The 56,988-nt window shown below is 67.5% G+C and carries 50 protein-coding genes and 1 tRNA gene (2 of these 51 running past the window's edge); 25 read left to right on the top strand and 26 right to left on the bottom strand.

Going from position 1 to position 56,988, the window contains the following annotated elements; all coding sequences use genetic code 11:
- The 4 genes from N5D91_RS05595 to N5D91_RS05580 form a co-directional block, all read left to right on the top strand.
- Window positions 1–304, top strand: partial view of a hypothetical protein gene (locus N5D91_RS05595; RefSeq protein ID WP_110713091.1) — the 3' portion only. The gene continues 299 nt to the left of window position 1, outside the view; the window shows 304 of its 603 coding nt (coding positions 300–603); its start codon lies beyond the left edge, outside the window; its stop codon occupies window positions 302–304.
- A gap of 49 nt (window positions 305–353) precedes the next feature.
- Entirely contained in the window at window positions 354–527 is a 174-nt protein-coding gene (locus tag N5D91_RS05590; protein WP_239496493.1) for an oxidoreductase-like domain-containing protein, read from the top strand.
- Window positions 524–1,141, top strand: a complete 618-nt coding sequence (locus N5D91_RS05585; protein ID WP_110713090.1) for a DUF998 domain-containing protein — start codon at window positions 524–526, stop codon at window positions 1,139–1,141. Before N5D91_RS05590 ends, N5D91_RS05585 begins: the two co-directional genes overlap by 4 nt.
- A 78-nt stretch (window positions 1,142–1,219) precedes the next feature.
- Window positions 1,220–2,566, top strand: a complete 1,347-nt coding sequence (locus N5D91_RS05580) for an AcvB/VirJ family lysyl-phosphatidylglycerol hydrolase (protein ID WP_275425333.1) — start codon at window positions 1,220–1,222, stop codon at window positions 2,564–2,566.
- Window positions 2,567–2,691: 125 nt separating this feature from the next.
- Here N5D91_RS05580 and mprF read toward each other — a convergent pair whose 3' ends face one another.
- On the bottom strand, window positions 2,692–5,256 hold the full coding sequence (mprF, locus tag N5D91_RS05575) for a bifunctional lysylphosphatidylglycerol flippase/synthetase MprF (RefSeq protein ID WP_110713086.1): 2,565 nt from the start codon (window positions 5,254–5,256) through the stop codon (window positions 2,692–2,694).
- A gap of 192 nt (window positions 5,257–5,448) precedes the next feature.
- Between mprF and N5D91_RS05570 the strand changes: the two genes are divergently transcribed.
- Window positions 5,449–5,796 (top strand): RidA family protein, encoded by a 348-nt coding sequence (locus tag N5D91_RS05570; protein ID WP_005418155.1) that lies wholly within the window; start codon window positions 5,449–5,451, stop codon window positions 5,794–5,796.
- A 64-nt stretch (window positions 5,797–5,860) separates the two neighbouring features.
- Here the strand turns inward: N5D91_RS05570 and rnfB are convergent, their stop codons facing one another.
- From rnfB to N5D91_RS05525, 9 genes are all read right to left on the bottom strand, one after another.
- Window positions 5,861–6,274 carry an Rnf electron transport complex subunit RnfB gene (rnfB, locus tag N5D91_RS05565; protein ID WP_110713085.1) on the bottom strand — a complete coding sequence of 138 codons (414 nt, stop codon included), beginning with the start codon at window positions 6,272–6,274 and terminating at the stop codon, window positions 5,861–5,863.
- A gap of 26 nt (window positions 6,275–6,300) precedes the next feature.
- Window positions 6,301–6,891: an HAD family hydrolase gene (locus N5D91_RS05560; protein WP_075677000.1), complete on the bottom strand. Its 591-nt coding sequence runs from the start codon at window positions 6,889–6,891 to the stop codon at window positions 6,301–6,303.
- Between the two features lie 78 nt (window positions 6,892–6,969).
- Window positions 6,970–9,051 (bottom strand): methionine--tRNA ligase, encoded by a 2,082-nt coding sequence (gene metG, locus N5D91_RS05555; RefSeq protein WP_110713084.1) that lies wholly within the window; start codon window positions 9,049–9,051, stop codon window positions 6,970–6,972.
- A gap of 102 nt (window positions 9,052–9,153) precedes the next feature.
- Window positions 9,154–9,597 carry a DUF2147 domain-containing protein gene (locus N5D91_RS05550; protein WP_100440467.1) on the bottom strand — a complete coding sequence of 148 codons (444 nt, stop codon included), beginning with the start codon at window positions 9,595–9,597 and terminating at the stop codon, window positions 9,154–9,156.
- A gap of 387 nt (window positions 9,598–9,984) precedes the next feature.
- Window positions 9,985–10,389, bottom strand: a complete 405-nt coding sequence (locus N5D91_RS05545; RefSeq protein ID WP_180853820.1) for a VOC family protein — start codon at window positions 10,387–10,389, stop codon at window positions 9,985–9,987.
- Window positions 10,386–11,456, bottom strand: coding sequence for a serine hydrolase domain-containing protein (locus N5D91_RS05540; RefSeq protein ID WP_180853819.1), 1,071 nt, complete (start codon window positions 11,454–11,456; stop codon window positions 10,386–10,388). The genes N5D91_RS05545 and N5D91_RS05540 overlap by 4 nt, the downstream gene beginning before the upstream one ends.
- A 16-nt stretch (window positions 11,457–11,472) precedes the next feature.
- Complete coding sequence (locus tag N5D91_RS05535) at window positions 11,473–13,413, bottom strand: DUF885 family protein (protein ID WP_180853818.1); 1,941 nt, start codon at window positions 13,411–13,413, stop codon at window positions 11,473–11,475.
- 95 nt (window positions 13,414–13,508) lie between these two features.
- A complete protein-coding gene (locus N5D91_RS05530; RefSeq protein ID WP_110713077.1) occupies window positions 13,509–14,294 on the bottom strand; it encodes a queuosine precursor transporter in 786 nt (261 codons plus the stop codon).
- Entirely contained in the window at window positions 14,291–14,974 is a 684-nt protein-coding gene (locus tag N5D91_RS05525; protein ID WP_100440472.1) for a DUF502 domain-containing protein, read from the bottom strand. Before N5D91_RS05525 ends, N5D91_RS05530 begins: the two co-directional genes overlap by 4 nt.
- 76 nt (window positions 14,975–15,050) lie before the next feature.
- On the opposite strand from N5D91_RS05525, the gene N5D91_RS05520 reads away from it, so the two are divergent.
- Window positions 15,051–16,367 carry a hypothetical protein gene (locus N5D91_RS05520; RefSeq protein ID WP_110713075.1) on the top strand — a complete coding sequence of 439 codons (1,317 nt, stop codon included), beginning with the start codon at window positions 15,051–15,053 and terminating at the stop codon, window positions 16,365–16,367.
- A gap of 7 nt (window positions 16,368–16,374) precedes the next feature.
- On the opposite strand, the gene N5D91_RS05515 is transcribed toward N5D91_RS05520, so the two are convergent.
- From N5D91_RS05515 to trxA, 4 genes are all read right to left on the bottom strand, one after another.
- Window positions 16,375–16,827, bottom strand: a complete 453-nt coding sequence (locus N5D91_RS05515) for a DUF4442 domain-containing protein (RefSeq protein WP_153855788.1) — start codon at window positions 16,825–16,827, stop codon at window positions 16,375–16,377.
- 422 nt (window positions 16,828–17,249) lie between these two features.
- Window positions 17,250–18,872 carry a CHASE2 domain-containing protein gene (locus tag N5D91_RS05510; RefSeq protein WP_110713072.1) on the bottom strand — a complete coding sequence of 541 codons (1,623 nt, stop codon included), beginning with the start codon at window positions 18,870–18,872 and terminating at the stop codon, window positions 17,250–17,252.
- Window positions 18,869–20,569, bottom strand: coding sequence for a FecR domain-containing protein (locus N5D91_RS05505; protein ID WP_180853817.1), 1,701 nt, complete (start codon window positions 20,567–20,569; stop codon window positions 18,869–18,871). Before N5D91_RS05505 ends, N5D91_RS05510 begins: the two co-directional genes overlap by 4 nt.
- A 107-nt stretch (window positions 20,570–20,676) precedes the next feature.
- On the bottom strand, window positions 20,677–21,534 hold the full coding sequence (gene trxA, locus N5D91_RS05500) for a thioredoxin (protein WP_153855790.1): 858 nt from the start codon (window positions 21,532–21,534) through the stop codon (window positions 20,677–20,679).
- A 123-nt stretch (window positions 21,535–21,657) separates the two neighbouring features.
- Here trxA and N5D91_RS05495 point away from each other — a divergent pair, with 123 nt between their 5' ends.
- The 8 genes from N5D91_RS05495 to N5D91_RS05460 all read left to right on the top strand — a co-directional run bounded on the left by N5D91_RS05495 (window position 21,658) and on the right by N5D91_RS05460 (window position 28,548).
- Window positions 21,658–22,260, top strand: coding sequence for a DUF998 domain-containing protein (locus N5D91_RS05495; RefSeq protein WP_110713068.1), 603 nt, complete (start codon window positions 21,658–21,660; stop codon window positions 22,258–22,260).
- A 105-nt stretch (window positions 22,261–22,365) separates the two neighbouring features.
- Window positions 22,366–25,008 (top strand): leucine--tRNA ligase, encoded by a 2,643-nt coding sequence (gene leuS / locus N5D91_RS05490; protein ID WP_110714360.1) that lies wholly within the window; start codon window positions 22,366–22,368, stop codon window positions 25,006–25,008.
- Between the two features lie 136 nt (window positions 25,009–25,144).
- Window positions 25,145–25,729: an LPS assembly lipoprotein LptE gene (lptE, locus tag N5D91_RS05485; protein ID WP_110713067.1), complete on the top strand. Its 585-nt coding sequence runs from the start codon at window positions 25,145–25,147 to the stop codon at window positions 25,727–25,729.
- Between the two features lie 9 nt (window positions 25,730–25,738).
- On the top strand, window positions 25,739–26,776 hold the full coding sequence (gene holA / locus N5D91_RS05480; protein ID WP_153855792.1) for a DNA polymerase III subunit delta: 1,038 nt from the start codon (window positions 25,739–25,741) through the stop codon (window positions 26,774–26,776).
- A gap of 3 nt (window positions 26,777–26,779) precedes the next feature.
- Entirely contained in the window at window positions 26,780–27,445 is a 666-nt protein-coding gene (gene nadD, locus N5D91_RS05475) for a nicotinate-nucleotide adenylyltransferase (protein ID WP_110713064.1), read from the top strand.
- Between the two features lie 58 nt (window positions 27,446–27,503).
- Window positions 27,504–27,914 (top strand): ribosome silencing factor, encoded by a 411-nt coding sequence (rsfS, locus tag N5D91_RS05470; protein ID WP_005418109.1) that lies wholly within the window; start codon window positions 27,504–27,506, stop codon window positions 27,912–27,914.
- Window positions 27,915–27,978: 64 nt separating this feature from the next.
- The gene (rlmH, locus tag N5D91_RS05465) at window positions 27,979–28,449 is read left to right on the top strand and encodes a 23S rRNA (pseudouridine(1915)-N(3))-methyltransferase RlmH (RefSeq protein ID WP_005418108.1); all 471 of its coding nucleotides are present in this window, start codon (window positions 27,979–27,981) and stop codon (window positions 28,447–28,449) included.
- A gap of 22 nt (window positions 28,450–28,471) precedes the next feature.
- A tRNA-Asn gene (locus tag N5D91_RS05460) sits at window positions 28,472–28,548 on the top strand.
- 132 nt (window positions 28,549–28,680) lie between these two features.
- Here N5D91_RS05460 and N5D91_RS05455 read toward each other — a convergent pair.
- From N5D91_RS05455 to N5D91_RS05440, 4 genes are all read right to left on the bottom strand, one after another.
- Window positions 28,681–30,102 (bottom strand): basic amino acid/polyamine antiporter, encoded by a 1,422-nt coding sequence (locus N5D91_RS05455; RefSeq protein ID WP_110713062.1) that lies wholly within the window; start codon window positions 30,100–30,102, stop codon window positions 28,681–28,683.
- Between the two features lie 138 nt (window positions 30,103–30,240).
- Window positions 30,241–33,063 (bottom strand): TonB-dependent receptor, encoded by a 2,823-nt coding sequence (locus N5D91_RS05450; protein WP_279907077.1) that lies wholly within the window; start codon window positions 33,061–33,063, stop codon window positions 30,241–30,243.
- 198 nt (window positions 33,064–33,261) lie between these two features.
- Window positions 33,262–33,909 (bottom strand): energy transducer TonB, encoded by a 648-nt coding sequence (locus N5D91_RS05445; RefSeq protein WP_110713059.1) that lies wholly within the window; start codon window positions 33,907–33,909, stop codon window positions 33,262–33,264.
- 217 nt (window positions 33,910–34,126) lie between these two features.
- Window positions 34,127–34,864, bottom strand: a complete 738-nt coding sequence (locus N5D91_RS05440; RefSeq protein ID WP_180853807.1) for an SIMPL domain-containing protein — start codon at window positions 34,862–34,864, stop codon at window positions 34,127–34,129.
- Window positions 34,865–34,995: 131 nt separating this feature from the next.
- On the opposite strand from N5D91_RS05440, the gene N5D91_RS05435 reads away from it, so the two are divergent.
- Genes N5D91_RS05435 through tldD form a run of 4 tightly spaced genes read left to right on the top strand, consistent with a single transcriptional unit; the run spans window position 34,996 to window position 42,484 of the window.
- Entirely contained in the window at window positions 34,996–35,604 is a 609-nt protein-coding gene (locus N5D91_RS05435) for a Maf family nucleotide pyrophosphatase (protein ID WP_110713056.1), read from the top strand.
- Window positions 35,597–37,084 (top strand): ribonuclease G, encoded by a 1,488-nt coding sequence (gene rng / locus N5D91_RS05430; RefSeq protein ID WP_049444954.1) that lies wholly within the window; start codon window positions 35,597–35,599, stop codon window positions 37,082–37,084. The genes N5D91_RS05435 and rng overlap by 8 nt, the downstream gene beginning before the upstream one ends.
- Before the next feature lie 30 nt (window positions 37,085–37,114).
- Window positions 37,115–40,978, top strand: coding sequence for a YhdP family protein (locus N5D91_RS05425; RefSeq protein ID WP_180853806.1), 3,864 nt, complete (start codon window positions 37,115–37,117; stop codon window positions 40,976–40,978).
- 60 nt (window positions 40,979–41,038) lie between these two features.
- Window positions 41,039–42,484 (top strand): metalloprotease TldD, encoded by a 1,446-nt coding sequence (gene tldD, locus N5D91_RS05420; RefSeq protein ID WP_110713053.1) that lies wholly within the window; start codon window positions 41,039–41,041, stop codon window positions 42,482–42,484.
- 41 nt (window positions 42,485–42,525) lie between these two features.
- On the opposite strand, the gene yjgA is transcribed toward tldD, so the two are convergent.
- The gene (yjgA, locus tag N5D91_RS05415) at window positions 42,526–43,113 is read right to left on the bottom strand and encodes a ribosome biogenesis factor YjgA (RefSeq protein WP_110713052.1); all 588 of its coding nucleotides are present in this window, start codon (window positions 43,111–43,113) and stop codon (window positions 42,526–42,528) included.
- A gap of 68 nt (window positions 43,114–43,181) precedes the next feature.
- Between yjgA and pmbA the strand changes: the two genes are divergently transcribed.
- Both pmbA and N5D91_RS05405 read left to right on the top strand, forming a co-directional pair.
- Window positions 43,182–44,549 (top strand): metalloprotease PmbA, encoded by a 1,368-nt coding sequence (gene pmbA / locus N5D91_RS05410; RefSeq protein WP_164162047.1) that lies wholly within the window; start codon window positions 43,182–43,184, stop codon window positions 44,547–44,549.
- An 87-nt stretch (window positions 44,550–44,636) separates the two neighbouring features.
- Window positions 44,637–45,008: a DUF4870 domain-containing protein gene (locus N5D91_RS05405; protein ID WP_110713049.1), complete on the top strand. Its 372-nt coding sequence runs from the start codon at window positions 44,637–44,639 to the stop codon at window positions 45,006–45,008.
- 80 nt (window positions 45,009–45,088) lie between these two features.
- Here the strand turns inward: N5D91_RS05405 and N5D91_RS05400 are convergent, their stop codons facing one another.
- From N5D91_RS05400 to N5D91_RS05380, 5 genes are all read right to left on the bottom strand, one after another.
- On the bottom strand, window positions 45,089–45,967 hold the full coding sequence (locus N5D91_RS05400) for a farnesyl diphosphate synthase (protein ID WP_180853805.1): 879 nt from the start codon (window positions 45,965–45,967) through the stop codon (window positions 45,089–45,091).
- The gene (locus tag N5D91_RS05395; RefSeq protein ID WP_180848089.1) at window positions 45,957–46,217 is read right to left on the bottom strand and encodes an exodeoxyribonuclease VII small subunit; all 261 of its coding nucleotides are present in this window, start codon (window positions 46,215–46,217) and stop codon (window positions 45,957–45,959) included. The genes N5D91_RS05400 and N5D91_RS05395 overlap by 11 nt, the downstream gene beginning before the upstream one ends.
- Window positions 46,218–46,253: 36 nt before the next feature.
- On the bottom strand, window positions 46,254–47,540 hold the full coding sequence (gene tilS / locus N5D91_RS05390) for a tRNA lysidine(34) synthetase TilS (protein WP_180853804.1): 1,287 nt from the start codon (window positions 47,538–47,540) through the stop codon (window positions 46,254–46,256).
- Window positions 47,541–48,069: 529 nt separating this feature from the next.
- The gene (locus N5D91_RS05385; RefSeq protein WP_180853803.1) at window positions 48,070–48,615 is read right to left on the bottom strand and encodes a WG repeat-containing protein; all 546 of its coding nucleotides are present in this window, start codon (window positions 48,613–48,615) and stop codon (window positions 48,070–48,072) included.
- Window positions 48,612–50,318: an alkaline phosphatase gene (locus N5D91_RS05380; protein ID WP_032128997.1), complete on the bottom strand. Its 1,707-nt coding sequence runs from the start codon at window positions 50,316–50,318 to the stop codon at window positions 48,612–48,614. The genes N5D91_RS05385 and N5D91_RS05380 overlap by 4 nt, the downstream gene beginning before the upstream one ends.
- 154 nt (window positions 50,319–50,472) lie before the next feature.
- Between N5D91_RS05380 and N5D91_RS05375 the strand changes: the two genes are divergently transcribed.
- On the top strand, window positions 50,473–51,807 hold the full coding sequence (locus N5D91_RS05375; protein ID WP_006381938.1) for a dicarboxylate/amino acid:cation symporter: 1,335 nt from the start codon (window positions 50,473–50,475) through the stop codon (window positions 51,805–51,807).
- A gap of 227 nt (window positions 51,808–52,034) precedes the next feature.
- On the opposite strand, the gene N5D91_RS05370 is transcribed toward N5D91_RS05375, so the two are convergent.
- Both N5D91_RS05370 and N5D91_RS05365 read right to left on the bottom strand, forming a co-directional pair.
- A complete protein-coding gene (locus N5D91_RS05370; protein ID WP_014038011.1) occupies window positions 52,035–52,808 on the bottom strand; it encodes a C40 family peptidase in 774 nt (257 codons plus the stop codon).
- A gap of 131 nt (window positions 52,809–52,939) precedes the next feature.
- Window positions 52,940–53,479 carry a C40 family peptidase gene (locus tag N5D91_RS05365; protein ID WP_110714359.1) on the bottom strand — a complete coding sequence of 180 codons (540 nt, stop codon included), beginning with the start codon at window positions 53,477–53,479 and terminating at the stop codon, window positions 52,940–52,942.
- Window positions 53,480–53,590: 111 nt separating this feature from the next.
- On the opposite strand from N5D91_RS05365, the gene N5D91_RS05360 reads away from it, so the two are divergent.
- The 4 genes from N5D91_RS05360 to gorA all read left to right on the top strand — a co-directional run.
- Complete coding sequence (locus N5D91_RS05360) at window positions 53,591–54,073, top strand: peptidylprolyl isomerase (protein ID WP_110713041.1); 483 nt, start codon at window positions 53,591–53,593, stop codon at window positions 54,071–54,073.
- A gap of 99 nt (window positions 54,074–54,172) precedes the next feature.
- Window positions 54,173–55,417 carry a DUF418 domain-containing protein gene (locus N5D91_RS05355; RefSeq protein WP_180853802.1) on the top strand — a complete coding sequence of 415 codons (1,245 nt, stop codon included), beginning with the start codon at window positions 54,173–54,175 and terminating at the stop codon, window positions 55,415–55,417.
- A gap of 3 nt (window positions 55,418–55,420) precedes the next feature.
- A complete protein-coding gene (locus N5D91_RS05350; protein ID WP_110713038.1) occupies window positions 55,421–56,671 on the top strand; it encodes an FAD-dependent oxidoreductase in 1,251 nt (416 codons plus the stop codon).
- Window positions 56,668–56,988 carry the 5' portion of a glutathione-disulfide reductase gene (gorA, locus tag N5D91_RS05345; RefSeq protein ID WP_180853801.1) on the top strand. 1,038 nt of this gene lie beyond the right edge of the window, so 321 of the gene's 1,359 nt are visible here — the first part of the coding sequence; its start codon is at window positions 56,668–56,670; its stop codon lies beyond the right edge, outside the window. The genes N5D91_RS05350 and gorA overlap by 4 nt, the downstream gene beginning before the upstream one ends.

The following is a 56,988-nucleotide window of genomic DNA, read 5'->3' as shown; positions in this document are numbered from 1 at the left end:
GCAGTTGATCCTGCTGACCGCGCGCCATGGCGCGCTCGGGCCGGACGACGTGGATGCCGAGGCGGCGCTGTTCCTGGACTGCGACATGGCGATCCTGGCCGCGCCGGAAGCCGTGTTCGCCGCCTATGACCGTGGCGTGGCCGAAGAATACAAGGGTGTGGTGCCGGGCTTCCTGTACCGTGCCGGCCGTCGCCGTTTCCTGCAGGGCCTGCTGCGCGCACCGCGGATCTTCCTCAGCGAGTTCTTCCACCAACGTCTGGATGCGGCCGCGCGCGATAACCTGCGCCGTCAGCTGGGCCGCTGAGCCAGCCCGGTACACTGGCAGCTGTTTCCACCGACTGTCGCTTCCAACCGTGTCCGTCCCTGATCCCGATCCCCGCCCGCAGCCGCCGGAAGAGCCTGGCCCCAACGAATGCTGCGGCAGCGGCTGCCCCCTGTGCGTGCTTGACCTGTATGCCGACGAGCTGCAGCGCTATCGCAAGGCGCTGGCCGAGTGGAAGACACGGCATCCGGAGGCGACGCCATGAGCCGCGCGCGTCCGGCGGCGATGCTGGCGTTGGTTGCGCTGCTGCTGTTCCTGGCCACCGCGCTATGGACCCAGTTCGCCCGCACCGACCTGGACTGGGTGCGGGCGACCTTGAGCCTGTACCTGCACGGGCCGTGGGGGCTGGCGTTGCGCGCGGCCTATTGCCTGCTGGCACTGGCCATCGCGGTGCTTGGCATCGCGCTGTACCGCAGCAGCACCGGCCCGCGACGCAGTGCGGCGGCGCCGCTGTTGTTCACGGTTTCCGCGCTGGGCCTGGCGACGGTTGCCATCGGCGACAGCTGGCTGCCCGAAGCAACCCCGCTGCTGGCACCGTTCATCCATGGGCTGGCGGCCAACACCGCGTTCCTGTGCGCCAGCGTCGGCATGCTGCTGCAGGCCTGGTACCTGCGCCGCGAGCCGGGCTGGCAGTCCGCCGCCGGCCTGCTCTGGGCCTGGGCCTGGCTGGCGTTCGTGCTGCTGTGGCTGCATGTGCTGTGGCGCGCTGGTCCGCCCCGCGGGCTGGGCCAGAAGGCCGTGATCGTCGTGATCGTTGGCTGGCTGCTGTACCTGGCGCTGGCGCTGTACCGGCGCAGTCGGCGAACCACGGCCCACTGAATCCCCAACGGCCTGCGCCGGTACGTGCCGTGCACGCGGCGGCGGCGTATCGTGTGCGCATTCCATCGGGGATGCGATATGAAGCGTGCAGGGCTGGGCAGGGCAATGGGTGTGGTACTGGCGCTGGCCGCGCTGCCGGCAACGGCGGCCGTGACCCCGCAGCAGTTCAGCCATGGGCGGTTCGAGCAGATTCCGGTGCATATGCCGTCGGGAACGCCACAGCGGGTGGTGATCTGGTTCCATGAGCCCAGCGCCGGTGGCGACACCAGCCGCCTGCCGATCGAGGCCCTGCGTGCCGACGGCGCCATGGTTGCCGCGGTGGACATCGCGCACCTGCGCGGGGTGCTCAAGCGCGAGGGTGACCCGACCTGCTCGTTCGGTTCCGGTGACGTCGAGAACTTCTCGCGCTGGCTGCAGGCATCCCTGCATCTGCCCGGCTACCACCTGCCGCTGGTGGGCGGTGATGGCGAAGGTGCCGAGATGGCCTATTCGCTCGCGGCCCAGGCCGACACCCAGGTGTTCGCTGGCCTGCTGACCACCGGCTTCTGCCCCGACCACAACCACGAGCGCATGGTCTGCGGCGATGGCGTGAAGCGCAACAAACTGCAACCCGCCGAGCTGAACTTCCCATGGTTGAGTGCAGCCGGTGATCACGGTTGCAAGGTGGGCGAGGCCAGCCGATTCGTGCAGCAGGTCGCGATGGCACGCGAGTTCAAGCGCACCGCGCGCGGTGATGCCTCGCCCGGCCTGGTGGCCGCGGCGCGGGTGATCGGCGCGCAGGCCGGCGTCAGCCTGGCACCGCCGCCGGCCGCGCTGAAGGGCCTGCCGGTGGTGGAAGTGCCGGCCACCGGCAACGGCGACACGCTGGCGGTATTCGTTTCCGGCGACGGTGGCTGGGCCGGCCTGGACAAGGACGTGGCGTCGTCGCTCAACGAGCACGGCGTGGCGGTGGTCGGCATCGACTCGCTGCGCTACTTCTGGAGCGAGCGCACGCCGAAGGGCTTCGCTGCTGACCTGCAGAAGATCATCGACCACTACCGCCAGCAGTGGCACCGCGACAAGGTGATGCTGATCGGTTTCTCGCAGGGCGCCGACGTGCTGCCGGCCACCATCAACCAGCTTGACGCTGGCACCCGTGAGGCGCTGGAGCGCATCGTGCTGCTGTCGGTAGGCAAGAAGGCCGACTTCGAGTTCCACGTCAGCAACTGGCTGGGTGGTGGCGGCGACGGCCTGCCGATCGCGCCGGAAGTGGCCAGACTCCCGGCCGGCAAGACCCTGTGCGTGTACGGCCAGGACGACGATGACGCGCTGTGCCCGGGCCTTCCGGCCAATGACGGCGTGCAGAAGGTGAAGCTGCCCGGCGACCACCACTTCAATGGTGATTACGACCGCTTGGCCGAAGTGATCCTCAAGGGCGGGGCGTAGCGCTTGGTAGACGCCGACCTTGGTCGGCGCTGGGGCTGAGGGCGCCTTGGGGATGAGCGTGTCGACCAAGGTCGACACCTACTGGGTGGTCGGTAGCGCCGGGCCATGCCCGGCGGTACGGGACGTCAATTCCGCCGCGGGTCCAGCGAGATCAGGCGCGTGGCATCCAGCAGCGCCGCCGGCAGGTGCATGCCCCCCGGTGCGGCCAGGTAGCGCGGTCGCCACTGCGGGTCGAACTTCGACTTGAAGCGGCGCAGGCCACTGAATCCATAGAAGCGTTCACCATGCCGCGCCAGCAGGCCGGCCAACCGGTTCCAGCGACCGGCCAGGCGATGCTGGGCAAGGCCGGACAGCGGCGCCATGCCCAGCGAGAAGCGCGCATAGCCCTGCGCGCGGCCCCACAGGAACAGTTCGATGAAAAGGAAGTCCATCGTGCCCTTCGGCGCCTCGTTGACGTGGCGCATCAGGTCCACCGACAGCTCGGCACCGGCCGGTGCCTGCCACAGGTTGGCGAACGCCACGATCTGGCTTTCGGCCTCGACCAGCGCCACCGGGAAGCGCACCAGGTAGTCCGGGTCGTAGCTGCCCAGCGAGAAGCCCTTTTCGTCGCCGGCCTTGTCCTCCAGCCAGGCATTGGAAATCGCATGCAGGCGCGGCAGCAGGCTGGGAATTTCTTCCACCTGTGCCACGCGGAACGACAGGCCGCTGCGCTTGCCGCGGTTCCAGGCCTGGCGCAGATCGGCACGTTCGCGGCCTTCCAGGCCGAAGTCGTGCAGCGGCACCATCGCCTCTTCGCCCAGCTTGACCAGCCCCAGTCCGAGGTCAAGGTAGGTCTGCCAGTAGGTCTCGCCGACCTGGTAGAACACCGGGCGCAGGCCGAGCCGGTCGGCTTCCTCGCGGAAGCGCCAGATCAATGCGCGGGCGACGTCCGGCGGGCCGACCGGATCGCCCATTGCGATCAGCGAGCCGCCATAGCGCTGCATCATCACGAAACCCAGCTTCGCTTCGTCGCGCAGTACGGCCTTGTCGGCGGTCAGCACCAGACAGGCCTGGGTGTCGGTGGCGCCGGCCAGCACCGGTGCCAGCGATTGCAGCGTGGCTTCATCGGCGGCCGGCAGCGGGCTGCGTGTGCTGTGCAGCAGCCGCGCCAGGCCGAACATCACCAGCGCGATGGCCACCACCAGCAAGGCACGCAGCGCGCGCGGCGCGTTGCCGGACACCGCGAATTCCCACCACAGCTCGTTCTGGTACTCGACGTGGCTGTAAGTGAAGAACAGCAGCCAGGTGACCGCGACCAGCACCAGCCCGAGGTTGCGCAGCCACGGCCACGACCAGGCTTCATCCAGCAGTGCGCCCTGGCGGTAGAACTCGCGGCGCGCGGCCCACAGCGCCATCGCCGCCAGCACTGCGGAAACTGCGATCAGCCATTGGCCACCACGCAGCCACAGCGGCAACGGGGTGACCACGCACACCGCCATCGCCAGCATCCACGCCGCATGGCTGCGCCGGGCCAGGCCCTGGCCGATCAGCAGCAGCGCGACACCGCTGAGGCTGCCGATCAGGTGCGAGGTTTCCAGGATCGGCAGCGAGGCGTTGACCAGGTGACGGCGCGGCGTCGGCAGCGTGCCGTCGATGACCAGCGCGGCGCCGATGCTGAACACCGCCAGCGCGATGATCTGCGGCAGCCACGGGCGCAGCGCGTTCCAGCCGGCGCGGGTTGCGCCGGCACTGGCCTGTAGCGGCTGACGCAGTGCCGGCGCGAGCGCGAGCAGCGTGGCCAGCACCAGCGGCAGCACGTAGTAGGTGACGCGGTAGATCAGTGCAGCCGCCAGCACCGCAGCCGGTGCCACCTGTGGCAACAGCTTCAACAGGCTCCATTCGAATACGCCCAGGCCCGCGGGAACCGTCGAGACCAGGCCGGCCAGCACTGCCACCAGGTACAGGCCGACGAAGCCCGGCAGGCCGGTCGGCGTGGAGTCCGGCAGCAGCACATAGAACGCGGCACTGGCCAGCACCAGTTCGATCACGCTGAGCACGGTGACACCGATCATGGTGCGGCGGTCGGGCAGCCACAACGCATGACCGAACACGCTGAACTGCCGTCCATCGCGGCCGACCAGCAGCACCGTGGCGAGGTAGGCGAGCAACGCGACGATGCCGACGATACGTACCGCATTGGGATCCAGCGGCAGCGCCAAGGCTGCGGCAGCCGGTTCCATGCACAGCGCCACACTGATCAGCAGCCATGCACCGAACACGAAGCCGAGCGTGCTCATCAGCACCACCTGGCCGATCTGCGCCAGGTCCAGGCCGGCGCTGCGGTAGCCACGCAGGCGCACTGCGCCTCCGGTCAATGCCGCAAAGCCCACGGTCTGGCCCAGCGTATGCGCAAGGAAGGCGGTGATGCCGATGCGCGCCGGATGCACGCGGATGCCGCTGCGTCGCAGGCCGATGGCATCAAAGCCGATCAGGCAGGCGTAGCTGGCCAGACCGAGCACCACGGTGAGCGCGATCTGGGTGGCACTGAGGTGGCGGAACGCCTGACGGATCGCGCGGTAGCCGTGCTCATCGAATTCACTGGCCAGGCCATGCAGGGCCAGCGAGAGGATCAGCAGGGGAACGACGATGGTGAGGACCCGCTTCCATGCCGGGGTGGAGGAAGCGGTGGCGGGGTCGGTGGCTGGTGTCATCGGCGCAAGGGTGCGTCAGGAGGGGCGAGTGCGGTGTCAACGCGGGCGTGGCGCATCGTGCGCCTGTCGCCGCCATTTGACCAGCGGGTGTGTCGGAGCCCGGTAGTGACGTGTCGTGCGGGGGCCCCGTGCACCCATCGTTGACCGGATTGGAGGACAATGCAGGCCTGATCACCCGCAGGAGCCACGCCCATGATGGAGCGTTACGACGTCGGACCGCGCATGTCCGAAATGACCGTGTACAACAAGGTCGCCTACCTCTCCGGCCAGATTCCGGAAGACACCAGCCAGGACATTACCGGGCAGACCCGGCAGGTGCTGGCCGAGATCGACAAGCTGCTGGCGCTGGTCGCCAGTGATCGCCAGCATGTGCTGCGCGCCGAAGTGTTCCTGGCCGACATCGCCGACTTCGACGGCATGAACAAGGCATGGGACGAGTGGGTGGTCGAGGGCGCGACCCCGGCCCGCGCAACCTTCGAAGCCAAGCTGGCCCACGCCGAGTGGAAGGTCGAGATCGTGGTGACGGCAGCGGTGCCGTAATCATTGAACGGGGTCAGATCCCTTTTCCGTTGGAAAAGGGATCTGACCCCTTCTGCAGACCCCGTTACAGGGGCAGCATCTCGATGCAATCCACCGGGCACGGTGGAATGCACAGCTCGCAACCGGTGCACAGATCGGCAATGACCGTGTGCATGTACTTGGCGCCGCCGACGATGGCATCCACCGGGCAGGCCTGGATGCACTTGGTGCAGCCGATGCAGTCGGCTTCCACGATCAGCGCCACCTGCGGCGCCTTGTGTTCGCCACGCGAACGATCAAACGGAATGGCGGGCACGCCCAGTACCTGCGCCAGTGCGCGCGCGCCAGCGTCGCCGCCCGGTGGGCAGCGGTCCACGCCCACCTCGCCGCGCGCCATCGCCTGCGCGTACGGGCGGCAGCCGTCGTAGCCGCATTGCCCGCATTGGGTCTGCGGCAGCAGGCGGTCGAGGCGTTCGGTCAGGGGCGGGATCAGGCTCATGCGTGGCGAAGGCTGCGCGTTGGGGGTTACTTCAGGGGTTTGCCACGGAACCAGCGCTCGTGGGCCAGCGCCAGCATCGGCTTGTCTTCGGAACTGTCACCGTAGGCATGGATGCGCACGTAGCGTGACAGATCGAACTGGCGACGGATGTGCTCGACCTTGCGCGGGCCGCAGTCGCCTCCGGCATAACGACCGGTCAGGCGGCCGTCCTGGCTTTCCAGACGGTTGCAGATCAGCTGCAGGCCCAGCTGCTCGCACCACGGCCGCAGGTACAGGTCCAGCGAGCCGGACACGATCACCACGGTATGCTGCTGTTCCTTGTGCCAGCGGATCTGCTCCAGCATTTCCGGGCGCACAACCTCGGGCAGGAACTCACGCGAGAAGCCTGCCGCCAGCGTGGTGATGTCATCGCTGTGGCGGTCGCTGAAGGTCAGGCGGGTGACGCGTGCGCGGATGCGTTCGGCCGAGATCAGCTTCAGCTTGTATGCGGCCAGCCACGGGCCGACCTTCCACCACGCCTGCGCCAGCTGTTCGGCGGTGGCCACGCGGCGCAGGAAACGGCCATAGGTATCGCAGGTGGTCACGGTGTGGTCGAAGTCGAACAGCGCCAGTTCCATTCCGTTGCTTCCCATCGCGTTGCCTCCGGTGGCCGGTGCTGCCGGCGGGCGTGGCGGTGGCCACGCCCGCTGCGGGCATCAGCGGACCGGCATGCCCGGCTGCGCGCCGCTGTCGGCGTCCAGCAGCGCCAGCGCGCCGCCGTCGAAACCGGCCGACAGGATCATGCCCTCGCTCAGGCCGAAGCGCATCTTGCGCGGGGCCAGGTTGGCGATGAACACCACGCTGCGGCCAACCAGGGTTTCCGGCTCGCCGTAGCTGCCACGGATGCCGGAGAAGATCTGGCGCTTGCCCAGCTCGCCGGCATCCAGTTCGAAGCGCAGCAGCTTGTCCGAGCCGTCCACGAACTCGCACACCAGCACCTTGCCGATGCGCAGGTCGAGCTTGGCGAAATCGTCGATGCCGATGTAGGCCGGCGCATCGGCGCTCTTCGCGTCGTCCTTGGCCGGGGCCGGCGCGGCCGGTTTGGCGGCGTCGGTCTTGGTGGCGGCGGCGGCAGCGGCGGCCGGCTGCAGGGTGTCCTTGGAGGCGTCGATCATGGCGTCAATCTTCTTCGGGTCGATACGGGTGAACAGCGGGGTGTACTCGGTGATGCGGTGGCCCAGCAGCGGCTGTGCCAGCTCGGTCCAGTCGTTCACCGGCGCAGCCAGGAAGGCCTCGGCCTGCGCGGCGGTGGCCGGCAGCACCGGCTTCAGTGCGGTGACCAGCACGCGGAACAGGTTCAGGCCCTGGCTGCACACGGCCTGCAGCTGCGCGTCGGCGCCGTCCTGCTTGGCGATGACCCACGGCTTGACGTCGTCGATGTAGCGGTTGGCTTCGTCGGCCAGGGTCATGGTCAGGCGGATCGCCGCGGCCGGGTCATTGCGCTCGTAGGCTTCACGGATCGGCGCCAGGCCATCGACGAAGCGCTGGTACTGCGCGGCATCAGGCAGCTGCGCGGCCAGCTGGCCGTCGAAGCGCTTGCTGATAAAACCGGCGCAGCGGCTGGCCAGGTTGACGAACTTGCCGACCAGATCGGCGTTGACGCGGGCGATGAAGTCACCCAGGTTCAGGTCGAGATCGTCGACGCCACCGCCGGACTTGGCGGCGTAGTAGTAGCGCAGCGCTTCCGGTTCCAGGCCGGCGTCGAGGAAGGTACGGGCCATCACGAAGGTGCCGCGCGACTTGCTCATCTTGGCGCCGTCCACGGTCAGGTAGCCGTTGACATGCAGGCGGGTCGGCGCGCGGTGGCCGGTACCGTGCAGTACCGCCGGCCAGAACAGGCCGTGGAAGTTGACGATGTCCTTGCCGATGAAGTGGTGCAGCTCGGTGGCGGTGCCGGCGCGCAGGTGCGCTTCGAAGTCCTCGCCGGTCTTGCCGCACAGGGTCTGGAAGCTGGACAGGTAGCCGATCGGCGCGTCCAGCCAGACATAGAAGTACTTGCCCGGCTGGCCAGGGATCTCGAAGCCGAAGTAGGGCGCATCGCGCGAGATGTCCCACGCGCGCAGGCCACCTTCGGCATTGAGCCACTCACCCAGCTTGGCCTTCACGCCCGGCAGGGCGACATCGCCGGCCAGCCATTCGCGCAGGAACGCATCGAAGTGGCCCACCTCGAAGAAGAAGTGCTCCGAATCGCGCATTTCCGGCGTGGCACCGGAGATGACCGAACGCGGCTCCTTCAGGTCGGTCGGCGCATAGGTGGCGCCGCAGACTTCGCAGTTGTCGCCATACTGGTCGGCGCTTCCGCAGTTCGGGCAGATGCCCTTGACGTAGCGATCGGGCAGGAACATGCCCTTGGCCGGGTCGTAGAACTGCGCGACCGAACGGCGGCTGATGTGGCCGGCCGCTTCCAGCTTCAGGTAGAACTGCTCGGTCAGTGCCTTGTTGGCGGCCGAGTTGGTCGAGTCGTAGTGGTCGAAGGCCACGCCGAAGGCGGCGAAGTCACGTTCGTGGCTGGCCTGGATGTTGGCAATGAAGGTTTCCGGGGTGACCCCGGCCTTTTCCGCGGCCAGCATGATCGGCGTGCCGTGGGTGTCGTCGGCGCAGACGAACCAGGCCTTGCCGCCGCTCATTCGCCGCGCGCGCACCCAGATGTCGGCCTGGATGTAGCCGACCAGGTGGCCCAGGTGCAGCGGGCCGTTGGCGTAGGGCAGGGCGGTGGTGACGAGGGCGGTACGGGTCATGGTCGCGGGGTGAAGCCGAGGGGAACCGCAGAGTATCGCATGCCCGCAACGAGGTGACCCGGCCGGGGCCGGGTCACGAGGGTGAAGCGGGGGCCGGGGCGCTTACTCGCGCTGCCAGGTCTGCGCGCGGCAGATGAAGGCGATGCAGCCGGACACGTCCAGCTTGGTGCCACCCGGCTGCAGCTCCATCTTCGACTTGTAGGTCTTGCCGTTGGCCGGGTCGAGGATGGTGCCGCCGGACCACTTGTTGGCGCCATCGGCCTTCAGGTTCCAGAGGATGGTCATGCCCTTCACTGGCTTGTTCCTGTTGGCGCCTTCACAGCCGTCGCAGACCGGATTGGGGCCCTTGTCCGAGTGCAGGATGTCGACCACCTTGCCGGTCAGCGTGCCGTTGGCGGCCTCGGTGATCTCGACGATCGACTTCACCTTGCCGGTCTTGTCGTCGATGGTCTTCCAGCGGCCGGCGGCGCCGTCGGCGGCCTGGGCCGACAGGGCGGCCAGGCACAGCGGCAGTGCCAGCAGCAGGGTCTTGAAGGTGTTGCGCATGGTCCCCTCCCAGGGTTCATTCCGGCACGGTGCCGGTATGGGTCGACTGTATACCCATTCGGCGGGGTATGGGGAAGGGGGGCTTTGCAGGGCTGCGCCCTGCACCCACGGTAGTGCCGGCCGCTGGCCGGCAACCTCAACGGCAACGGCAAAAGCGACCATTCCGTGGGATGGCGGGGTGGGTCCGGTTGCGGGGGGCGCCGTAAACCCGTCCCTGGGGGCTTGGCCGCGGCATCCATGCCGCGGACACCCCCGCAACCGGACCCACCCCGCCTTCGACAGGTCTCCGCAATCTGTCGGAATGGCACGGCCTGCTCTTGGTGGGTGTCGACCTTGGTCGACACGTAGATCCATGCCATGCATGGATAAATCACGATTGAAAAACGCTCAACCGACCTCGTACAGCTCCAGCGGCAGGTCGTCGGGGTCGGCGAAGAAGGTGAAGCGGCGGCCGGTGTATTCGTCCACGCGGATCGGTTCGCAGGCCACGCCATGTGCGGCCAGGCGCTGGATGAACGGCTCCAGCGCGGCCACGCGGAAGGCGAGGTGGCGCAGGCCCTGGGCTTCCGGGCGGCTGGGCCGGGGCGGAGGGGAGGGGAAGGAGAACAGTTCCAGCTGGCCGCCGTCGGGCAGGGCCAGGTCCAGCTTCCAGGAGTCGCGCGCGCTGCGGTGGTTCTCGGCCAGCACGCGCAGGCCGAGGACGCGCACGTAGAAGTCCTTCGAGCGTGCGTAGTCACTGCAGATCAGTGCGGCGTGGTGGATGCCCAGCAGGGCGCAGGCGTCATCGCTCATTGCAGGGTGTCCAGCCAGCGCTGGGCGATCTTCTGCGCCAGCGGATAGGGTTCGGGGTCGTTGCGGTTGGTCAGCACGATCACGGTCAGGTGCTTGTCCGCATGGCGCACGATCACGTTGCGGAAGCCGATGCTTTCGCCACTGTGCCATTGCACCGGGCCATTCAGGCGCCAGCCGAAGCCGTAGTGCGGCACATCCGGTTCGGGTGTTGCCGTGGCCGGGCTGAACATCGCGCGGCGCGAGGCCTTCGACAGCAGGCGGTCGTCGTACAGCGCCGCATCCCAGCGGGCCAGGTCGTCCAGCGAGGAATAGATGCCGCCATCACCGAGCACTGCGCTGGTGGTGCTCTGGTCGGTGCGCTGCCAGTGACCGTCGATCTGGCTGTAGCCATAGGCGCGTGCGGCGACCGTGTCCACGCCATCCTGGTGGGCCACCGTATGCGCCATGCCCAGTGGGCGGAAGATGCGCTGCTGCAGGAAGCTCGCGAAATCCTGGCCGGAGGCGCGGCCGATGATCAGTGCCAGCAATGCATAGCCGCTGTTGCTGTAGCGATACTGCGTGCCAGGTGCGAAGTTCAGGCGGTCTTCGTGCGACAGCAGGGTCAGCACATCGGCGTCATGTACCTGGCGGGTGTCGTCAGGGGCCATCAGGTCTTCGTAGTCGAGCAGGCCGCTGGTATGTGACAGAAGCTGGCGCAGCGTGATGGCTGCGGCGGCGGGCGGCAACTCGGGCAGCCAGTGCCGGGCCGGCTGGTCGAGCCCAAGCCGGCCATCCTCCACCAGCAGCAGCACCGCCGCAGCGGTGAACTGCTTGCTGACCGAGGCCAGCCGGAAGTTGCTGGCCGCGGTGACCGTGGTGCCGTCCTCCACCACCGCCAGGCCGTAGCCGCGGCGGAATACCGGTTGCCCGTCGTGCAGTACCAGCACGGCGGCGCCGGGTACCTGGCCATCGTAGGCCTGCATCAGGCCGTCGATGCCCGCATCCGGTGGGGTCAGCACCGGAGCGGCGGAGGTGGCCAGCGGCAGCAGGCCCAGCACGACGGCGAACAGGGCGACGGCAGGACGCATGGCGGCTCCGGAAGGGTCAGGGTGACGGGGCGGGCGTAGCGCTGGCGGGCTGGGCCATCCAGCGTTCCATCTTGCGGTCCAGCACGTCCAGCGGCATCGAGCCGTCCTTCAGCAGTTCGGCGTGGAAGCGGCGCAGGTCGAAGGCGGTGCCCTGGCGTGCCTTGGCCTTGTCGCGCAGGGCGACGATGGTGGTCAGGCCGGCCACGTTGGACAGTGCCTGGCCGGGCTGGGCCATGATCCGCTCGACTTCGGCGTTGGCGTCATCGCTGCTCATGTCCACGGTCTTCTGCAGGTAGGCCACAGCCTGCTGCTTGCTCCAGCCCTGTGCGTTCACGCCGGTGTCGGCCACCACGCGGGCGGCGCGCAGCAGGCGCGAGTACAGGTAGCCGATGCGGTCGTAGGGATCGGTGTAGACGCCCAGGTCCTCGCCCAGCGTTTCCGCGTACAGGCCCCAGCCTTCGACGAAGGCGAGGTCGCCACCGAGGCGACGGAAGCGCGGCAGCTTGGCCAGTTCCTGCTGCAGGCCCAGCTGCACGTGGTGGCCGGGGATCGCTTCATGCAGGTACTGCACCGGCACGTTCCAGCGCTTGCGGCTGGGCAGGTCGCGGGTGTTCACGTACAGCACGCCCGGTTGCCCGGCCGGTGACGGCTGATAGGCCGCGGCGGCGGCGGTCAACGCACGCTCCGGTTCCACCGCGCGCACTTCGAGGGTGGACTTGGGCAGGGTGTCCAGTACCTGCGGCAGGCGCGCATTGACCTGCTGCTGCACCTGGCGGTAACGGTTGATCAGCGCATTGGCGTCGCCGTACTGGAACTGGCGGTCATTGCGCATGCTGCGCAGCAGCTTGGATGGCGTACCACGCAGCTTGGCATCCTTCATCACCGTGGCGATCTGGGCCTGCAGTTCCTGCACGCGCTGTTCGCCCAGCGCGTGCAGCTGCGCAGCGGTCTGGTCGCTGGCGGTGGTCTGCACGATCAGGTTGGCGTACCAGGCCTGGCCATCGGGCAGCGCGCCGAGGCCACTGCTGGCACGCGTGGCGGGCAGGTATTCGGTGGCGATGAAGCCGCGCAGGGCGCGGTAGGCCGGCATGATGCGCAGTTCGATCATGCGCTTGTACTCGGCGCTGATGCGCGCCTTGTCCTCGGCCGGGATGGTGTTCGGCATGGTGCGGATCGGCGACCAGAAGATGCTCTCTTCGGCGGTCGGCTTGATCACCGCATCCAGCTGCGGCAGCACTTTTTCCATCAGGTCGCGCGGCTGTACCACACCGGCCTTCATGCCCTGGCGCATGTTGTCGATGGCCTGGTCGAACAGCTCGGGAATGCCGAGCGAACGGCGCGACCAGGTGTCGTAGTCCTGCACGGTGTTGAACGGCTGCGCGCCGGCACCGGCACCGAGGATCGCCATGATGCTGCCGATGTTGTAGTACTGGCTGATCGGCATCATCCAGCTCGGGTAGCGCTCGGCGGCCAGCGAAGCGCGCGCGTCGCGCACGAAGATCTCGTAGCTGAGCAGGTCCTGGCCCTGCAGGCCGTCGCTGCCGAGTTTCTCGACCTTGCCCAGCCACTCGGTGGTGAAGTCATGCGACTGCTGGCGCCAGGCGGCGGACAGGATGTTGGGCAGCTGGTCGTTGTAGCGGGGCTCGCCCTGGAAGGTCGCCTGCAGCGGATTCAGCCGCATCGAGGCATCCCAGTATTCGTCATACAGGCGCTCCAGCTGCACCTGCTTGGGTACGGCACGGGCCGGTGCGACCGGGCGTGGCGCGGCGCGGCGCGCCGAACTGCCACGGGCCGGCGCGGTGGCGCGGGCGGGCCTGGCCTTGGGCTTGGCGGCCTGGCGGGTCTGCGCGGTGGCAGGGCGGCTGGCCTTCTTCTTCGCTGCTTCGGCCGACGGCACGGCACTGAACAGGAACAACGCGGCAATGGCGGCGGCCAGGACGCGGGGGGAATACGGCATCAAGAAGCTTCCGTGGAACACAGACCGTGGAGCTTGCACGATCCGCGCGCGTACGGCCAGCGTGAAGGCGCAGTCAGCTTGGTGGCGCTGGGGCTTCAGTCAGCCGCCGCGGCGGCGCGCAACGCCGCCGCGCGATCGGCGCCCAGATAGCGGGTGATAGCCCGCCGCATCAGGTACAGCAACGGAATCAGGGCAATCGCAAAGCCCATCTTGTACACGTAGTTGACGCTGGCGACTGCAAGGAACAGCGAGGTCGGCCAGTGCTGCGGGCCGAGCACGAAGGCGATCCAGATCACCACGAAGCTGTCCACGACCTGCGATATCGCGGTCGAGCCGGTCGCGCGCAGCCACACGTGGCGTTCGCCGGTGGCCTGGCGGATGCGATGGAACACCGCCACGTCGATCAACTGGCCGAGCAGGAAGGCCACCAGCGAACCGGCAATGGTCCACATGCCCTGGCCGAACACCGCCGCGAACGCGGCCTGGTAGTCGGGCACGCCGTGGCCGTCCATCGAGGTGACCCACCAGCTGGCCGGCGCCAGCGAGATGGCGGCGAAGGCGAACAGGAAGCCGTAGCCGATCAGCACCACCGCCAGCCACGAGATGAAGCGCACGCCGCGCTTGCCGAAGAACTCGTTGATGGTGTCGGTCATGATGAACACCACCGGCCACAACAGGGTGCCGGCGGTGAAGCTGAGCGAGCCGGTCTGGCCGAACAGGTTCCAGTTCAGCGGATCGATGCCGAGGGTGTCTTCCAGCGCGAAGATCTTCACCCCGATCAGCTCGGCCAGCACCGCGTTGCCGCAGAAAAATGCGGCCAGCACGATGAACAGCAGGACCGCGCGGTCCTGCAGCGGGCGCTCGACCGGCGCCGCGGTCATTCGCTGCGTTCGCCTGCGCGCGTGAACGGAACGCTGGACGGTGCGACGGCACCACCGGAAATGATGAAGCTCATGGCCTGGTCGACGGTCCAGTCGGTCGGGGTCAGCAGCTCCACCGGCACGATTTCCAGGTAACCCGAGGTCGGGTTCGGCGTGGTCGGCACGTACACCGCCGCCAGCTCACGGTCGGTGCCGTGTTCCTTGATGACGCGGGTGACCAGGCCGACCGACTTCATGTCGCGGTGCGGGAAGTCGATCAGCACCACGCGCTGGGTACTGCCCGGTTCGGTCTGCAGCATGTCCAGCAGCTTCTTGGCGCTGTCGTAGATGATGCTGGCCAGGGGAATGCGCTTGATGATCGCGCCGACCCAGCGCAGCAGGCGCTGGCCGAGCACGCGGCGGCTGGCCACGCCCACCGCCAGAATCACCAGCAGGGTAGCCAGCAGGGCGATGGTGTCCTGGATCCACTCGGCACGGACCCAGCCGAGGTAATGCGGGAAGCTTGTCGCGATCTGCTCGGAAAGCGGTACCACCAAGGGGCTGGAAATGCCCGACAGCAGCACGAACACGAACTTGACCACGACCCAGGTCAGCCAGATCGGCAGCAGGGTCAGCAGGCCGGTCAGGAACAGGCGCTGCAGGGAGGGGCGGGGGACCAGGGCGGGGGCTTCGAGCGACATGTGCGCATTGTAGCGGCCACCGCCGGTCGATTACGCTGGGGAATCGACTGCGGCAACGACACATGGAAGGGAAGCTGTGTTGAAGATTCTGCGCGGACTGGGCTGGACCCTGGCGGGCCTGCTGGTGCTGGCCATCGTGGTGTGGTGCGCATCGCGCATGTGGCCGGTGCCTGAATCACGCCTGCAGGCGCAGCAACGGCTGGAGGCACGCCTGCCGGCGGCCGGGCGCAATGGTTATGCGCTGCTGTGGACGTTGCCGTTCGACGATCTGGATGCCCGCCAGCGCGAGCAGGCGTTGGCCGAGGACGTGCGCCGTTGGGAGGCGGACCTGCAGGGCAGCAGCGGCGGCCAGACACACCTGGCGGCCAACCATGCCGAGCTGCGCTCGCGGCCCGGTGCCAGTTGCGGGCCGGCCGCCACCGGCTGCCTCGCCCAGGTCCGCGCGAACCCGCAACGCTTCGTGGACGCCCACGCCGGCCACCAGCAGTTGCATGCGCGGCTGGATCAGCTGGCCGAAGCGGACTACTTCATGTCGCCGTTCCAGCCGAAGGGCGACGGCATTCTGGTCCCGTTGCCGACCTATGGCCTGGTGGTGGATGCCACCAGCGCGCACGCGCTGGACTACGTGCAGGGCGATATCGACGGCGCACTGCGCGGCAGCTGCCGTGGACTGCTGCTGGGAAGGCGGCTGGTGCCGGGTAGCAGCTATCTGATCGAGAGCATCATCGGCGCCAGCCTGGTCCAGGCCAATGCCCAGCTGCTGGCCGACATGCTGGTCGAACTACCCGCCGGCCACCCGCTGCCAACGGAATGCGAACAGGCGCTGCAGCCGATGCGGGCCGACGAGCAGAGCCTGTGCCGGGCAATGCAGGGCGAGTATGCGATGAACCGCGCGGCGATCGAGACATCGGCGCGGGAGTTCGGCGGCGTGCTGGTGCTGGATCGCAGCAGCACCCTGGCCCGCGCGGCCGGCAATCTCGGCTGGGCCTGTGGCGCGGCAGCCACAGCGGCGCTGGAAGCGGATCGCCCGTTGCCAGTGCCGGCGCCACCGCAGCATGACTTCGGTTGCCTGTCGAACGTCATGGGCTGCGTGCTGACCGATATGGCCGCGCCGATCTATCCTGCCTATTCGTCACGGCCACAGGATGCCGCGGCGATGGTGCGGCTGCTGGGGGCGCAGCGTTGGCTGCGGCAGCAGACGGATGATCCGGTGGACGCACTGCAGCGGCTGCCGGTGCAGTTCCGCTCGCCGGTGCGGGCGCCGCAACTGTCGGCCGATGGCCGCCACCTGCAGGTGCCGCGTCGCTCTCCAGCGCGCAGCGCTGATGAGAACCCGTGGCTGTCGGTGCCGTTGCAGAAGGAATCGGCTTCGACTGCGGCGGGACGCGACTGAAGCGCGCTCAGCGTGCGTGTGGCTTCAACCGCAGGTAGACCTGCTTGCGCACCTGGGCGACCACCTCGCCGCTTTCATCGACGACATCATTGCTGAACCATCTCAGCACTTTGTCACCAGCGGCGGCTTCGGCGCGCAGTTCGTCCAGCAGTGCGTCGTCGATGCGGAACGAGGTACGCACGGTACCGCGGCCGGGCTTGAGGAAATCGATGGCACCGGCGCGGTCCCACACGTAGTAGTCACGGCCAAGGATATGCAGCAGGCCGAGCATCCAGAACGGATCGGTCATCGCGAACAGGCTGCCGCCGAAGTGGGTACCGACATAGTTCCGGTTCCAGGGCCGCAATCGCAGTTCGACATCGATCTGCCGGTAGTCGGGAGTGATGCGGGTGACGTGGATGCCGGTGAACAGGAACGGCGGCCAGAGGTTGATGCCGAAGCGGAACAGGCGGGCGTTCATGCGGGTCCGGGGCGCAGGGCGAGGTGTCCAGTCTAACCATTCGCATGCGTATGTTGCACCCCGGGCGAGCGTCCGCACGATTCGGGCGTGGTCCGGCGAATTGTAGAGTCGAGCTTGGGGTCATGCAGCTGCGTCAAGGAACCCTGGGGCGATGCATGCAGTCACTGAAGTCCAGAGTGGCCATTGCAGTCACTGCGCACTCCGATGAAGGACGGCCGGTGTGGCAGCGGGCTACTACGATCATCTGATCCGGAATGAGGAGGATGTTCGGCAACAGTCACTGTATGTACTGGCCAACCCCGTGCGCGCGGGCCTGACATCCCGGCTGGGAGACTATCCGCTTGCGTGGTGTCGCTGGCCGCTGGAATGAGGCGGAGGCAGTCGAGCAAGCTCGACTCTACAGGTGGTGTGCATATCCTGCCTCATGGGCCGTCGATGACATACCCGTCGCGCCCATTGGCCTTGGCCTGGTACAACGCGGTGTCGGCGCCTTCGACGAAATGGTGTGGTTGCAGATCGCCGTCAGGCACGCGGGTGAACACGCCGATGGTGAGGGTGACGGCACCGTCGCTGGCATCGCCGGGCGCCGGCAGCGCCCGCACGCATGCGATCAGGTCCTCGATCACCAGGCGCGCCCCCTCGGCTGGCGTATCCGGCAGCACCAGTGCGAATTCGTCACCGCCGTAACGTGCGGCCATGTCACGCGGGCGCCGCGCATGCGCGCCGATCAGGCGGGCGACATCGCGCAGCACGCGGTCGCCCACCTGGTGGCCATGGCGGTCGTTGTGGCGCTTGAAATGGTCGACGTCGATCAGCGCCAGGCTCAACGGCTTGCCACTGCGCCGGGCGGCATCGCATTCCTGCTGCAGCGACTGCTCGAAGCGCAGGCGGTTGCCAAGACCGGTCAGCGCGTCGCGGTTGGCCTGGCGGTGCCAGGCCGAGATCCGCCAGATCGCCCAGGCCAGCAACACCAGCAGAACGCCCAGCATGGCGGTAGCCGGCGCCCACCACAGGTCGCTTGCGCGCAGCAGCACCCAGCTCAGCAACGGCGCCGCCGGCAGTGATGCCAGCGCGGCCAGCCACGGCAGGCGCAGGCCGAGCAGGAGCACGCACAGCGCAACCACCACACCACTGATGGCGTGCTGCCAGAGGCGCGGCAGCAGGTCGATCTGCTTGTGCTGCAGCAGCATCGAGGCGATGTTGGCCTGGTACTCGCTGCCACTCATCCAGAACTCGCGGGTGGTCGGCGTCAACAGCCGTGGTGCGATGCCACTGGCGGTCATGCCGACGACGATGCGACGGCCGTGCAACATCGCCATGTCTACATGGCCATCGAGCACGTCCACGTAGGAAACCTGCGGCAGCCGCTCGGGCGGACCGGCGTAGCGCACCCGCACGTAGTCGTCGCGTCGCCATTGATAGGGCGAGCTCACCCCCGGATCGGGGTCGGGCAGGCCGCGCACAGCGCCCGCGGGGAGGCCCGCAAGGGCCAATCCGAGCGCGGGCCAATGGGCCATGCCGATGCCAGCGTGCAGGTAGACGCCGCGGGCGACACCATCGCCGTCCACTTCAACATCGGTGTGGCCGATGGCGGCGGCACTGGCCGCAATCTGCGGTACCGGCAGCATTTCCTCGGCCATGCGATCACCGGCCGCGGGCGCGGCCAGCACCGGCAGCACCACCCGGCCATTGCGGCGGATGGCCGCGGCCAGCGCCTCGTCCTGGCGGCTGTCGCGGCGGTCCGGCTCGGACAGCATCAGGTCCAGCGCGACGCGCTCGGCGCCGGCATCGGTCAGGCGATCCAGCAGGCGTGCGTGGATCGAGCGCGGCCACGGCCACTGGCCGATGCGCTGCAGGCTGCCTTCGTCGATCGCCACGATCAGCACGCTTGGATCGGGACGATAGTCCCAGTTGCCGACCATGGCATCGTAGGCGGCTTCATCCTGCCGCCACAGCCACTGGCCCTGGCTGGCGATCACGGTCAGCACGCCGGCCAGCAGCGCCAGCAGGATCCGCTTCGACCACGGCAGTGGCGAGCGCCTCATAACAACAGCCACAGCAGCAGGGCGCCGCCGCCAGCGCCGTAGCACAGGCGGCAGGGCAGCTTGATCTGCTGCGCAGGAGAGTACTCGCCTGCATGACCGTCATCGTCGATGTACTGCACGCGCACGTGCAGGGTGCCGCTCCAGGGCCGCTTGAAGCTGACCTGCGGCTCGACCACTGTCTCATCGACCAGCGGCGCCTTGAAGTCTCCGCGGCGATCGACCTGCACCCGATAGCGCTGGCCTTCGCTGCCCGCCTGCCAGCGCAGCGTCAGCTCGCCATGCGCGGCTTCCGGCGGCTGCAGCGCCGGATCAACCGGTTCATTGCTCAGCTGCAGCGGCAGCGCCTGGCCGTAGCGGCCCTGGTGGCCGTTGCCATCGCGCGAGGCCACGCGCCAGAAGTACTGGCCCGGCGGCAGTGGCTGCGCCAGGCGCAGGTCGGTGCCAGGGGTCGTCTGTTCCTGCAGCGGTTGCACGAAGCTCGGCTCGGCGGCGATCTGCAGTACGCTGCTGCGCGCGCCGGGGGCCTGGCTCCAACGGAAGCGCGGTCGGTCGCTGTTGATCGTCTGCCCATGCAGCGGGGCCACCGTCAGTGGCGGCGGCGGCTGGTCGCTGAGTTCGAAATCGGCGCTGGCATCCAGGCCTTCCACACCCTGTGCGTCGACAGCACGCAGCAGGATACGCAGCTGGCCGGGCGGCAGGTCGCCGATGGCCAGGTGGGTGTCAGCGGTGGTCGCGGCAAAGAGCAGAATTTCCGGTGTTGCGGCTTGTACCACTTCCACGCGGTAGTGTGCGGCGCCGGGAACCGCTTCCCAGGCCAGCAGGGTCGGCAGCGGCGCCAGCCGAAGTTGGTCGTTGCGCAGCGTCGGAGCGGGCAGCAGGGGAGAGACCGCAGCGGGGGCTGCGTCAGCGCTGCCGCTGCGGGTGGCCTGTCCCGGCCGGACCAGGCGCTGGCCGTGGGTGTTGCCGACCTGCACCTTGCCCTGCAGGACCTCGGTGGCCCCGACCTGGCCGGTGTCGCCGGCACTGACCCGGAATACGGTGCCGCGCACGCTGCTGGTGGCGGTGGGGGCATCGATGATGTAGCGCGATGCCGGACCGCGGGCCGGCGTCACCCGGTTGCTGGCGCGTCCCTGCTGCAGGCGCAGGCGGGTGTCGACCATGCCGGTATGGCCATAGCGGCTGAGTTGGTCCAGGCGCAGGCGCGAATGCTCGCGCAACTGCAGGCGCGAGGCATCGGCGAATTCAAGCGTGATGCTGGAGTCGCCTTCGGTCTGCACGGTATCGCCGATACGCAGCTGCTCGCCGGCCAGGACCGCGCGCGTGGCGCTGCCGTCGGCGCCAGACAGCTCGACCTTGCCACGCACGGACAGTACGCGGGCGGGCGCCGGTTCGATGCGCAGCCAGCTGATGGGGAAGCGCAGCAGCTGGCCGGGGGGCAGCTGGTAGGGATTGTCGATGCGGTTGTGCTGTTGCAGTTGCTGCCAGGGCACCGAAGGCTTGAGGTACAGGCCACCCAGGTCCCACAGGGTATCGCCGGGACGGACCCGGTAGTTCCAGTCCTGGGCACCGGCCAGACCCGGCAGCAGGAGGAGGGCGCAGAGCAAGGCACCCTGGAAGCGCATGGCGAACAACAGCGAGCGGACGAAGGTCACAGTTTGCAATCCCGGCAATGCGGGGGCGCAGCTGCAAGACCCCATGGCCCCGACCTCATCCCCCCGAACGGATCGTGGCGGCCGTACGGCCGCCATCCAGCGCATTATTGCCCGCGTTCAGTGCAGGGATTCTGAACGAAGCATGTTCCCGTTCAGAACAGCAGGGAGGCCATCCGGCGGCGGTACTGGCCGACCAGGTCCTCGTCGGAGATCACATTGAAGGCGTCGATCAGGGCCTTGCGCGGCAGTCCTTCTTCGAAGGTGCGGTCGATCCGCAGCATTTCCAGGAACTGCGCCAGCGCGGCCTCGTCGTGGCCGCCCAGCAGCAACTGCACGCCACGCAGGTGGCGGGCCTTGAGGTCGTTGCCATCGGCGGCAATGCGCGCGTCCAGCACCTCGGCCGCGGGCGCGTCCTTCAGTGCAGCGGCGAAGGACAGACGCGCGCGGGCGCGCACGGCGCGGTCGTCGGTGGCGAGGTTGGCGGGCAGGCCGTCGATCAGCGTGCCGGCCTCGTCCACACCGCCGATCTGCAGCAGGGCAAGGGCCAGATCGAGCTTCAGTTCATCCTTGTCCGGCTCGGCGGCGATCTGTGCGCGCAGCACGTCCACCTGTGCCTGCGGGTCCAGCGGTGCTTCGTCCTCGGCAGCGGTGTCACCGACGTCGGCCGGCACGATGCCGTGCTGGGCCAGGAACTCGCGCAACTGGCCTTCCGGAATGGCGCCGGGGAAGCCATCCACCAGCTGGCCGCCCTTGACCAGGAACACGGTCGGCACCGAGCGGATCTGGAAAGCCGCAGCGATCTGCTGCTCCTTGTCGACGTCGACCTTGGCCAGTTCGAAGGCGCCGTTGTATTCGGCCGCCAGCTTTTCCAGCATCGGGCCGAGGCTCTTGCACGGCCCGCACCAGGTGGCCCAGAAGTCGACCAGCACCGGCGTCTGCAGCGACTTCTGCAGGACTTCGGCCTCGAAGGTCGCAGTGGTGGCGTCGAATACGTAGGTCGTCTCGGTCATGGGAGAGGCATCGTTTGGCATCTGGAGACCGATTCTATGGTGACGATCGATGTCGGTCTCAACCCGGGCTGCGGCAAATACCCGACAATGCGGCCTTCCTGTCGCTGTTGTTCCGGAGCCTGCATGTCTTCACTGTCCCCGCTGTTGCGCCTGTCCGGGCTGATCGCCGCGCTGCTGTTCGTGCTGGCGGTGCTGGGTTTCGGCACCGGCCTGGAAGGTTATGCACAGGCGCGGCACCCGGTGGCCCTGCTGGGCGCGCAGGGTGTGCCGCACGCGCTGGCCTTCAATCTGCTGGGTTTCGTACTGCCGGGCCTGTTGGCGGTGGTCGTGGCCGAGTGCCTGCGCCGGCAGCTGCCGGCCAGCGCTGGCTGGGCGCCGCGGGTGGGCAGCCAGATGCTGTTGCTGGGCGGGCTGGCCTTCGCCGCGATGGGCTTGATGCCGCTGGATGTGGACGATCTGCACGGGCCGGCCAGCCAGCTGCACGCCAGTGCCTGGATGGTCTGGGTGCTGGGCTTCGTCGCCGGCACCCTGTTGCTGGGCATCTCGCAGCTGCGCCAGACGCACGGTCGCGCCCTGGGCGGGGTGGCGCTCGCCTGTGGCGTGCTGGCGGCGCTGGCTGCCTTTGCGCTGCAGGGTGTGCTGCCGGCACCACTGGCACAACGGCTTGCATTCGCCTGCTGGGCGGTCTGGCTGGCACTGGCCCTGCCGCTGTCGCGACCGCGCTGAGACCGGCTCCGGGCGCTGGCGGCGCCGGCGGTCGGCGGGCAGGATTGGAGACGTTTGCCGCACTGCGGTACGCTGTACCGCTTTGCCGCCGCATCCGCGTGTTCCATGACCAGCGCTGAAACCAACGCCTACGACCCGCAGCAGGTTGAATCCGCCGCCCAGAAGTACTGGGACGCCACCCGTGCCTTCGAAGTCGACGAGACTTCGGACAAGCCGAAGTACTACTGCCTGTCGATGCTTCCGTACCCGTCCGGTGCGCTGCACATGGGCCACGTGCGCAATTACACCATCGGCGACGTGATCAGCCGCTACAAGCGCATGACCGGCCACAACGTGCTGCAGCCGATGGGCTGGGACGCGTTCGGTCTGCCGGCGGAAAACGCCGCGATCAAGAACAAGACCGCGCCAGCGGCCTGGACCTACAAGAACATCGACCACATGCGCAGCCAGCTGCAGTCGCTGGGCTATGCCATCGACTGGTCGCGCGAGTTCGCCACCTGCCGTCCGGACTATTACGTCCACGAGCAGCGCATGTTCACCCGCCTGATGCGCAAGGGCCTGGCCTACCGCCGCAACGCGGTGGTGAACTGGGACCCGGTGGACCAGACCGTGCTGGCCAACGAGCAGGTCATCGACGGCCGTGGCTGGCGCTCCGGCGCCCTGGTCGAGAAGCGCGAGATCCCGCAGTGGTTCCTGCGCATCACCGACTACGCCCAGGAACTGCTGGACGGCCTGGACGAACTGGACGGCTGGCCGGAATCGGTCAAGACCATGCAGCGCAACTGGATTGGCCGTTCCGAAGGTCTGGAAATCCAGTTCGACGTGCGCGACGTCGATGGCAGCGCGCTGGACCCGCTGCGCGTGTTCACCACCCGTCCGGATACCGTGATGGGCGTGACCTTCGTGTCGATCGCCGCCGAGCATCCGTTGGCGTTGCATGCGGCGAAGAACAACCCGGAGCTGGCGGCGATGCTGGCCGACCTGAAGCAGGGCGGCGTGTCCGAGGCTGAACTGGAAACCCAGGAAAAGCGCGGCATGGACACCGGCCTGCGCGCGCTGCATCCGGTCACCGGCGAACCGGTGCCGGTCTGGGTCGCCAACTTCGTGCTGATGGGCTACGGCACCGGCGCGGTGATGGCCGTCCCGGGCCATGACCAGCGCGACAACGAAGTGGCCAACAAGTACGGCCTGCCGATCAAGCAGGTGATCGCGCTGAAGGATGCGCGCACTGAAGAGGAGCGCAACTGGGACGGCAGCCGCTGGCAGGACTGGTACAGCGACAAGAGCCGCGCCTTCGAACTGGTGAATTCGGCCGAATTCGACGGCCTGGACTTCCAGGGCGCCTTCGAAGCCCTGGCCGAACGTTTCGAGCGCAAGGCCCAGGGCCAGCGCCGGGTCAACTACCGCCTGCGCGACTGGGGCGTGAGCCGCCAGCGCTACTGGGGCTGCCCGATTCCGGTGATCTACTGCGCCAAGTGCGGTGCGGTGCCGGTGCCGGAAGAGCAGCTGCCGGTGGTGCTGCCGGAGGACGTGGCGTTCTCGGGTACCGGTTCGCCGATCAAGACCGATCCGGAATGGCGCAAGACCACCTGCCCGGACTGCGGCGGCGCGGCCGAGCGCGAGACCGACACCTTCGATACCTTCATGGAGTCGAGCTGGTACTACGCCCGCTACACCTCGCCGGGTGCCCGTGATGCCGTCGACAAGCGCGGCAACTACTGGCTGCCGGTCGACCAGTACATCGGCGGCATCGAGCACGCGATCCTGCACCTGATGTATTTCCGCTTCTACCACAAGCTGCTGCGCGACGCGCGGATGGTGGACAGCAACGAGCCGGCGCGCAACCTGCTGTGCCAGGGCATGGTGATCGCCGAGACCTACTACCGCCCGAACCCGGACGGCTCGAAGGACTGGATCAACCCGGCCGATGTGGAAGTGCAGCGCGACGAGCGTGGCCGCATCACTGGCGCCACCCTGATTGCCGACGGCCAGCCGGTGGTGGTCGGTGGCACCGAGAAGATGTCCAAGTCGAAGAACAACGGCGTGGACCCGCAGGCGATGGTCGGCAAGTACGGCGCCGACACCGTGCGCCTGTTCTCGATGTTCGCCGCACCGCCGGAACAGTCGCTTGAGTGGAACGAAGCCGGCGTGGATGGCATGGCCCGCTTCCTGCGCCGCCTGTGGGCGCAGGTGCAGAAGCATGCCGCCGACGGTGCTGCGCCGGCACTGGATGTGGCCGCACTGGATGCCAACCAGAAGGCGCTGCGCCGCAAGACCCACGAGACCATCGGCAAGGTCGGCGACGACTATGGCCGCCGGCACAGCTTCAACACCGCCATTGCGGCGGTGATGGAGTTGATGAACGCGCTGGCCAAGTTCGAGGACGGCAGCGAGCAAGGCCGCGCGGTGCGCCAGGAAGCGCTGCAGGCCATCGTGCTGCTGCTGAACCCGATCACTCCGCATGCCAGCCATGCCCTGTGGCAGGTGCTGGGCCATGGCGAGACGCTGCTGGAAGACCAGCCGTTCCCGCAGGCTGATGCCGGCGCGCTGGTGCGCGATGCGCTGACCCTGGCCGTGCAGGTCAATGGCAAGCTGCGTGGCACCATCGAGGTGGCGGCCGATGCCGCGCGCGAGCAGGTCGAGGCGCTGGCACTGGCCGAGCCGAACGCGGCCAAGTTCATGGAAGGCCTGACGGTGCGCAAGATCATCATCGTCCCGGGCAAGATCGTGAACATCGTCGCCGCCTGATGTACCCCGCACCGGCCACCTGTGCGGTGGCCGGTGCCTTTCCGGTGCAGGGCAGCGCACTTGATGGCCCTGCATTCACGCGGCTTCGGGCACGCTGTGTGTTGCCGTGATCGCCCGGCTCCGCCAGACTGTCTCCATGACCCGAATCCTGCTTGCCCTCGTTCTTGTCCTCGGCCTCGCCGGCTGCGGTTTCCATCTGCGCAACAAGCTGATGCTGCCGACCGATACGGCGCCGGTGAAGGTGGTCTCCACCGCCCCGTACAGTGAACTGGTCAAGCTGCTCAACCGCAGCCTGCTGGCGTCCGGTGCCAAGCTGGCCGATGAGGACAGCAAGGAACCCAGTACCCAGCTGCAGGTGCTGTCCGAGCGCTGGGGCGACCTGCCGATCGCCATCGACTCGCAGGGCCGCGCGCAGGAGTACAGCCTGCGCTATGCCGTGATCTTCATCTTCCGTCGCGAGGATGGCAGCGAGCTGGTGCCGCAGCAGGTGATCGAGCTCTCGCGCGACTATGTGTCGCCGCCGACCGACGCCACTGGTACCACCACCGAACGCGAGATCCTGGCCGATGAACTGCGCCGCGAAATGTCGGCGTCGATCATCCGCCGCATCGACAGCGTGGTCCGTGCCGAGATCGAGAAGGGTGGCAGCCTGTCGGCACCGAAGGCCAAGCCAGTGGAAGGTGCGGTGCCGGCCGAGCCGGTCCCCGCAACCAAGCACTGAGCCGCTGCGATGGAACTGCGTCCGGAGCAGCTGGCCAGCCAGAGCGCTGATACCGCGCTGGTGCCGGTCTACCTGATTGCCGGCCCGGAAACCCTGCGCGTGCTGGAGGCGGCTGACGCCATCCGTGCGCGGGCGCGTGCCGCCGGCATCGGCGAGCGCGAGGTGTTCGACGCAGATGGCCGCGATTTCGACTGGAACCAGCTCGACGCCAGCTTCAACGCGCCCAGCCTGTTCAGTGCCCGCCGCCTGGTCGAGGTGCGCCTGCCCAGCGGCAAGCCGGGCAAGGACGGCGCCGAGGTGATCAGCCAGTTCTGCGCCAATCCGGCGCCGGACGTGGTGCTGATGATCACCGCCAACGAATGGAGCAAGGCGCACCAGGGCAAGTGGGCCGAAGCGGTCAACCGCATCGGCGTGCTGTCGGTGGCGTGGGCGATCAAGCCGCACGAACTGCCGGACTGGATCGAGCGCCGACTGCGCGGCAAGGGCCTGCGCGCGGACCCGGCCGCCGTGCAGCGCCTGGCCGAGCGGGTGGAAGGCAACCTGCTGGCCGCCGCCCAGGAAATCGACAAGCTGGCGTTGCTGGCCGATGGCCAACCGCTGGACGTGGAACGGATGGAATCGCTGGTGGCAGATGCCGCCCGCTATGACGTATTCCGGCTGGTGGAGGCCACCTTCTCCGGCCAGCCGCCGGCGGTGCTGCGCATGCTGGCCGGCCTGCGCGGCGAAGGCGAGGCGGTAGCCGCGCTGATGCCGATGGTGATCCGAGAGTTGCTGGCCGGGGCCGGCCTGGCCCGGGTGCAGGCCCGTGGCGGCAATCTGGCCGCCGAGATGAAATCACGCGGCATCTGGGAATCGCGACAGGCGCCGTACAAGCGCGCGCTGCAGCGGCACCCGGAAAGCAAGCGTTGGGAGCGTTTCGTGGCGGAAGCGGGACTGGTCGACCGTATCGCCAAGGGGCGGGCCGACGGCGATGCCTGGCTGGCGCTGGAGCGCCTGCTGGTGGCCGTGGCCGAACCGCGTGCCGTGCGCCTGCTGGCGCGGGCCTGAGCGATGAGCCTGCGGATCTATTACGGGGGCACCTTCGATCCGGTGCACCTCGGGCACCTGGCGATCGCGCGTGCCGCCCGTGACGAACTGCAGGTTGCCGTGCGCATGCTGCCGGCGGCCGATCCTCCACACCGTGCGGTGCCTGGTGCCACCGCCGAGCAGCGTTGCAGCATGCTGTCGCTGGCCATCGGCGATGAACCCGGACTGCTGCTGGACCGCCGCGAGCTGGATCGCGCGGCACGCTTCCCCGGTCGGCCGTCCTACACCGTGGACACCCTGCGCGAGCTGCGCGGCGAGCTGGGCCCGAGCCGGCCACTGGCCTGGCTGGTCGGCGCCGACAGCCTGCTGGGCCTGACCCGCTGGCACGAATGGGAGGCCCTGTTCGGGTTGGCCCACTTCGTGGTGGCTGAACGGCCTGGCAGCCCGCTGCGGGTCGCGGTCGATGGCGAGCTGGGCCGTGCGCTGGAAGGGCGCTGGGCCGACAACGAGCAGGCCCTGTTCGCCAGCCCGGCCGGCCGCATCCTGCGCCTGCACCACCCGCTGCGCGAGGAGTCGGCCAGCGCCGTGCGCTCGCAGATCGCCGCTGGCGGGCCCTGGCGCGCACTGCTGCCACCGGCCGTGGCGGACTATGTGGCTGCACACGGGCTGTACCGCCCGGCCAGGCCGTGAATGGCGCAGCGGCGCCATCCCCGTATAATCGCCCCCACGTTTATCGAGTCGATTCACTTTGAGCAACCAGACCCAGCCCCAGACCATCAAGGTCGATCTGCCCAGTCCGCCGCCGTCCGTGCCGGAACTGCTGGCCAGCGTCCGCCAAGCCACCGAAGACCTGAAGGCCAAGGACCTGGTCGAGATCGACGTGCGCGGCCGGTCCAGCGTTGCCGACTACATGATCGTGGTTTCGGGCACTTCGACCCGCCACGTCAAGTCGATTGCCGATGAAGTCGTGCGCTTCGCCAAGAACATCGACGTGATGCCGCTGGGTGTGGAAGGCGAGCGCGAAGCCGAGTGGGTGCTGGTCGATCTGGGCGACGTGATCGTCCATGTGATGCTGCCACGCGTGCGTGAGTTCTACGCCCTCGAGCGCCTGTGGACCGTCGGCGACCAGCCACCGTCCAGCGACGACGAAGTGGCCTGAGCCACGCGTTGATGCATCCCTTCGACGGCGCCGATGGTGCCGTCGACGTTTTGGAGGACCGTTGATGAAAGCCCGCCTGATCGCCACCGGTGAACGCGCGCCCAGCTGGGTGGCGCAGGGCTTCGCCGAATACCAGAAGCGGTTGTCGCACTGGCTGCCGTTCGAACTGGTGGAAATCGAGCCCGGCCTGCGCGGCAAGGGGCGTGATCCGCGCCGTGCCACTGAAGATGAAGGCAAGCGGGTGATCGCTGCGCTGCCGAAGAATGCCTATGTGGTGGCGCTGGACGTGCCCGGACGCCAGCTCAGTTCGGAACAATTGGCGCAGCGCCTGGAACACTGGCGCGGGCAGGGCAGGGACCTGGCATTCCTCATCGGCGGTCCGGAAGGGCATTCGCCGGAAGTATCCGCGCTGGCCGACGAGAAGTGGTCGATCGGACCGCTGACGCTGCCGCACATGCTGGTGCGCCTGGTGGTAGCCGAACAGCTGTACCGGGCTGCCGCAATGATTGCCAATCACCCCTACCATCGCGCGTGAAGAGTGGTTATACTAGTCGTCTGCCCGAATAGCTCAGCCGGTTAGAGCACTTGACTGTTAATCAGGGGGTCGTTGGTTCGAGTCCAACTTCGGGCGCCACCTTGAAAAACCTGCATCGCGAGATGCAGGTTTTTTTTTGCGTCTTTGTAGCGTCGAGGTTGCGCGACTGCTGTTGTGGAGCCGAGCCATGCTCGGCTGCTGCGGATGAACCAGCCGAGCGTGGGCTCGGGTCTACAGCGCGAGATTGCCTCGCCAGAACGCGACCAGCGTGGCGATCGCTACGATCAGGATCGCACCGAACAGCACCCACTCCCAGCGCGTGAACACACGCTCGCCGCGCTGGCGCCGGGTCAATGCAAACAACGCCACGCCGGGCACGTACAGCAGTACCGACAGCAGCAGGTTGTCGAGGCCGCCGGCATATACCAGCCACAGCGCGTAGGCGCTGGCCAGCAGTGCGACCCCAAAATCGCGCCAGCGCACGACGGGTTCACCGGCATAGGCCTGCCCACGCCAGGCCAGCTGTACGCCGAATGCCGTGGACAGGAAGTAGGGGACCAGGCTCATCGACGCGGCCAGCAGCACCAGCCCGGTGTAGCTGCCGGAATTGACCAGTACCAGCAGCAGGAACAGCTGGATCAACCCATTGCTCAACCAGAGCGCATTGGCCGGAACGCCGCGCGCATTCTCGCGGCCGAGGAAGGCCGGCATGGTGCCGTCGCCGGCCGCGGCGTACAGCACTTCGGCGCACAGCAGCACCCAGGCCAGCAGCGCACCGAGCACGGAAATGATTGAACCGACGATGATCACCGTGGCGCCCCATTCGCCGACGATCGCGCGCAGTACATAGGCCATCGACGGATTGGGCAGCCCGGCCAGTTCGGCCTGTGACAGCACCCCCATCGACAGCAGGCTGACCAGCACCAGCAGCAGCCACACGCCGAGGAAACCGATCACCGTGGCGCGGCCAACGTCGGCACGGCGCGCGGCACGTCGCGAATAGATACTGGCGCCTTCGATGCCGATGAACACCCACACGGTCACCAGCATCATGCCGCGCAACTGCTGGCCGAGGTCGCCGAGCGCGGGTGTGCCGAGGAAATCGGCGCGGAACACCTCCATGCGGAAGGCGCCGGCGGCCAGGACCAGGAACAGCGCGATCGGCAGCAGCTTGGCCACCGTCACCAGGCCGTTGACGATGGCGGCAGTGCGCAGGCCGCGCAGCACCAACAGGTGTACGGTCCACAACAGCAATGACGAAGCGGCCACGGCGGCCGGGGTATTGCCTTCGCCGAACACGGGCATGAAGTGGCCGAGGCCACTGAAGATCAGCACGAAGAAGCTGGCGTTGCCGAGCACCGAGGCGACCCAGTAGCCCCACGCAGCGGAGAAGCCGATGTAGTTGCCGAAGCCTTCGCGCGCATATGCGTAGATGCCGGTATCGAGATCAGGCCGGCGGTTGGCCAGGGCCTGGAACACGAAGGCCAGCATCAGCATGCCCGCGCCGCTCAGGGCCCAGCCGATCAGCGCCGCGGCCGGGCCGGCGCTGCGCGCCACGTTCTGCGGCAATGAAAAGATGCCGGCGCCGACCATCGAGCCAACCACCAGTGCAGTCAACGCGGGCAGGCCCAGGCGTTGCGAAGTTGCGGCCATGCAGATCCCCTGCGGCGGTGATGCCGCGTGCACACGGTAGCCATGTGCCCGTGAACATGCCTGCAAGGGGCGGAACGACGAAGGCCCGGGCAGCTGCCCGGGCCTTCGAAGTTGCTGCGTTGAAAGGTGTTGCCTGTATTACTTGAAGGTGTACTTGGCACCGACGGTGAAGTAACGGCCCAGCGCACCAGAGAAGTGCATCGGGTTGTAGTTCACGCCGCCATATGTGGTCGGATCGAGAGGAGCGATACGGTCGAATACGTTGGCCACGGAGGCGTTGAGTTCGAAGGCGTCTGTAATGTTCCAGCGCCCCGACAGGTCGAACGTGGTGAAGGAGGAGATCTTCGTCACCGGCGTGCCATCTGCATAGAACGCCTGATACGTGCCGCCGCGCTTATCGGTGTTATCCATCTTGCCGATGTAGTTGGCAACGCCGCTGACGCTCCACGGCCCCTGCCGCCAGGTGGTACCGAAGTTGATCTTGTCCTTCGGCGTGCCGATGCAGTTGGTGACGTCGCAGTTGCCGTGGGTGCCGGCATAGTCGACGGTCTCGGTGCCCTCGGTTCGCTCGAACTTCAGGATATGGCTCCATTGCAGGTCCAGTTCCAGCTGGCCAGGGCCGATGTCGAACGTTTGGCGGATATCGGTATCGATGCCCCGAACACGCGAGGAATTGGCATTCACATACGCTGTATTGACCGCCAGGATGTTGCCGCTGTTGGGCACGCCACCGATGTTGTTGATGTCACGTACGACGTTGCCGGCCCTGATCGCTGCCGTAGTGCTGCCCTGGGCGATTTCATTGGTGCGCTTGATCTGCCATGCATCGACTGTCATCGAAGTCGAAGACGTTGGTTGCAGCACGATGCCCACAGAGTAACTCTTGGATTCCTCCGGCTTCAGATCCTTGTTCGGGCGGGTGATGATCGCCACCGTGCGGGCAGGGACATTGCATTCGGTAGGGTCAATTTCGCAGCGCAGCGGGTCGGTTGCGTTCGAGAATGCAGCCAGACCACCGTCACCGTTTTCGGCGGGGTTCGGCGCGCGGAAACCTTCGGCATAGCTGGCCCGCAGAGCGATCCAGTCGGCCGGCGTCCATTTAACGCCGAGCTTCGGTGTGGCTTTGCCTTCTCCGCTTTCGTACTTGTCGTAACGCAGCGCGCCTGACAGTTCCAGCTGTTCCAGGACCGGTGCGGACAGTTCGACGTAGCCAGCGTAAACGTTCTGCGTGCCGTCATAGGCAGAATAGCCCAAGCCGATGATGTCACCCGTATCGGTGTAGGTCTGCGGCGTCAGGCTGTTGCTGGTCTTGCGCCATTCGGTGCCGATCGCCAGGCCCAGTGGGCCGCCCTTGAGATCCATCAGGCTGCGCGACACGGTGAAATCGAACATATCCAGACCGGATTTTGCACGTGCGCTGATGGTCGGTGAGATGTAGTCGTAAAGCGCCTGCGAGTTCAGATTGGCGTTGTCACCGATGCGCCACACGCCGCCTGCGCAGTTCGGGTTGCCCAGTGCGCACTGCACAGCGCTGTAGCGTAGGAAGCCGGTGCGCTTGTTGACCAGGTCGGTTGCCGAATGTAGATAGGCGGTATCGTAGCTCCAGTCACCCCAGTTTCCCTTGACACCGACCAGGAATCGGTTGAACTCGTTGGTGTTGTTGGTTACACGCGGACCGACATCCCATGCTGCATAGCGCAGCCTGGACGCTTGGCCGGGGATCGGATTGTCAGGATGGTCCGGGCCAAGCACGGTGGCTTTGGACCCACTGTTCGCTGTGACTACGCCACCTGGGAAACCCCAGGTGCCGGCCGCGCCCGATGGCGTGTTGCTGAAAATCGTTTCCTTCTTCGAGTAGCCGATTTCGGTGTAGATCTCGCCGCCTTCACCAAACGCGAAAGTGGCGCGACCGAACACGTTGATGTACTTCTCTTCCGGGGTCAGGTCGCGATACTGCTGTGCCGGATCCCACAGGCAGCCTTGAGCCTGTGCACTGGCGTCTGACTGGCCAGGAATGGTGGTGAGGTTCGCACAGCCCGGCAGCGCAACCAGGAAGGCAGGGTTTTCCTCGGTTGCATTGCGGTCGTCGAACACAGAACCATTGGGGCCAACGCCGCCTGCCGTGCCATTGGACAGATACGCGCCGCCTAGGAACTGCGAATCGGCTGCATCGTAGCCCCACGGGCGAGTATCGCCGGTTCCGATCCACTTGCGGTTCTTGCGATCGCTGATCTTGATGGCATCGGTCTTGCCGACGTCCAGGCTGAAGAATGCGTTCCAACCATCGCTGGCCAAGTCGCCGGTACCAGCGGTAAGGGTTGCCTTCTTGGAATCTCCATCGCTGTCGCCGGACAGACCATACGACGCACGCAGGATGGCGCCCTGAAAGTCACTGCGCAGGATGATGTTGACTACGCCTGCGATGGCGTCGGAGCCATAGATCGCCGAGGCGCCGTCTTTCAGTACTTCCACACGCTCGACGGCATCAAGCGGAATGGTGCTGAGGTCGGTGAACACCTTCTGGCCGTCATCAGCCAGGCCGTAGGTCGCCATGCGGCGGCCGTTCAACAGCACCAGCGTGGAACCCGCACCGAGGCCGCGCAGCGAAATGCCGGCGCCACCGCCTGCGAAGCCGTTGCCGAAAGTCTTGGGAATCGAGCCTGCACCGTCAGCGGTGATGGTCTGCAGATACTCCGCCAACGTGGTCTTGCCCGTACGGTCGATTTCCTGGCGGGTCACCACCTGCACCGGCGACGGTGTTTCGGTGTTGGTGCGCGGAATGTTTGAGCCCGTGACCGTGATGCGGTCGAGGTTGGTGGCCTTCTCCTGCTCCTGCGCGAAGGCGGAGTTGGAAGCTACCGCGCCAACCAGCAGCAGCGTGCCGCCGGTAAGGATATGGGTGATGGACGATGCCAGGGTGGTGCGGCGGCGGCTGGCGGGCCGTTGGATCAGGTGTTTCACAGCTTCTCTCCTAACTGGAAAACCATAGCGTTGAGGGCTGTCTCCGGAAGGTTCCGGGACGGGCCAATCTAGGTTTCCGATGGGTGACGAAGCAGTGAAATTTTGCTTAATTCGTAACGCCTGACTGCTGGCTTTGCCGAGTCTGTCTTTTCGCGTGTGAAAGCCGGCCCGACGGGTCGCCGGGCCGGCCCGGAACGATCACTCCGGCAGCGAGAACTGCACTGGCACCAGGCCGATGGCCGGGACCGCTACGCCATCACGCTGGGCCGGTTCGAAACGCCAGCGCTTCAGCACCTGCTGGCGCGCGGCCTGGTCCAGGCTGCGCGAGCCACTGCTGCGCTCGATGCTGACCATGACTGGCTGGCCGCTGCTGTCGACTTCCACCCGCAGCAGCACCGTGCCTTGCTCATGATTGCGCAGGGCCGGCACCGGATAGGTGGGTGGCGGTGCACTGCGGTATTGCAGCTGCGCTCCGGCCAGCGGTGCAGCACTGTCGATGCTCGGCGCGAGCTGTGGCGGGGCCGGTTCGGCCGCTGGAAGTGCGATGCCCTGGGTTTCCTCCACGGTCGCGGTGGGAGCGGGCAGGGGCGGCGTTGCCGGCTGTGCATGCGGCTTCGGCACGACCCGAGCGATCTCCTTTGGGTCCAGTTTCGGCGGTGCCGGCGGTGGGGGGATCTTCTCGATCAGCCGTACCGTGGTCTTGTCGCGCGGGACCTGTACGGCCTGGTAGGTCGCCGGTATGAGCAGCAGCAGGAATGCGAGCAGATGCAGGGCGATGGCCGCGCTCCAGGCGGCAACGCGGGCGGGGTCGAAGTGCGGGGATGCAACGGGATACGTACGAACCATGGTCCACCTCCATGCCAGTGACGAAGTCCTCAACGCACCAGGGCCCGTGGCGGGGTTGCCGCACGCGGCTGGCAGTGCATCAGTAGCGCGGCATGGCGGCCACTGCCTAGAGGCAGGGGCGGCATCGTTGGGCTGGCCTTCAGCCAGCACCGGTGGTGCGCATGAAAAAAGGCGGGCCCCCTGCGGGACCCGCCTTCGTTGGCGGTGCTGGGCGCGATCAGCGGCCCAGTTCGAACACCACGTCCAGGTTGACCGAGACCGTCGATTCGCCCGGCGCGACCGTAGTGGCCTTGTCCATCGCCGCACCGGCGGACATCGTCCGCATCATCGGCATCGGGCGGAAGCCGCCGTTGCTGTTTTCGGAGATGCTGACGATGCGGCGCACCTGCAGCCCCAGTGATTTCGCATAGGTCTGGGCGCGGGCCTGGGCCTTCTTCAGCGCAGCCAGGCGGGCTTCGTCATAGACCGGTTCCGGCTGGTCGATCTCGAAGCTGGGGCCATTGATCTGGTTGGCGCCCTGTGCGGCCAGTGCGTCCAGCACCTTGCCGAGCTTGGCGATGTCGCGCACCTTCAGGCTGACCGTATTGTTGGCCTGGTAGCCGGTGATCTTCGGCGCTTCGTTGTCGGCATAGCGGTACTGCGGATTGAGGCTGATGCCGCTGGTCTGCACGTCACGCTCGGCGATGCCGGCGGCCTTGATCGCGGCCAGCACCTTGTCCATCTGCTGGGCGTTCTGGCGCATGGCGCTGTTGCCATCGGCAGCCTGGGTGACCACGCCGGCCGACAGGGTGGCCACGTCCGGTACGCGGGTGGCTTCGGCATTGGCCGAGATGTTCAGCAGCGTGCCTTCGGCCGGGGCGGCGATCGACGGCGACGACGGGGCGGCATGGGCAGTCATCGAGGTTCCAAGGGCGAGGGACAGGGCAAGCAGCAGCGGGGTGGCGGTCAGGCGCATGGAGAACTCCTTGTTGTGCCGTTGAGGGTGGTGTCGTAGCGATGAACGCGCTGTGAGCCCGTTCGGGGTTGAACGCGTTCCGTAACGGGTTGCCGACGATTCAGGTGGCGGCCTCAGGTTATGCTGTGCCGATGCTCTATCTTGCTTCCCGCTCCCCCCGACGCAACCAGTTGCTGGCCCGACTCGGACGCCCCTTCCAGGCCCTGGACCTGGAGGTCGTCGAGCAGCGCGCGCCCGCTGAAAGCGCCGAACAGTATGTATGCCGGGTCGCCGCCGACAAGGCGCGCGCCGGCCTGGCCCGGGTGCTGGCCGATGATCCGCAGGCGCGGGTGCTCGGCTCGGACACCGAGGTGGTGCTGGACGGTGAAGTGTTCGGCAAGCCGGCCGATCCCGCCGACGCGCGGGCGATGCTGGCCCGGCTGGCCGGGCGCACCCATCAGGTGATGACCGCAGTGGTGGTGGTGGCTGCGGACGGGCTGGACAGTGAGCTGGTCATTTCCGAGGTGACCTTCGCGCCGATCAGCGCCGCCGACATCGCTGCCTACGTGGCCACCGGCGAACCGCTGGACAAGGCCGGGGCCTATGCCATCCAGGGCGGGGCCGAGCGCTGGATCGAACATCTTTCCGGCAGCTACTCCGGCGTGATGGGACTGCCGCTGCTGCACACCGATCGTCTGCTGGCGCGCTGCGGCGTGCCGGCCCCAACTGCTGATGCCGCCAGGGAGGCTGCCGATGTCTGAGGAAATCCTGGTCAATGTGACCCCGCGCGAGACCCGGGTCGCAGTGATCGAAAACGGCATGCTGCAGGAGCTGCATATCGAGCGCGGCTGGCGCCGGGGTGTGGTCGGCAACATCTACAAGGGCAAGGTGCAGCGGGTCATGCCCGGCATGCAGGCGGCCTTCGTCGAGGTCGGGCTGGAGCGCGCTGCGTTCCTGCACGCCAACGACGTGGTGCGGCCGGCGCCGGTGGCCAGCGCCGACACCGAGAACACCACGCTGCCACCGCCGTCCAGCGTGCCCATCGTCGAGCTGCTGCGCGATGGCCAGGACATCGTGGTACAGGTGGTGAAGGACCCGATCGGTACCAAGGGGGCGCGCCTGACCACGCAGATCAGCATCCCCTCGCGTTACATGGTGCTGCTGCCGCAGTCCAAGGTGGTGGGCGTGTCGGCGCGTATCGAGGATGAAGGCGAACGCGCGCGGCTGAAGGCGCTGGTGACCGAACTGTCGGCCCAGCATGGCGGCTACGGCTACATCGTGCGTACCAATGCCGAGGGGCAGCCGGCCGAGGCCATTGCCGAGGACATCGCCTACCTGTCGCGGGTCTGGAACGTGGTCGAGCGACGGGGCCGCGAAGCGCCTTCGTGCAGCAACATCTATGAAGACCTGAGCCTGCCGCTGCGTTCGGTGCGCGACCTGATCCGCAAGGACGTGGACAAGGTGAAGGTGGACTCCAAGGAAACCTTCGCGCAGCTGCAGGCGTTCGTGGCCAAGTACATGCCGGTGCTGGCCGAGAAGCTGGAACTGTATTCGGGCGATCGCCCGATCTTCGACATGTTCGGGGTGGAGGACGAGATCGGCCGCGCGCTGGACAAGCAGGTGCCGCTGAAATCCGGCGGCTACCTGGTGATCGACCAGACCGAGGCGATGACCACCATCGACGTCAACACCGGTTCGTTCCTCGGCCAGCGCAACCTGGAAGAGACGGTGTTCCGCACCAACCTGGAGGCCGCGCAGGCGGTGGCCCGGCAGCTGCGGCTGCGCAACCTGGGCGGCATCATCATCATCGATTTCATCGACATGGACGATGCCGAGCATCGGCGCCAGGTGCTGCGCACCCTGGAGAAGGCGCTGGCCCGCGACCATGCCAAGACCACGGTGTACGACTTCTCGCCGCTGGGCCTGGTGGAGATGACCCGCAAGCGCACGGTGGAAAGCCTGGAGCGCCAGCTGTCGGAAACCTGCCCGCAGTGCAGCGGCCGTGGCAGCATCAAGACCACCGAGACGGTGACCTACGAGATCTTCCGCGAGATCACCCGCGCGGTGCGCCAGTTCGATGCGGCGCGCCTGCTGGTGATTGCTTCGACCAAGGTTGTTGCGCGCATTACCGACGAGGAGTCCTCGGCGGTGGCCGAGCTGGAAGAGTTCCTCGGCAAGAGCATCCGTTTCCAGGCGGACGAGCAGTACCTGCAGGAGCAATTCGATGTCGTTCTGCTCTGACCCTCGCCGGCTGCAGGCCGGCGGTGGCCGATGAGCGCGCCGCCGCGCCTGCGACTGCGAAGGATCCGCCGTCATTTCATTGCCGCCTGCGCGGTGGGCCTGGTCGGGCTTGCACTGCTGGTGGGCACCCTCAGCCAGCTGCTGCCGCTGGCCGAGCGCCATCCCGACAGGATTGCCGCCTGGCTGAGCGAACGCGCTGGCCAGCCGGTGCGTTTCGACCAGCTGCAGACCGCCTGGACCCGGCGCGGCCCGCTGCTGCAGCTCAAGGGCCTGCGCATCGGCGCCGGCCAGGGCCTGGCGATCGGCGAGGCCGAAGTGCTGGTATCGATGTACAGCGGCCTGTTGCCTGGCCGGTCGCTGACCGAGCTGCGCCTGCGTGGCCTGGCGCTCGACCTGCAGCAGGGCGAGGACGGCCGCTGGTCGGTACGTGGCCTGCCGCAGTCCGACGCTGGTGGTGACCCACTGGACGCGCTGCGCCGGCTGGGCGAGCTGCAGGTGATCGATGGCCGCCTGGGCGTGCATGCGCCGGGGCTGGGAATCGACACCACGCTGCCACGCATCGACGTGCGCCTGCGGGTCAATGGCGACCGCCTGCGTGTAGGCGTGCGTGCCTGGGCCCAGACCGAAGCGCTGCCGTTGACGGCGGTGCTGGACGTGGACCGCGTGCGCGGCAATGGCCAGGCCTGGCTGGGCGCCGATCCGGTCGATTTCCATGCCTGGTCGCCGCTGCTGGCGGCCGGCGGTGTGCGCCTGCGCGAAGGCAAGGGCGAACTCAACCTGTGGCTGACCCTGCGCGATTTCGCGCCGGTGGCGCTGACCACCGACTCGGACCTGCGTGATGTGCGCATCGACGGTGCGCCGATGCCTGACGTGGCGACGCCGCAACTGCAGCTGCAGCGCCTGCAGGCGCGCCTGCGCTGGCAGCGCCAGGGCGATGGCTGGGCACTGCAGGTACCGCGGCTTCGTTTGAAGACGGATGACGGCGAACAACAGCTCGATGGCCTGCAGTTGCAGGTCGGCAAGCAACTGCGGGTGAGTTCCGGTGAAGTACAGGCGGGTACCGCATTGCGTGCGCTGGCGCTGAGTGATCGCCTCGAGCCCGGCCTGCGCCATTGGCTGTTCCTGTCCAGGCCGCAGCTGGATGTGCGTCAGCTGCAACTGGCTGGTGAGCGTGATGGTCCGTTGAGGGCGCAGGGCGAGCTGCAGTCGCTGGGCTTTGCCAGTGTGGGGCATTCCCCGGGCCTGCGCGGCCTGGGCGGGCGCTTCGAGGGCGATGCCGATGGCTTCAGCCTGCAGCTGGAGCCGCAACGGCAGCTGCAGTTCGATTGGCCGACCGGCTTTGGTGTGCGCCATGACCTGCACCTGGCGGGGCAGGTGGTGGGCTGGCGCGACGAGGGCGGTGGCTGGCGTATCGGCACCGCAGCGATGCGCGTGGAAGGCACTGACTATGCGGCCGATGTGCGTGGCGGCGTCTGGTTCCAGGGCGACGGCACGCGGCCCTGGCTGCAGCTGGCAGCCAAGCTGGACGATGTGCCGATGACCGCGGCCAAGCGCTTCTGGATCCACTCCAAGATGAGCAAGGGCGCCACCGACTGGCTGGACATGGCGCTGGCCGGCGGCCAGGTGCGCAATGGCGTCGGTCTGGTCAGCGGTGACCTGGACGACTGGCCGTTCGACAACAACGATGGCCGCTTCGAGGCCACCGGCCACATCACCAACGGCGATATCCGTTTCCAGCACGACTGGCCACTGATGAGCCAGGTCGATGCCGATATCGCCTTCATCGGCCCCGGCTTCGACATGCGCGGACGCGGTGATCTGGCCGGTGTGGCGGTGCAGCAGTTCGAAGCGGGCATTCCTGATTTCGGCCAGCAGCCGCTGTACGTGCGCGCCGATGCCCAGAGCGAGGCGGGCAAGCTGCTGGCGATGCTGCGGCAGAGCCCGTTGCACCACGACTACGGTGACACCCTCGACAACCTCACCGCCGCGGGACCGGCGCATGTGACCTTCGACCTGCTGCAGCCGCTGCACCTGGATGAAGGCGAGGGCCACCTGCAGGGCACGGTCGACCTCAACGGTGTGAAGCTGGTCGACAAGCGGTTCCAGCTGACCTTCGACAACATGCATGGGCAGGCGCGCTACAGCAACGGCGGTTTCGGCGCCGAGGAACTGGCGGTGCGTCACCTCGGCCAGGACGGCCGCCTGAGCCTGCGCGCCGGCGGTTACGTGCACGACAGCAAGCTGGCCTTTGAATCGCAGCTGTCGGCCAACCTCGATGCCGGCGTGCTGATCGACCGCGCACCGGAAATGGCGTGGTTGAAGCCCTACGTCGCCGGCACCTCGCCGTGGACCATCGCGGTCAACCTGCCGAAGGTCGCGCCGGGGGCACCTGCACCGCCCAGCGAACTGCGCTTGAGTTCGGATCTGGTGGGCACCCGCCTGGACCTGCCGGCACCGCTGGACAAGCCGGCCGCCGAACCGCTGGCGACCACGGTGGCCGCACAACTGCCGATGGGGGCTGGCCGCATCGACGTGGCCTTTGGCCAGCGCCTGGCCCTGGCCGCGCGCAGCCATAACAACCAGACTGGCGTCCAGGTCACGCTCGGCAGCGACCACGTCGACCGTGAGCCGCCACCGAGCGGGCTGTCGGTCAATGGCCGCAGCCCGACCCTGGATGCGCTGGAGTGGATCAGCCTGGCGCGCGGCGGCGGTGACGACGATGCCATGCCGCTGCGTGCGGTGGATGTGCAGGTCGGCCAGCTGAAGCTGATCGGCGGTGTGTTCGAGCAGACCCGGCTGCAGCTGCACCCGGGCCCGCAGGCACTGGATGTGCGCCTGGACGGCCCGTCGCTGGCCGGGCGCCTGACCGTTCCCAATGCCGAGGGCGGCACGATCAGTGGCCAGCTTGACCGCGTGCACTGGCAGTCACTGCCGGCGGCACCGGGTGCGCCGGCTGCGCCGGCGCGGGTGCAGGCCGGCGCCAACGACATGGATCCGGCCAAGCTGCCGCCGTTCGCGCTGGACATCGCCGATCTGCAGTTCGGCAAGGTCGTACTCGGCCAAGCGGTGCTGCGTACGCGGCCGCTGGCCAACGGCCTGAACGTGGACGAGCTGCGCTTCCGCGCGCCGGACCAGGAGATCGACATCAGTGGTCGCTGGCTGGGCCGTACCGGTGGCGCCCGTACCGAACTGACCGCGCAGGTGCGCAGTGAAGACCTGGGTGGGCTGATGCAGAACCTGGACTATGGTGGCCAGCTGCGTGGCGGTTCCGGCCAGGCCCAGCTGCAGGCTTCGTGGAGTGGCGGTCCCTCGGACTTCCAGCTGGCCAATCTGCAGGGCCGCCTCGACCTGCACGCGCGCAATGGGCAATTGCTGGAGCTGGAGCCCGGCGCTGGCCGCGTGCTCGGCCTGCTCAGTGTCGCGCAGCTGCCGAGGCGCCTGATGTTCGACTTCCGCGATTTCTTCTCCAAGGGCTTCGCGTTCAACCAGGTCGATGGCAGCGTGCAGTTCGGCCAGGGCATGGCCCGTACCGACAAAGTGCTGATCGAGGGACCGGCGGCGAACATCACCATCCGCGGCCAGGCCGATCTGCGCAACCAGCAGTTCGACCAGACCATCGACGTCAACCCGCGCGCCGGCAACCTGCTGACCGTGGTCGGCGCAGTGGCCGGCGGCCCGGTGGGCGCGGCACTCGGCGCCGCCACCAATGCGGTATTGTCCAAACCGCTCGGCGAGATCGGTGCCCGTACTTACAAGGTGACCGGCCCATGGAAGGAGCCGAAGGTGGACGTGATTGAACGCAGCCGCGACAAAACCCCGCCGGCGCCTGCACCGGGCCCAGCCCCAGAGGTGCCGCCGACGGTCACCGACCTGCCACGCTCGCACTCGCGCTGAGCGTGGTTTTCCTGTTCATGGGGCTTGCCTCAGCGCCCCCGCATCCCCAGATCGAGACACATGACTGACATCGCCCTGACGCTTGCCCAAGACCGCCTGCTGCGCCCCGGTGGCCTGGATACCGCTGGCCTGGAGCGCACTTTCGGCCAGTTGCTCGGCCCGGGTGTCGACTTTGGTGACCTTTACTTCCAGCACGCCCGCCGCGAAAGCTGGAGCGTGGAGGACGGCATCGTCAAGGATGGTGCCCATTCCATCGAGCAGGGCGTGGGCGTGCGTGCGATTTCCGGCGAGAAGACCGGCTTCGCCTACTCCGATGACATCCATGCCGATGCGCTGCTGACGGCAGCGCAGTCGGCGCGCGCGATCTCGCGTGAGGGCGGGGCCCAGTCCGGGCAATCGCTGCTGCGCGGCAATGCGCGCGCGCTGTACCCGGCGCTGGATCCGATCGACGGCATCGGCAACGAGGCCAAGGTCGAGGTGCTCAAGCGCCTGGATGGCTACCTGCGTGCCGCCGATCCGCGCGTGAAGCAGGTCATGGTCAGCCTGTCCGGCGGCGTCGATACGGTGCTGATCGCCCGCAGCGACGGTGTACTGGGAGCCGACGTGCGCCCGTTGGTGCGCCTGAACGTGCAGGTGATCGTCGAGCAGAACGGCCGTCGCGAGTCCGGCTATGCGGGAGGCGGTGGCCGCTATGGCTACGGGGAACTGTTCGCCGAGGGGCGTCCGGAAGCGTTCGCCCGCGAGGCACTGCGCCAGGCGCTGGTGAACCTGGACGCCGTTCCGGCACCGGCCGGGGTGATGCCGGTGGTGCTCGGACCGGGCTGGCCCGGCGTGCTGCTGCACGAAGCGGTCGGCCACGGTCTGGAAGGCGACTTCAACCGCAAGGGCACCAGCGTCTACGCCGGCCGCATCGGCGAGCGGGTGGCGGCGCCGGGCGTGACCATCGTCGACGACGGCACGCTGGACGGTCGCCGTGGCTCGTTGAACATCGACGACGAAGGCCACCCGACCCAGTGCACCACGCTGATCGAGGACGGCATCCTGGTCGGCTACATGCAGGACAGCCTCAATGCGCGCCTGATGGGCATGGCGCCGACCGGCAACGGGCGTCGTGAATCGTTCGCGCACCTGACCATGCCGCGCATGACCAATACCTACATGCGCGCCGGCCAGCACGACCCACAGGAGATGATCCGTTCGGTGAAGAAGGGCCTGTATGCGGTCAACTTCGGCGGCGGCCAGGTCGACATCACCAGCGGCAAGTACGTGTTCTCGGCCACCGAGGCCTACCTGATCGAGGATGGCCGCATCACCGCGCCGGTGAAGGGCGCGACCCTGATCGGCAACGGACCGGAAACCATGCAGAAGGTGCGCATGGTCGGCAACGACCTGGCCCTGGACGAGGGCGTGGGTATCTGTGGCAAGGACGGGCAGAGCGTGCCCGTGGGTGTCGGCCAGCCCTCGCTGCTGATCGAGGGCATCACCGTCGGCGGTACCCAGGCCTGAGCCGGGCGATGGCCAGTGCCACCGCCCGGGCCGGCGAGGCCTCAGTCCTCGTCGGCGTCGTCGCTCTCGACGTGGTCGGCGTCTTCGGCGCTGGCTTTCAGGCCCAGCGCGGCGGGCAGCATCAGGCCACGCAGCACCTGGAAGATTTCGCGGTAGGCGCGCGGCGGCTTGTTCCTGGCCTTTTCGGCCTGCGCATTGCGCACCAGCGTGCGCAGCTGCTGGCGGTCGGCCTGCGGGTAGTCGTCCAGCAGTGCAGCCAGCGCCTTGTCACCCTCGGCCAGCAGGCGGTCGCGCCAGTCTTCCACGCGATGCATCATCGCCACTTCGCGGCGGCCGGTTTCGCTGTTGGCGTCCAGCGCATCGCGGATCGCATCCAGCGTGGCGTCTTCTTCGCGGCGCATGTGCTTGGCCAGGAACGCCAGCTGGCGCTTGTGGGCGATGTGGGCAGTGATGCGCTTGCACTCGGCGATGTGCGGCAGCAGGTCTTCCGGGATCGGCAGGCGCGCCAGCTGGGCCGGGGTCAACGACACCAGCTTCTCGCCCAGGGCCAGGACGTCGAGCGCGTCGCGCCGGTTCTGGCTGCGGCTCTTGTCGTGGAATTCACCGGTTTCTTCGTCGCGTCCGCGCATCGTCCCTACCTGATCTCAAAAAAAGTCGCCCGGCGTGATGCCGGGCCCAACCTGTACAGGATAAAGCATTGAACGTGATCGCCCCTGAAGCCGCCGTCGGTGACGACAGCCCGGCCCGGCTGGAACGGCTGGCCGACCTTTCCCAGCAGCTGCTCGACCGCGCCCGTGCGCTGGGCGCCAGCCAGGCCGAGGTCAGCTGCAGTGAAGACCGTGGCCTGGAGGTCAATGTCCGCCTCGGCGAGGTTGAGACGGTGCAGTCCACCCGTGACCGCGGTATCGCCGTGACGGTCTATTTCGGCCAGCGCAAGGGCAGTGCCAGCACCGGCGACCTGAACGAGGCCAGCCTTGCTGCCACCGTCGAGCAGGCCTGTGCGATCGCCCGCCATACCGAGGACGACCCCGCCGCCGGCCTGGCCGAAGCCGCGCTGATGGCCACCGACTTCCCCGACCTGGACGGCTGGCACCCGTGGGCGCTGCAGGCCGACGAGGCGGTGGACCTGGCCCTGGCCTGTGAAAGTGCCGGTCGCGAGGCCGACGCACAGATCCGCAATTCCGACGGCGCCTCGGTGTCCAGCATGCAGAGCCTGTCGGTGTACGCCAATTCGCATGGTTTCATCGGCCGGGAGCGCGGCACCCACCATTCCGTCGGTTGTGCGCTGATTGCCGGCCAGGGCGATGGCATGCAGCGTGACGGCTGGTACACCAGCGCGTTGGCCCGGGAGGACCTGGAAGACGTGGGCCTGGTCGGCCGTCGCGCCGCCGAACGCACTGTTGCCCGCCTGCAGCCGCGTTCGATGGCCACCGGCAGCATGCCGGTACTGTTCGCCCCGGAAGTGGCGCGCAGCCTGGTTGGACACCTGCTGTCGGCGGTATCGGGCGGTGCCCTGTACCGCCAGGCCAGCTTCCTGCTCGACAGCGTCGGCCAGCGCCTGTTCCCGGAATGGATGCAGATCGAGGAGCTGCCGCACCTGCGTCGCGGCCTGCGCTCGGCCGTGTTCGATGGTGACGGCGTGGCCACCCGCGCCTCGGCCCTGGTCTGCGACGGCGTGCTGCAACGCTATGTACTGGGCAGCTATTCGGCACGCAAACTGGGCCTGCAGACCACCGCCAATGCCGGTGGCGTGCACAACCTGCAGCTGGCCGCCAACGCTGGCGGCCTGCAGGAGATCGCCCGCCAGATGGGCGATGGCCTGCTGGTGACCGAACTGATGGGTCAGGGCGTGAACGGGGTGACCGGCGACTACTCGCGCGGTGCCGGCGGCTTCCGCGTCGAGAACGGCGAGATCCAGTACCCGGTGGATGGCATCACCATCGCCGGCAACCTGCGCGAGATGTTCAGCAGCATCGAGGCGGTCGGCAGCGACGTCGACCCGCGCTCGCACATCCGGACCGGTTCGATCCTGCTGGGGCGGATGACCATCGCCGGTAATGATTGATGGCATTGATGGCGTAAGCTATGCCCGCCTGACGCAGCCAGCTTGGTGCTGGTGGGTCAAGACCACCCAATGAAAAGGAGTTTTGTCGTGAGCGAATTCGATAACGTCCCGCCGCCGCCGGCCACCACCGATGTGCCGGCCGACCAGCGCACCATGGCCCTGGCCGCGCACCTGCTGGGCATCTTCACCGGCTTCATCGGCGCGCTGATCATCTGGCTGATCAACAAGGATGACGCGGGCAAGGCCTTCGTGACCGACCAGGCCAAGGAAGCCCTGAACTTCCAGATCACCGTGACCATCGCCATGGTCATCAGCATCATCCTGATGGTGGTGATCATCGGCGGCATCCTGGCGCCGATCGTGGGCATCATCAACCTGGTGTTCTGCATCATTGCTGCCGTGAAGGCCAACAACGGCGAAGCCTACCGCTACCCGTTCACCCTGCGCCTGATCAAGTAAGACCGGCTGCATGCGGAAACAACAACGCCCGGCATTGCCGGGCGTTTTCATTGGGGGGCCGCACAGGGTGACGCGATCGATCAGTGATCGCGCTCCACCGCCAGTGTTGCCAGCGCGCGCAGCGGATCGGCTTCCTCGCCGTACCCGGCCAGGATCGCCTGCATGCGTGCCGCGAGTTCGTGCAGCTGGGCCTTCGCCCCGTCCATGCCGAGCAGGGCGGGGAAGGTGCTCTTGTCCTGCGCCTGGTCCTTGCCGGCGGTCTTGCCCAGTTGTTCCGAACTGGCTTCGACATCAAGGATGTCATCGCGCACCTGGAAGGCCAGGCCAAGCGCGTCGGCGAAGCTGTCCAGCTGGGCCAGCTGCGGTTCGTGGGCCTGGCCGCACAGCGCGCCCATGCGCACCGCCGCGCGGATCAACGCACCGGTCTTCAGCGCGTGCATGCGGGTCAGCGCCGCCAGCGTCTGCTGCTGGCCGGTGGCATCGATGTCCAGGGCCTGGCCGCCGCACATGCCAGCAGCGCCGGACGCGTGGGCCAGGGTCTGCAGGCAGGCGACGCGCAGGGTAGCCGGCAGCGGCGCATCGGCCAGAAGGCCAAAGGCGCGGGTCTGCAGGGCGTCGCCAGCAAGGATCGCGGTGGCTTCGTCGAAGGCGACGTGGGTGGTCGGCTTGCCGCGGCGCAGGGCGTCGTCGTCCATCGCGGGCAGGTCGTCATGCACCAGTGAATAGGCGTGGATCAGTTCGACCGCCATCGCCGCCGCATCCAGATGCTCCGGCGGCGCGCCGAACAGGTGGCCGCTGGCGTACACCAGCAGCGGGCGCATCCGCTTGCCCCCGCCCAGCACCGAATAGCGCATGGCCTTGTGCAGGCCCTGGGGCGCTTCAGCAGGCGAGGGCAGGGCGGCGTCGAGCTGGCTTTCGATACGGTCGCGCCAGCGCGCGAACAAGGCCTCAGCCGTCATGGCTGGGCGGATCGAAAGGCTCGGCGGCGTCCGGCTGGGCCGGATCACTGAGCAGGCGCACGCGCAGTTCGGCCTGCTCCAGCGCCTGCTGGCACTGGCGGTACAGGCCGACGCCACGTTCGTAAGCACTGAGCGAAGCTTCCAGGCTCAGCTCGCCGGTTTCCATCTGCTCCACCAGCTGCTCCAGCGATTCGAGCGACTGCTCGAACTGGGCGACCGGGGAGGCGTTTTCGGGGGACTTCTTGGCCATGCGGCAAGTGTGGACGGGCCGCGCGCGGGGGTCAATTCACCAGCCGCCCGGGCGCCACTGCAACTGCGCGCCATGCGCCTGCAACCAGGCCTGCAGCGGTGCGGCGATGACCACGTCGGCGGCGGCCAGCAACTGCGGGCCATCGAAGATCAGCGGCAGCTGCGCGCGTCGCCAGGGGGCAAGGTGCTCGCGCTGCAGGCAGTCCTTCAACGCGTGCGAATGCTGGCGACCCGGCAGCAGAATGCGCTCACCGCCCACGCGTGCACGGACCTGCAGCGGGCGTTCGAAGGCCGGGGTGCCCTGCAGGCGCAGCTGTCCGCCATCGGGCAGTGCCAGCGGTGCGCGTCCATCCCATTCGGCCTGCCACTCGGGGGGAAGCGCAGGCAGCCTGGCCGGTAGCAGATAGGCGTGGTCGCGCCATTGCTGGATCGCGTGATCGTGCCAACTCACCCGGGCCTGGCGATCGTTGTCGGCCGGCAGCAGTTCGTCCAGCGTTTGCTGCAGCACCGTGGCCGGCAGCGGTGCCGCACCGTGGCCCACCACCCAGGCACGCAGCACGCGTGCGGCGCGACCCGGTGAGACCTGGCGCAGCAGCTGCAGCGACAGCACACGTGGAGCGACTTCCAGGTGTGCAATCAGCTCGGCGTCTTCCTCGTCGAGCAGTTCGCGGGTCTGCCTGCAGTGTGTCGCGCTGCCCGCCAACGCCGCAGCGGCATGCGGCCAGCGCTGGCGCAGCAACGGCAGCACCTGCAGGCGCAGGAAGTTGCGATCGGCGTGGTCGTCGCCATTGCTGGGGTCTTCGATCCAGTGCAGTGCATGCTGGCGGGCATGGTCGAGCAGGGCGCTGCGGGGCACCGCCAGCAGCGGTCGCCATAGAGGCTTTTCGCCAAGGCGGCTGTGCGCGGACATCGCGGCAAGGCCATCGACGCCGGACCCACGCAAGGCACGCAGCAGGAACGTCTCGGCCTGGTCGTCCAGGTGCTGCGCCAGCGCCAGTGTTTCGCCGTCGCGCAGTTCGGCGGCGAACGCGGCACGTCGCGCCTGCCGTGCCGCACCTTCGAGACCCAGCCCCGTACCGCTTTCAACCTGCACGTGGCGCACGGCCAGTTCGATGCCCCGAGCCGCGCATTGCTGCTGGCAGTGCAGCACCCAGTCGTCCGCATCGGCTTGCAGGCCATGGTGCACGTGCACCGCGCGCAGCGTGGTGCCGGAGGCCTGTGCGCAGCGCCACAGCCAGTGCAGCAGCACGGTGGAGTCGACACCACCGCTGTAGCCCACCAGCACGGGCGCATCCAGCGGAACGAGGGCAGGGAATTCGGTCACGGCGGCAAGTATAGGGTTGGTCGGCAGGGCTGCGCCCTGCACCCGCTACAAGCAACAGCAACAGCAGAAGCTGGTTTCCTGAAGGTTGGCGGGGTGGGTCCGGTTGCGGGAGACGCCGTAAACCCATCCATGGGGGCTTGGCCGCGGCATCCATGCCGCGGACACTCCCGCAACCGGACCCATCCCGCCTTCGACAGATATTCGCGATCTGTCGGAAATGCTCTTGGGGTCAGATCCGTTTTCCGCAGGAAAACGGATCTGACCCCGGATTCAATTCGATATCTGACAGATCTGATCCACGCATGGCGTGGATGGTCCAACCGTCATCGGAAATCTGTCGGGGGTGGGGCGGTGTGGGTGGGCAGGACCGTTGGCGCCATGGATGGCGCCATCGAGCCCCCATGGACGGGTTTACGGCGTGTCCTGACCACCCACACCGCCCCGCCCAACTCACAGAAAACCAGAGCCGCTTTTGATCTCGATTTGGCTTCGGCTTCGGCAGGTGCAGGGCGCAGCCCTGCCGAAAAACCTACTTTACCCGACGGCCCGAACGGTCGATCCGGAACCGCTCTCCGCCTTCCATCGGCGTGTGGCCATCGGCATCCGGCGTACCACGACGGCAACCATTGCAGACCTCGGCCACGCCATCCTGGAACGGCCAGCCGAAATCGAACGTGCCGGGCACCACCTGGCGGAACTTCAGATCGAAGTAGGCCACGCGGTTGCCTACACGGGCGCGCAGCAGGCCTTCCTGCGGCGTTTCCGGGCCGTTGTCCCAGGTCAGCACCGGCAGGCTGCGGCCCTTGCGGTTGACGTAGTGGAAACCCTGGTCGGCGTACACCACGGCCAGGCCATGGTCGTCGTAATTCAGGTCCTTCAACGTGTCGGCACTGATCTTCGGCCGGTGATCGACCACCTCGCAGTTGGGCAACGGCCACAACCCGTGTTCGTCGGTCAGCAGTTTGCAGGCCGGTGCCTGCGCCGCTGCATTGGCACTGACCAGCACGCCAAGCAGGACCAGCGACCGCACGAAGCGGCCGCTGGCAGGGGCAGGGTGGGCCTGCCGCACGATCACTTGGCCTCGGCCTTGCGCTCGAATGCGGTCGGCGCCGGCAGCTGTACCGGCACGCCCTTGTCGTCGCAGGTGCCGGCCTGGCACAGGCGCTCGCGCAGGGCCGGGGTGGCCTGCACGATCATGTGGTAGATCGCGTTCTGTTCCAGCGTGCCGCGGATCGCCTTGCTGCCCGGGCCGCGTGCCCAGATACCGACGTCTTCGCCGCCGTGCGACTCGGACTTCATCGGCACCAGTGCTTCCTGCATGTAGTCCGGATGCTCGGTGTCGACCTCGCGCAGGTTCGGGCGGCCGTTGGCCGGTTCGAAGCTGCTCGGGTTGTGCGGGTAACGCTTCGGACCGGCCGGCTGCTGGTTGCTGCTGCCGGTATGGCCCGGGCCATTGGCGTAGCTCAGGGTGGTGTACGGCTGGCCGGTGCCGTCCAGCGCGTAGTCGAGCTTGCCGGCGCCATCTTCGCCGCCCTTGTCCTTCACCTTGCCCAGGATCGGGTTGCCGCGCGCCGGGTAGCCGACGAAGTTCAGGGTGTGCGAGTGGTCGGCGGTGACAATGATCAGGGTGTCATCGGCCGAAGTCAGTTCGTTGGCCACGCGCACGGCGTCGGACAGCGCCACGGTCTCGGTCAGCGCCCGGTAGGCGTTGCCGCTGTGGTTGGCGTGGTCGATGCGCGCGCCTTCGATCATCAGCACGTAGCCTTCCTGGTGCTTGGCCAGATTCTTGATCGCGGCGGCAGTCAGTTCGGCCAGGCTCGGCTCACCACCCGGATCCTGGGGGCGCTCGTACTCGTAGCGCATGTGGTCCGGCTCGAACAGGCCAAGAATGGCCGGAGCGTTGGCGGCGGCGGCCAGCTGCTTGCTGTTCCACACGTAGGCACCCTGCGGGTGCGCCTGCTGCCATTCCTGCACCAGGCTGCGGCCATCCAGGCGCTGGCCGACCTTGTCGTCGTATTCCGGATCGCGTTCTTCCACGGTGGTGAATTCACCGCGACCGCCGCCGAGGGCGACCAGCGGGCCACGGCCATAGCGCGAGGTGGACAACAGCTGCTGGGCGATGTCCTTGCAGCCGGCGGCCTTCGCGGCTTCGGTCAGGTCGGTGTCGTTTTCCCAGTTGCGTTCGGGCGAGTGCGCGTAGGTGGCGGCCGGGGTGGCGTGGGTCAGGCGTGCGGTGGACACCACGCCAGTGGCCAGGCCGGCGCTGTCGGCCAGCTGCAGCCAGGTCAGCAGGCCCTTGGACAGGCTGTCGGCGCAGTCGGTGCGGCTTCCGGCGCTGACGCCGATCGCGCCCATGTGGGTCTTCACGCCGGTGGTGATGGCGGTCATGGTGCCGGCCGAATCCGGGGTCTGCGAATCGGTGTTGTAGGTCTTGCTGAAGGCCGTGGCCGGGAAGCGCTCCCAGGACAGCAGGTTCTCTTCACCCGAGCCGCCCTTCTGCTGGCCTTCGTAGATGCGCGAGGCGGCCACCGTGGTCAGGCTCATGCCGTCGCCGAGGAACAGGATGACGTTCTTGGCCTTGCCGGACATCGCGCCGTTGGCGGCGGCCTGGGCGGCGCCGCTGCGGTACCACCACTGCGGGGTCTCGCCGGCCGGATGGGCAACGGGGTCGACGGCGACCTTCAGGCCGGCCGGGGCGGACGCGGGGGTGGTGCTGGCGCAGGCGCCCAGCAGCAGGGTGGTGGCGCAGGCGGCCAACAGGGAGACGGAACGGCGCATGGACGCTGGGATCTCACAAACTGTAACGGGACGTTCATTATGCCCGCCCTCGCAAGGCACGCCGATGACACACTGATTTGCCGGCCGGGCGGTCGTTCCGCGGGCCGCCTTGGGCTATCGTGCCAGCATCCCTTCCTTCCCCTCTGGATTGCCTATGAAGCTGGTCTCTGCCTGGCTGCGGATTCCATTCTGGCAGCGCGTGGTCGGTGGCTTCGTGCTCGGCGCGCTGGCCGGCTGGGCGCTCGGCCCGGCCGCGGAAACGTGGTTCGGCCCGCTCGGCGAGCTGTACGTCACCCTGATCAAGATGATCGCCGTGCCGCTGGTGTTCTTCGCGGTCATCAACGCAATCTCGTCGCTGCACGGCCAGAAGTCGGTCGCCGCGCTCAGTGGCCGCACCTTCCTGTGGTTCGTGATCACCGCCGCGTTGGCGGTGTGCGTCGGCCTGGGCGTGGGTACCGTGCTGCAGCCCGGCGCCGGTGGCCTGCAGCTGTCGATGGCCAGCAACTATGTGCCGCGCGAAGTGCCCAGCGTGGTGCAGGTGCTGCTGGATGTAGTGCCGGCCAATGTCTTCTACGCACTGTCCGGCATCGGCACCAAGGTCAATGCGGCCGGTGAGACCGTGCTGGCTGCCGGTCGCGGCTCGATCCTGCCAGTGATCTTCTTCGCCGGCCTGGTGGGCTTTGCCATCGTCAAGCTGGGCGAGAAGGTGACCGAGGCGCGCAAGCTGGTCGGCCAGATGAGCGACATCATGATCCAGGTGACCCGCTTCGTGCTGGAAGTCACCCCGATCGGTACCTTTGGCCTGATCGCCGGCCTGGTCGGCAGCTACGGCTTCGAGAAGCTGCTGCCGCTGGGGCATTTCGTGCTGGCGCTGTACGTGGCCTGCGCCCTGCACATCGTGGTGGTCTACAGCGCACTGCTGCTGGCGCACGGCCTGAACCCGCTGAAGTTCTTCCGTGGCGCGGCGCCGGGCATGCAGGTCGCCTTCGTCAGCTCGTCCAGCTTCGCCGCGATGCCGGTGGCGCTGCGTTCGATCACCCACAACCTGGGCGTGAACAAGGACTACGGTTCGTTCGCGGTGCCGCTGGGTGCCAGCATCAAAATGGATGGCTGCGGCGCGATCTACCCGGCGCTGTGCGCGGTGTTCATCGCGCAGTACAGCGGTGTGCCGCTGACCCCGGAGCAGTACGTGGTGGTGCTGATCGCCTCGGTGCTGGGCAGCTTCGGTACGGCCGGCGTGCCGGGGACCGCGGTGATCATGGCCACGGTGGTGCTGAGCGCAGCCAACCTGCCGCTGGAGACCATCGGCTACCTGTATGCCATCGACCGCATCCTCGACATGATGCGCACGATGACCAATGTGACGGGCCAGATGCTGGTGCCGGTGATCGTGGCCAAGGAAACCGGGCTGCTGGACCAGGCGGTGTATGACAACCCGTCCAGCAATGTGGGTGTGGACGATCCTGATCCAACACCGCCACGCGCCTGAGGCTGCGTGGAGATGAAAGGCCCGCCCTGACCGGCGGGCCTTTCGTTTGGGAAATGGCTGGCGCGGTGCCGGCCGAGGCGGGCACCTGGTAGATCCACACCATGCGTGGATGAAGGCAGAGCCGACCAGGGTTGGCAGGTACCCAGCGTGTGCAGGCCCAACAAAAAAGCCGCTGCAGGGCAGCGGCTTTTTCGTGTCAGGCGGCGCGGTAGCGCCAACCGGTCAGATCAGAGATCGACCCTGCGGGCCTGCATGAACTTGTTGCCCCAGTAGCCGCTGAGCAGGGTGTCCACGCGGACGTCCTTGCCCGAGCTCGGCGCGTGCAGGAAGCGGCCGTCGCCGACATAGATGCCGACGTGGTCAACACGGCCCTTGCGCCCGAAGAACACCAGGTCACCGGCAGCCAGCGCGGTGCGGTCGTTGATCAGTTCGGCGTTGTCATCGTGGGCCATCTCGCGCGAGACGCGCGGCAGCTCGATGCCCAGGGCCGAACGGAACACATAGCCGACCAGGCCACTGCAGTCGAAACCGCTGTCCGGGTTGCTGCCACCCCAACGGTACGGTGTGCCCAGCAGGGTCATCGCGCGGCGCAGCAGCGACTGCACCTTGCCGTTGTCGGCCGCGGTACCGACAACGCTGCCATTGGCGGCGCTGCTGGTGTCGTAGTTGGCGAGCAGGCGGCTGAGGTCGCCGGCCACCACGGCCGAACGGTCCATCAGCGGAATGGTGTCATTGGCGGCCAGGTGCGGCAGCAGGGCTGCCAGCGTGGCACTGGCGGCGGCATCGACGCGGCTGCGCTGCGGAGCGGCAGCCTCGGCCTTGGCGGCCGGTCGGGTGGTGTTCTCGGCCACCGGGGCCGGGGTCACATCGGAACGGTTCGGAGCAGTCTGCGACCAGGCCGGAAGGCTGGTCAGACACAGTGCCAGGCCAAGCAACAGCGGGCGGGCACTACGTGAAGATACGGAAGTCTGGCCTTCGCTTTTCAGGTCGTCAGTCGTCACGCGTCGGTCACAGGAAAAAAACGATGGGGCATCATGCCCTGTAAAAGCGGCAATAAGTTAAAAATTCCGTTAGAAAACCGTTAGTTTCAGGGTGATGTGCGTCACAGTTTTGAACATATCGCCTGTTCATTTTAGCGAAGGACACGTTTCGCGCCGGTGTAGTGGTCTTTCCAGTAGGGGCCGCTGAGCGAGTCCAGGCGCACGGTGCCGCCGGTGCTTGGCGCGTGCACGAAACGACCTTCACCTACATAAATACCGACATGGGTGACGCTGCCGCGGCTGCCGAAGAACACCAGGTCGCCGGTGGCCAGACGCTGCGGGTCGATCTTCGGGCCCTGTACCGCCGCCAGATCGCGCGAGGTGCGTGGCAGCTTCAGGTCCAGCATCTCGCGGTAGACGTAGGCGACCAGGCCGCTGCAGTCGAAGCCGGAGTCGGGGGTATTGCCGCCATAGCGATAGGGGGTGCCGACCAGGCTGATGGCTCGCATCAGCACCGAGTTGGCGGCCTCGGGATTGTCCGGCACGGTCTTCGGCCAGTTTGCGGTTGGCGGTGGTGGCGCGGGACGGGTGGCCTTGCCGCCGCCGCAGGCGGTCATCAGCAGGGGCAGGACCAGCAGCAGGGCCGGGGCGAGGAACCGGCGGGGGCCGGACGAAACTGGCGTGATGTGCATGATCTCCGGATAATGCGCCACCTTGGATTGGCCGTCATGATGGCGGCGTCCCCGCCGGGCGACAACCCGCCCCAACCCGCCTGCCTCCGGCAGATCCAGACAGAGTTGCGCATGAAGATCGAAAAAGACCGCGTTGTCCGCTTCCACTACACCGTTTCCGAAGTCGGCCAGGAGCCGATCGAATCGTCCAAGGACCGCGGCGAGCCGCTGGCGATCCTGATCGGCCACGGCAACATCATCCCGGGCCTGGAAAACGCCATGATGGACAAGGAAGCCGGCGCGACCTTCAGCGTCGACGTCAACGCAGCCGATGCCTACGGCGAGCGCCGCGAGGGCCTGTCCCAGCGCGTGCCGAAGAAGCACTTCGGCAACACCAAGCTGGCTCCGGGCCAGCAGGTCGTGCTGCAGACCAACTTCGGCCCGCGTGCGGTGACCGTGCAGAAGGTCGGCATGAGCGTGGTCGACGTCGACCTGAACCACCCGATGGCTGGCAAGGACCTGCACTTCGACGTCGAAATCGTTGATGTGCGCGAAGCCGGCCAGGAAGAGATCGACCACGGCCACGTCCACGGCGACGGCGGCCACCAGCACTGATCGCAGTGCGATCGTGATGGCAGCAACGGCCCGCTTCGGCGGGCCGTTGCGTTTCTGGAACACGGCGCGGGCATCCATGGCGTGTGGGCCGGCGGCATAATGGCGGACCTGCCTGACGGATGCCCCGTGAACGCCGTTTCTCCTTCCCTGCAGCCGATGGCCTCCGGCGAACGCATCGCCGTGCTGGACGTGCTGCGTGGTGCCGCGTTGCTGGGCATCCTGCTGATGAACATCGAGGCCTTCAGCGGTCCGCTGGAACTGGCGTTCACCGGCATCGACGTGCATTGGCAGGGCATCGACTACTGGGCCGATGCCTTCGTCTACGTGTTCGTGCAGGGCAAGTTCTTCACTCTGTTCTCGCTGCTGTTCGGTGCCGGCTTTGCGGTGATGGCGCAACGCGCCGAAGTGGCTGGACGCGACTTCACCCCGTTCTACCTGCGCCGCAGCGCCGGGCTGCTGCTGATCGGCCTCTGCCACGCGCTGCTGGTCTGGTCCGGCGACATCCTGGTGATGTATGCGCTGATCTCGTTGCCGCTGCTGGCCTGCCGCGAGGCACCACGCAGCTGGCTGCCGTGGATGGGCGTGATCGTCTACCTGGGCGGCGCGGCGATGATGCTGCTGGTCGGCGCGATGGTGTCGATGGCCTCGACGGAGGACGTGCAGAAGATGCTCGCCGAAGCGCAGCAGGGCATCGATCTGCAGCGGCAGGTCTATGGGCAGGGCAGCTGGATGCAGGCCAATGTGCAGCGCCTGCACGAGTTCGGATCGTCAATGGGTGCGCTGCTGATCACCGGTCCGGAAGTGCTGGGCATGTTCCTGATCGGCAGTTGGTTCGCCGCCAGTGGTGCGCTGGCGGCGCCGGAACGCGTCCCGCGCCTGTATGCGTCACTGCGCTGGATTGCACTGCCGCTGGGCCTGCTGGTCACGTTGATCGGTGTTGTCTGGAAACCCTATCTGGCACCGGGCGCCTACGACCTGCCGGTGACGGCGGCGATGGGCCTGGTGACGATAGGCGGCCTGCCGATGTGCCTGGGCTATCTGGCGTGGATCGTGCACTGGCGCACGCGGCTGGCGTGGCTGGCCCCGGTCGGGCGCATGGCGCTGACCCATTACCTGGCGCAGTCGCTGTTCTGCACGCTGCTTTTCTATCACTACGGGCTGGGATGGTTCGAGGTGATGCCGCGCAGCGTGCAGCTGCTGTTCGCGCTACTGCTGTTCGCTGTGCAGGTGGGCATTTCGCACGCGTGGCTGCGGCGCTTCCGCTTCGGGCCGATGGAATGGCTGTGGCGGGCGATGACCTACCGGCAGTGGCCGCCGATGCGGCGCGGGGCTGGGCTGGGCTGATCGATGCAGGGCGCGCGCGAGGATGTCATCGTGGTCGGCGCCGGTGCCATCGGCCTGGCCGCCGCGCTCGCGTTGCGCGCGCAGGGGCGGCAGGTGCGGGTGATCGACCGTGGGCGCATCGGCGCGGCCACGTCGCACGGCAACTGCGGCACTGTGACTCCCAGCCATGCACCGCCACTGGCGGCTCCTGGCATACCGTTACGCGCGCTGCGATGGATGCTTGATCCACGCGCGCCGCTGTACGTGCGTACGCGGCTGGATCCAACGTTGTGGCGCTGGTTGCTGCAGTTCGGCGCACGCTGCAATGCCCGCGACTGGCTGCAGGCCACGCGCGCCCGCGCTGCGCTGCTGAATGATTCCCGGCTGCGCCTGGCCGAGTGGGTGCAGATGCATGCACTGGACTGTGAGTTCGACACCCGCGGGCTGGACTATGTGTTCGGTGACACGCGCAACTTCGATCACCACGCAGCCGAATGCGAAGCACTGGCCGCGCAGGGCATTGCCACGTACTGCATCGAGGGGGCCGACTATGCGCGTGCCAATCCGGCCTTCCATGATCGCCTTGCCGGTGCGATCCACTTTCCCGGTGATGCGCAGCTGCGGCCTGACCGCTACACCGCGGAAATGGCGCGTGTGCTGCGCGCGCAGGGCGTGGTGATCGACGAATGCCTGGACGTGCAGGGTTTCAGCGACGATGCACAAGGGGTACGGGTGCAGGTCGGCGGGCAGGTCGTGCGGGCGCGTGAGCTGGTGCTGGCCACCGGCCCGTGGTCGCGCGACTGGGCACGGCAGCTGGATCTGCGCGTACCGATCCAGCCCGGCAAAGGTTACTCGCTGACCTGGTCGCGACCGTTGCAGGTGCCGCAGCGCCCGGTGGTGCTGAAGGACCATTCCGTGTTCGTGATTGCCTGGCGCGAGGCGTTGCGACTGGGCGGCACCATGGAGTTCGCCGGTGCCGACCCGCAGCTGCGCACGGCCCGCCTGCAGGCCCTGCAGCAGGCCGCCGACCACTACCTGCGCGCGCCACGCGGTGCGCAGCTGCAGGAGCAGTGGTGCGGGTGGCGCCCGATGAGCGTGGACGACGTGCCATTGATCGGCCGTGCGCCCGCACATCCTCACGTCTGGCTTGCAGCGGGGCATGGCATGCTCGGCATCAGCATGAGCGCCGGCACCGGCCAGCTGATCGCCGATCTCGTCTGCGGCCGCACGCCAGCGATCGATCCTGCCCCTTACCGACCCGAGCGATTCCGATGAGCACTGCATCCTATGATTACGACCTGATCGTCCTTGGCGGTGGCTCCGCCGGCCTGGCCGGCGCGATCCGCGCTGCGCAGCACGGCAAGCGCGTGGCGATGCTGGAGCCTGGTGAACTGGGCGGGACCTGCGTCAATGTTGGCTGTGTGCCGAAGAAAGCGATGTGGCTGGCGGCTGACCTGCATGAGCGTATCGGCCTGGCCAGCGCGATGGGCTTCGATGTTGAAGCGCGTCCGGCGCTGTCGTGGAAGGAACTGGTGATCCATCGCCAGGCCTACATCAGCAACATCCATACCAGCTACCACAAGCGCCTGGAC

It is taken from the genome of Stenotrophomonas sp. GD03794, from assembly GCF_029842145.1.
Taxonomy (GTDB): Bacteria; Pseudomonadota; Gammaproteobacteria; order Xanthomonadales; family Xanthomonadaceae; genus Stenotrophomonas; species Stenotrophomonas riyadhensis.
The sequence above is the reverse complement of the archived record's forward strand: the minus strand, read 5'-3'. Positions and strand labels throughout refer to the sequence as shown.

Bases quoted from the DNA above. Each gene is read 5' to 3' on its own strand.
- N5D91_RS05585 (WP_110713090.1), top strand. From the start codon at position 524: ATGAGCCGCGCGCGTCCGGCGGCGATGCTGGCGTTGGTTGCGCTGCTG.
- N5D91_RS05580 (WP_275425333.1), top strand. From the start codon at position 1,220: ATGAAGCGTGCAGGGCTGGGCAGGGCAATGGGTGTGGTACTGGCGCTG.
- mprF (WP_110713086.1), bottom strand. From the start codon at position 5,256: ATGACACCAGCCACCGACCCCGCCACCGCTTCCTCCACCCCGGCATGG.
- N5D91_RS05570 (WP_005418155.1), top strand. From the start codon at position 5,449: ATGATGGAGCGTTACGACGTCGGACCGCGCATGTCCGAAATGACCGTG.
- rnfB (WP_110713085.1), bottom strand. From the start codon at position 6,274: ATGAGCCTGATCCCGCCCCTGACCGAACGCCTCGACCGCCTGCTGCCG.
- N5D91_RS05560 (WP_075677000.1), bottom strand. From the start codon at position 6,891: ATGGAACTGGCGCTGTTCGACTTCGACCACACCGTGACCACCTGCGAT.
- metG (WP_110713084.1), bottom strand. From the start codon at position 9,051: ATGACCCGTACCGCCCTCGTCACCACCGCCCTGCCCTACGCCAACGGC.
- N5D91_RS05550 (WP_100440467.1), bottom strand. From the start codon at position 9,597: ATGCGCAACACCTTCAAGACCCTGCTGCTGGCACTGCCGCTGTGCCTG.
- N5D91_RS05545 (WP_180853820.1), bottom strand. From the start codon at position 10,389: ATGAGCGATGACGCCTGCGCCCTGCTGGGCATCCACCACGCCGCACTG.
- N5D91_RS05540 (WP_180853819.1), bottom strand. From the start codon at position 11,456: ATGCGTCCTGCCGTCGCCCTGTTCGCCGTCGTGCTGGGCCTGCTGCCG.
- N5D91_RS05535 (WP_180853818.1), bottom strand. From the start codon at position 13,413: ATGCCGTATTCCCCCCGCGTCCTGGCCGCCGCCATTGCCGCGTTGTTC.
- N5D91_RS05530 (WP_110713077.1), bottom strand. From the start codon at position 14,294: ATGACCGCGGCGCCGGTCGAGCGCCCGCTGCAGGACCGCGCGGTCCTG.
- N5D91_RS05525 (WP_100440472.1), bottom strand. From the start codon at position 14,974: ATGTCGCTCGAAGCCCCCGCCCTGGTCCCCCGCCCCTCCCTGCAGCGC.
- N5D91_RS05515 (WP_153855788.1), bottom strand. From the start codon at position 16,827: ATGAACGCCCGCCTGTTCCGCTTCGGCATCAACCTCTGGCCGCCGTTC.
- N5D91_RS05510 (WP_110713072.1), bottom strand. From the start codon at position 18,872: ATGAGGCGCTCGCCACTGCCGTGGTCGAAGCGGATCCTGCTGGCGCTG.
- N5D91_RS05505 (WP_180853817.1), bottom strand. From the start codon at position 20,569: ATGGGGTCTTGCAGCTGCGCCCCCGCATTGCCGGGATTGCAAACTGTG.
- trxA (WP_153855790.1), bottom strand. From the start codon at position 21,534: ATGACCGAGACGACCTACGTATTCGACGCCACCACTGCGACCTTCGAG.
- N5D91_RS05495 (WP_110713068.1), top strand. From the start codon at position 21,658: ATGTCTTCACTGTCCCCGCTGTTGCGCCTGTCCGGGCTGATCGCCGCG.
- leuS (WP_110714360.1), top strand. From the start codon at position 22,366: ATGACCAGCGCTGAAACCAACGCCTACGACCCGCAGCAGGTTGAATCC.
- lptE (WP_110713067.1), top strand. From the start codon at position 25,145: ATGACCCGAATCCTGCTTGCCCTCGTTCTTGTCCTCGGCCTCGCCGGC.
- holA (WP_153855792.1), top strand. From the start codon at position 25,739: ATGGAACTGCGTCCGGAGCAGCTGGCCAGCCAGAGCGCTGATACCGCG.
- nadD (WP_110713064.1), top strand. From the start codon at position 26,780: ATGAGCCTGCGGATCTATTACGGGGGCACCTTCGATCCGGTGCACCTC.
- rlmH (WP_005418108.1), top strand. From the start codon at position 27,979: ATGAAAGCCCGCCTGATCGCCACCGGTGAACGCGCGCCCAGCTGGGTG.
- N5D91_RS05455 (WP_110713062.1), bottom strand. From the start codon at position 30,102: ATGGCCGCAACTTCGCAACGCCTGGGCCTGCCCGCGTTGACTGCACTG.
- N5D91_RS05445 (WP_110713059.1), bottom strand. From the start codon at position 33,909: ATGGTTCGTACGTATCCCGTTGCATCCCCGCACTTCGACCCCGCCCGC.
- N5D91_RS05440 (WP_180853807.1), bottom strand. From the start codon at position 34,864: ATGCGCCTGACCGCCACCCCGCTGCTGCTTGCCCTGTCCCTCGCCCTT.
- N5D91_RS05435 (WP_110713056.1), top strand. From the start codon at position 34,996: ATGCTCTATCTTGCTTCCCGCTCCCCCCGACGCAACCAGTTGCTGGCC.
- rng (WP_049444954.1), top strand. From the start codon at position 35,597: ATGTCTGAGGAAATCCTGGTCAATGTGACCCCGCGCGAGACCCGGGTC.
- N5D91_RS05425 (WP_180853806.1), top strand. From the start codon at position 37,115: ATGAGCGCGCCGCCGCGCCTGCGACTGCGAAGGATCCGCCGTCATTTC.
- tldD (WP_110713053.1), top strand. From the start codon at position 41,039: ATGACTGACATCGCCCTGACGCTTGCCCAAGACCGCCTGCTGCGCCCC.
- yjgA (WP_110713052.1), bottom strand. From the start codon at position 43,113: ATGCGCGGACGCGACGAAGAAACCGGTGAATTCCACGACAAGAGCCGC.
- N5D91_RS05400 (WP_180853805.1), bottom strand. From the start codon at position 45,967: ATGACGGCTGAGGCCTTGTTCGCGCGCTGGCGCGACCGTATCGAAAGC.
- N5D91_RS05395 (WP_180848089.1), bottom strand. From the start codon at position 46,217: ATGGCCAAGAAGTCCCCCGAAAACGCCTCCCCGGTCGCCCAGTTCGAG.
- N5D91_RS05380 (WP_032128997.1), bottom strand. From the start codon at position 50,318: ATGCGCCGTTCCGTCTCCCTGTTGGCCGCCTGCGCCACCACCCTGCTG.
- N5D91_RS05375 (WP_006381938.1), top strand. From the start codon at position 50,473: ATGAAGCTGGTCTCTGCCTGGCTGCGGATTCCATTCTGGCAGCGCGTG.
- N5D91_RS05365 (WP_110714359.1), bottom strand. From the start codon at position 53,479: ATGCACATCACGCCAGTTTCGTCCGGCCCCCGCCGGTTCCTCGCCCCG.
- N5D91_RS05360 (WP_110713041.1), top strand. From the start codon at position 53,591: ATGAAGATCGAAAAAGACCGCGTTGTCCGCTTCCACTACACCGTTTCC.
- N5D91_RS05355 (WP_180853802.1), top strand. From the start codon at position 54,173: ATGGCGGACCTGCCTGACGGATGCCCCGTGAACGCCGTTTCTCCTTCC.
- N5D91_RS05350 (WP_110713038.1), top strand. From the start codon at position 55,421: ATGCAGGGCGCGCGCGAGGATGTCATCGTGGTCGGCGCCGGTGCCATC.